Origin of the sequence: Burkholderia sp. 4NA327C6 (genome assembly GCF_005502655.1) — a bacterium.
Lineage (GTDB): Bacteria > Pseudomonadota > Gammaproteobacteria > Burkholderiales > Burkholderiaceae > Burkholderia > Burkholderia contaminans.
The window spans coordinates 1-56929 of sequence record NZ_SCNZ01000044.1 but is presented as its reverse complement, the minus strand read 5'-3'; the positions used below and the strand labels follow the sequence as shown (position 1 = coordinate 56929).

At 67.7% G+C, this 56929-nt stretch carries 54 protein-coding genes (1 of these 54 cut by a window edge); 35 read left to right on the top strand and 19 right to left on the bottom strand.

What is annotated here, in order from left to right; all coding sequences use genetic code 11:
• Positions 1-904: the 5' portion of a ClcB-like voltage-gated chloride channel protein gene (locus FFS49_RS32360; protein WP_198108020.1), read on the bottom strand. It extends 830 nt beyond the left edge of the window; the window shows 904 of its 1734 coding nt (coding positions 1-904); its start codon is at positions 902-904; its stop codon lies off the left edge, out of view.
• A 103-nt stretch (positions 905-1007) separates the two neighbouring features.
• Positions 1008-2075, bottom strand: a complete 1068-nt coding sequence (locus FFS49_RS32350) for a YeiH family protein (protein ID WP_105816631.1) — start codon at positions 2073-2075, stop codon at positions 1008-1010.
• Between the two features lie 112 nt (positions 2076-2187).
• On the opposite strand from FFS49_RS32350, the gene FFS49_RS32345 reads away from it, so the two are divergent.
• From FFS49_RS32345 to FFS49_RS32310, 8 genes are all read left to right on the top strand, one after another.
• On the top strand, positions 2188-3081 hold the full coding sequence (locus FFS49_RS32345; protein ID WP_105816630.1) for a LysR family transcriptional regulator: 894 nt from the start codon (positions 2188-2190) through the stop codon (positions 3079-3081).
• Positions 3082-3241: 160 nt separating this feature from the next.
• A complete protein-coding gene (locus FFS49_RS32340; RefSeq protein ID WP_105816629.1) occupies positions 3242-4006 on the top strand; it encodes a TIM barrel protein in 765 nt (254 codons plus the stop codon).
• Between the two features lie 28 nt (positions 4007-4034).
• The gene (locus tag FFS49_RS32335; protein ID WP_039358016.1) at positions 4035-5027 is read left to right on the top strand and encodes a sugar kinase; all 993 of its coding nucleotides are present in this window, start codon (positions 4035-4037) and stop codon (positions 5025-5027) included.
• 260 nt (positions 5028-5287) lie between these two features.
• A complete protein-coding gene (locus FFS49_RS32330) occupies positions 5288-6568 on the top strand; it encodes an MFS transporter (RefSeq protein WP_071334535.1) in 1281 nt (426 codons plus the stop codon).
• Between the two features lie 5 nt (positions 6569-6573).
• Complete coding sequence (locus tag FFS49_RS32325) at positions 6574-7539, top strand: NAD(P)-dependent oxidoreductase (protein WP_105816667.1); 966 nt, start codon at positions 6574-6576, stop codon at positions 7537-7539.
• Between the two features lie 474 nt (positions 7540-8013).
• Complete coding sequence (locus FFS49_RS32320) at positions 8014-9057, top strand: LacI family DNA-binding transcriptional regulator (RefSeq protein WP_105816627.1); 1044 nt, start codon at positions 8014-8016, stop codon at positions 9055-9057.
• 54 nt (positions 9058-9111) lie between these two features.
• Positions 9112-9900, top strand: a complete 789-nt coding sequence (locus tag FFS49_RS32315) for a YhfC family glutamic-type intramembrane protease (protein WP_071334532.1) — start codon at positions 9112-9114, stop codon at positions 9898-9900.
• A gap of 13 nt (positions 9901-9913) precedes the next feature.
• Positions 9914-10276, top strand: a complete 363-nt coding sequence (locus tag FFS49_RS32310) for a DUF3022 domain-containing protein (protein ID WP_039357935.1) — start codon at positions 9914-9916, stop codon at positions 10274-10276.
• Positions 10277-10309: 33 nt separating this feature from the next.
• Here the strand turns inward: FFS49_RS32310 and FFS49_RS32305 are convergent, their stop codons facing one another.
• A complete protein-coding gene (locus FFS49_RS32305; RefSeq protein WP_105816626.1) occupies positions 10310-10741 on the bottom strand; it encodes a PGDYG domain-containing protein in 432 nt (143 codons plus the stop codon).
• Between the two features lie 135 nt (positions 10742-10876).
• Positions 10877-11428, bottom strand: a complete 552-nt coding sequence (locus FFS49_RS32300; protein ID WP_071334530.1) for a Spy/CpxP family protein refolding chaperone — start codon at positions 11426-11428, stop codon at positions 10877-10879.
• Positions 11429-11683: 255 nt separating this feature from the next.
• Between FFS49_RS32300 and FFS49_RS32295 the strand changes: the two genes are divergently transcribed.
• Positions 11684-12148 (top strand): Lrp/AsnC family transcriptional regulator, encoded by a 465-nt coding sequence (locus FFS49_RS32295; protein WP_006481526.1) that lies wholly within the window; start codon positions 11684-11686, stop codon positions 12146-12148.
• A gap of 3 nt (positions 12149-12151) precedes the next feature.
• Here the strand turns inward: FFS49_RS32295 and FFS49_RS32290 are convergent, their stop codons facing one another.
• The 4 genes from FFS49_RS32290 to FFS49_RS32275 all read right to left on the bottom strand — a co-directional run bounded on the left by FFS49_RS32290 (position 12152) and on the right by FFS49_RS32275 (position 15568).
• Complete coding sequence (locus FFS49_RS32290; RefSeq protein WP_105816625.1) at positions 12152-13576, bottom strand: HAMP domain-containing sensor histidine kinase; 1425 nt, start codon at positions 13574-13576, stop codon at positions 12152-12154.
• A complete protein-coding gene (locus FFS49_RS32285) occupies positions 13552-14217 on the bottom strand; it encodes a response regulator transcription factor (RefSeq protein ID WP_039357951.1) in 666 nt (221 codons plus the stop codon). Before FFS49_RS32285 ends, FFS49_RS32290 begins: the two co-directional genes overlap by 25 nt.
• 80 nt (positions 14218-14297) lie before the next feature.
• Complete coding sequence (locus tag FFS49_RS32280) at positions 14298-14738, bottom strand: hypothetical protein (RefSeq protein WP_039357954.1); 441 nt, start codon at positions 14736-14738, stop codon at positions 14298-14300.
• Positions 14739-14785: 47 nt separating this feature from the next.
• Positions 14786-15568: a hypothetical protein gene (locus FFS49_RS32275; RefSeq protein WP_105816624.1), complete on the bottom strand. Its 783-nt coding sequence runs from the start codon at positions 15566-15568 to the stop codon at positions 14786-14788.
• Positions 15569-15816: 248 nt separating this feature from the next.
• On the opposite strand from FFS49_RS32275, the gene FFS49_RS32270 reads away from it, so the two are divergent.
• Positions 15817-16917, top strand: coding sequence for a saccharopine dehydrogenase C-terminal domain-containing protein (locus FFS49_RS32270; protein ID WP_039357959.1), 1101 nt, complete (start codon positions 15817-15819; stop codon positions 16915-16917).
• 118 nt (positions 16918-17035) lie between these two features.
• Here the strand turns inward: FFS49_RS32270 and FFS49_RS32265 are convergent, their stop codons facing one another.
• On the bottom strand, positions 17036-17653 hold the full coding sequence (locus FFS49_RS32265) for an ATP-binding protein (RefSeq protein WP_039357963.1): 618 nt from the start codon (positions 17651-17653) through the stop codon (positions 17036-17038).
• Positions 17650-17796, bottom strand: coding sequence for a cytochrome bd-I oxidase subunit CydX (gene cydX / locus FFS49_RS32260; protein WP_039357973.1), 147 nt, complete (start codon positions 17794-17796; stop codon positions 17650-17652). Before cydX ends, FFS49_RS32265 begins: the two co-directional genes overlap by 4 nt.
• Before the next feature lie 176 nt (positions 17797-17972).
• Between cydX and corA the strand changes: the two genes are divergently transcribed.
• On the top strand, positions 17973-18950 hold the full coding sequence (corA, locus tag FFS49_RS32255; protein WP_039358023.1) for a magnesium/cobalt transporter CorA: 978 nt from the start codon (positions 17973-17975) through the stop codon (positions 18948-18950).
• A 7-nt stretch (positions 18951-18957) separates the two neighbouring features.
• Here corA and FFS49_RS32250 read toward each other — a convergent pair whose 3' ends face one another.
• Positions 18958-19251, bottom strand: a complete 294-nt coding sequence (locus FFS49_RS32250) for a YciI-like protein (RefSeq protein ID WP_039357977.1) — start codon at positions 19249-19251, stop codon at positions 18958-18960.
• Between the two features lie 224 nt (positions 19252-19475).
• On the bottom strand, positions 19476-19964 hold the full coding sequence (locus tag FFS49_RS32245) for an adenosine-specific kinase (protein WP_105816623.1): 489 nt from the start codon (positions 19962-19964) through the stop codon (positions 19476-19478).
• Positions 19965-20109: 145 nt separating this feature from the next.
• Here FFS49_RS32245 and FFS49_RS32240 point away from each other — a divergent pair, with 145 nt between their 5' ends.
• Together FFS49_RS32240 and FFS49_RS32235 are read left to right on the top strand one after the other, a co-directional pair.
• On the top strand, positions 20110-21087 hold the full coding sequence (locus FFS49_RS32240; RefSeq protein WP_105816622.1) for a cysteine synthase A: 978 nt from the start codon (positions 20110-20112) through the stop codon (positions 21085-21087).
• Positions 21088-21211: 124 nt separating this feature from the next.
• Positions 21212-21697 (top strand): YbaK/EbsC family protein, encoded by a 486-nt coding sequence (locus FFS49_RS32235; protein WP_046545780.1) that lies wholly within the window; start codon positions 21212-21214, stop codon positions 21695-21697.
• Positions 21698-22162: 465 nt separating this feature from the next.
• Here FFS49_RS32235 and FFS49_RS32230 read toward each other — a convergent pair whose 3' ends face one another.
• A complete protein-coding gene (locus tag FFS49_RS32230) occupies positions 22163-22525 on the bottom strand; it encodes a hypothetical protein (RefSeq protein ID WP_137909935.1) in 363 nt (120 codons plus the stop codon).
• On the opposite strand from FFS49_RS32230, the gene FFS49_RS32225 reads away from it, so the two are divergent.
• The 15 genes from FFS49_RS32225 to FFS49_RS32155 all read left to right on the top strand — a co-directional run bounded on the left by FFS49_RS32225 (position 22524) and on the right by FFS49_RS32155 (position 43261).
• On the top strand, positions 22524-23222 hold the full coding sequence (locus tag FFS49_RS32225; protein WP_039357984.1) for an energy transducer TonB: 699 nt from the start codon (positions 22524-22526) through the stop codon (positions 23220-23222). The two genes, FFS49_RS32230 and FFS49_RS32225, sit on opposite strands and share 2 nt — an antisense overlap.
• 86 nt (positions 23223-23308) lie before the next feature.
• The gene (locus FFS49_RS32220) at positions 23309-24220 is read left to right on the top strand and encodes a MotA/TolQ/ExbB proton channel family protein (RefSeq protein WP_105816621.1); all 912 of its coding nucleotides are present in this window, start codon (positions 23309-23311) and stop codon (positions 24218-24220) included.
• Positions 24221-24240: 20 nt separating this feature from the next.
• Positions 24241-24663 carry a biopolymer transporter ExbD gene (locus FFS49_RS32215; RefSeq protein WP_021160935.1) on the top strand — a complete coding sequence of 141 codons (423 nt, stop codon included), beginning with the start codon at positions 24241-24243 and terminating at the stop codon, positions 24661-24663.
• Between the two features lie 323 nt (positions 24664-24986).
• Entirely contained in the window at positions 24987-25418 is a 432-nt protein-coding gene (locus FFS49_RS32210) for a biopolymer transporter ExbD (RefSeq protein ID WP_039357991.1), read from the top strand.
• A 16-nt stretch (positions 25419-25434) separates the two neighbouring features.
• The gene (locus tag FFS49_RS32205) at positions 25435-26625 is read left to right on the top strand and encodes a tetratricopeptide repeat protein (RefSeq protein WP_039357995.1); all 1191 of its coding nucleotides are present in this window, start codon (positions 25435-25437) and stop codon (positions 26623-26625) included.
• A 300-nt stretch (positions 26626-26925) separates the two neighbouring features.
• On the top strand, positions 26926-27501 hold the full coding sequence (locus FFS49_RS32200; RefSeq protein ID WP_039357998.1) for an XRE family transcriptional regulator: 576 nt from the start codon (positions 26926-26928) through the stop codon (positions 27499-27501).
• 337 nt (positions 27502-27838) lie between these two features.
• Positions 27839-30622, top strand: a complete 2784-nt coding sequence (locus tag FFS49_RS32195) for a TonB-dependent receptor (RefSeq protein WP_046543496.1) — start codon at positions 27839-27841, stop codon at positions 30620-30622.
• Between the two features lie 237 nt (positions 30623-30859).
• A complete protein-coding gene (locus FFS49_RS32190; RefSeq protein WP_105816620.1) occupies positions 30860-32782 on the top strand; it encodes an extracellular solute-binding protein in 1923 nt (640 codons plus the stop codon).
• Between the two features lie 13 nt (positions 32783-32795).
• Entirely contained in the window at positions 32796-33845 is a 1050-nt protein-coding gene (locus FFS49_RS32185) for an ABC transporter permease subunit (protein WP_105816619.1), read from the top strand.
• A complete protein-coding gene (locus FFS49_RS32180; protein ID WP_071334520.1) occupies positions 33799-34911 on the top strand; it encodes an ABC transporter permease in 1113 nt (370 codons plus the stop codon). The genes FFS49_RS32185 and FFS49_RS32180 overlap by 47 nt, the downstream gene beginning before the upstream one ends.
• Entirely contained in the window at positions 34911-36554 is a 1644-nt protein-coding gene (locus FFS49_RS32175) for a dipeptide ABC transporter ATP-binding protein (protein ID WP_105816618.1), read from the top strand. The genes FFS49_RS32180 and FFS49_RS32175 overlap by 1 nt, the downstream gene beginning before the upstream one ends.
• Positions 36547-37998 (top strand): TldD/PmbA family protein, encoded by a 1452-nt coding sequence (locus FFS49_RS32170; RefSeq protein ID WP_105816617.1) that lies wholly within the window; start codon positions 36547-36549, stop codon positions 37996-37998. The genes FFS49_RS32175 and FFS49_RS32170 overlap by 8 nt, the downstream gene beginning before the upstream one ends.
• On the top strand, positions 37998-39359 hold the full coding sequence (locus FFS49_RS32165) for a metallopeptidase TldD-related protein (RefSeq protein ID WP_105816616.1): 1362 nt from the start codon (positions 37998-38000) through the stop codon (positions 39357-39359). Before FFS49_RS32170 ends, FFS49_RS32165 begins: the two co-directional genes overlap by 1 nt.
• 21 nt (positions 39360-39380) lie before the next feature.
• Positions 39381-42542, top strand: coding sequence for a multidrug efflux RND transporter permease subunit (locus FFS49_RS32160; RefSeq protein WP_105816615.1), 3162 nt, complete (start codon positions 39381-39383; stop codon positions 42540-42542).
• A 71-nt stretch (positions 42543-42613) separates the two neighbouring features.
• Positions 42614-43261, top strand: a complete 648-nt coding sequence (locus tag FFS49_RS32155; protein ID WP_105816614.1) for a glutathione S-transferase — start codon at positions 42614-42616, stop codon at positions 43259-43261.
• 242 nt (positions 43262-43503) lie between these two features.
• On the opposite strand, the gene FFS49_RS32150 is transcribed toward FFS49_RS32155, so the two are convergent.
• Entirely contained in the window at positions 43504-44517 is a 1014-nt protein-coding gene (locus FFS49_RS32150) for a hypothetical protein (RefSeq protein WP_105816613.1), read from the bottom strand.
• A 294-nt stretch (positions 44518-44811) separates the two neighbouring features.
• On the opposite strand from FFS49_RS32150, the gene FFS49_RS32145 reads away from it, so the two are divergent.
• Genes FFS49_RS32145 through FFS49_RS32120 form a run of 6 tightly spaced genes read left to right on the top strand, consistent with a single transcriptional unit; the run spans position 44812 to position 50297 of the window.
• Positions 44812-45951: an acyl-CoA dehydrogenase family protein gene (locus tag FFS49_RS32145; RefSeq protein WP_105816612.1), complete on the top strand. Its 1140-nt coding sequence runs from the start codon at positions 44812-44814 to the stop codon at positions 45949-45951.
• A 49-nt stretch (positions 45952-46000) separates the two neighbouring features.
• Complete coding sequence (locus FFS49_RS32140) at positions 46001-46903, top strand: CoA ester lyase (protein WP_069248017.1); 903 nt, start codon at positions 46001-46003, stop codon at positions 46901-46903.
• 8 nt (positions 46904-46911) lie between these two features.
• Complete coding sequence (locus FFS49_RS32135; protein WP_105816611.1) at positions 46912-47565, top strand: pyridoxal 5'-phosphate synthase; 654 nt, start codon at positions 46912-46914, stop codon at positions 47563-47565.
• Positions 47556-48821: a cystathionine beta-lyase gene (metC, locus tag FFS49_RS32130; protein ID WP_224756001.1), complete on the top strand. Its 1266-nt coding sequence runs from the start codon at positions 47556-47558 to the stop codon at positions 48819-48821. The genes FFS49_RS32135 and metC overlap by 10 nt, the downstream gene beginning before the upstream one ends.
• Positions 48815-49459, top strand: a complete 645-nt coding sequence (locus FFS49_RS32125; protein WP_089445687.1) for a glutathione S-transferase — start codon at positions 48815-48817, stop codon at positions 49457-49459. The genes metC and FFS49_RS32125 overlap by 7 nt, the downstream gene beginning before the upstream one ends.
• A gap of 55 nt (positions 49460-49514) precedes the next feature.
• A complete protein-coding gene (locus FFS49_RS32120; RefSeq protein ID WP_105816610.1) occupies positions 49515-50297 on the top strand; it encodes a glutamine amidotransferase in 783 nt (260 codons plus the stop codon).
• On the opposite strand, the gene FFS49_RS32115 is transcribed toward FFS49_RS32120, so the two are convergent.
• The 5 genes from FFS49_RS32115 to FFS49_RS32095 form a co-directional block, all read right to left on the bottom strand.
• Positions 50220-50954: an autoinducer binding domain-containing protein gene (locus FFS49_RS32115; protein WP_082139436.1), complete on the bottom strand. Its 735-nt coding sequence runs from the start codon at positions 50952-50954 to the stop codon at positions 50220-50222. The two genes, FFS49_RS32120 and FFS49_RS32115, sit on opposite strands and share 78 nt — an antisense overlap.
• 86 nt (positions 50955-51040) lie before the next feature.
• Entirely contained in the window at positions 51041-51472 is a 432-nt protein-coding gene (locus FFS49_RS32110; RefSeq protein ID WP_224756000.1) for a hypothetical protein, read from the bottom strand.
• A 59-nt stretch (positions 51473-51531) separates the two neighbouring features.
• Positions 51532-53070: a DHA2 family efflux MFS transporter permease subunit gene (locus FFS49_RS32105; protein ID WP_105816609.1), complete on the bottom strand. Its 1539-nt coding sequence runs from the start codon at positions 53068-53070 to the stop codon at positions 51532-51534.
• On the bottom strand, positions 53067-54446 hold the full coding sequence (locus FFS49_RS32100) for an HlyD family efflux transporter periplasmic adaptor subunit (protein ID WP_105816608.1): 1380 nt from the start codon (positions 54444-54446) through the stop codon (positions 53067-53069). The genes FFS49_RS32105 and FFS49_RS32100 overlap by 4 nt, the downstream gene beginning before the upstream one ends.
• Before the next feature lie 9 nt (positions 54447-54455).
• Positions 54456-55955, bottom strand: coding sequence for an efflux transporter outer membrane subunit (locus FFS49_RS32095; RefSeq protein ID WP_046196762.1), 1500 nt, complete (start codon positions 55953-55955; stop codon positions 54456-54458).
• Positions 55956-56058: 103 nt separating this feature from the next.
• Here FFS49_RS32095 and FFS49_RS32090 point away from each other — a divergent pair, with 103 nt between their 5' ends.
• Positions 56059-56895: a helix-turn-helix transcriptional regulator gene (locus FFS49_RS32090; protein ID WP_137951038.1), complete on the top strand. Its 837-nt coding sequence runs from the start codon at positions 56059-56061 to the stop codon at positions 56893-56895.
• Positions 56896-56929: the final 34 nt, after the last annotated feature.

Here is a 56929-nt window from a genome sequence, read left to right as displayed (position 1 = left end):
CGCTGTAGCCGTTGCCCCACACGGCCGGCACCCATACCGAGATCACGCCGACGACGAGGCCGCCGAGCGCGAGCCGCACGGGCAGCGGCACGGGCAGCCGCTTGAACTGGTTCTTCGATGCATCGAGCAGGTGCAGGAACTGCGGTGCGAGCACGCCGCACAGCGCGCCGAGCACGACGAACAGCAGCACTTCGGGGCCGGTGACGGCCGGAAACACCGGCATCTCGTACGGCGGCCGGTAGCCGGCAAATTCGCGCATCACGATGTTCGCGACGACCGACGAGACGATCATCGGCCCGAGACTTTCCATGGCGATGCCGCCGAGCACGATCTCCGACACGAAGAAGGCGCCGGCGATCGGCGCGTTGTACGCGGACGTGATGCCGGCGGCCGCCCCGCAGGCGACCAGCAGGCGCAGGCGCGGCGGGTCGAAGTGCACGAAGCGGCCGACGAGCGACGCGGCGAGCGCCGCGAGCTGCACCATCGGGCCTTCGCGGCCGATCGAGCCGCCGCTGCCGATCGTCAGCAGCGACGACGCGCTGCGCCACAGGCTCTGGCGGACCGGCACGATGCCGTTGCCGAGCGCGACCGATTCCATGTAGTCGGTCTTGGCGGCCTGCTTGTCGCCGCGGGTGGCAAGCAGCAGCACGCAGCCGGCGAGGAAGCCGCCCGCGGCCGGCATCCAGAACCGCACGTACCACGGCAGGCGCTTGGCCATCTGCACGAAGCTGCCGCTTTGCCCGGAGATCAGGTGCTGCATCAGGTCGATGCCTTCGCGAAACGCCATCGTGGCAAAGGCGCCGCCGACGCCGACGATGGCCGACCAGATCAGCATCGTATGGGCGTCCGACAGGCGGAACAGCGTTTGGGCGCGAGTGCGCAGCTTCAGCAGGAACGAGAGCACGGCTGAAAGAGGGCGATGGAAAACGACGCGAAGCATAGCACTGCGCCGCGCCCGCGGGACTCTCCCGTCGGGCGCGGCGCGCGAAGTGTCACGGGCGGGCAACTCAGCCAAGCCAGTGCTGCACGGCCCAGGTGATCCCGTAGCCGCCGGCGATCAGCCACACGTACAGGATCAGGCCGGTCACCAGCGCCCGGGGGCCGGCCGCACGGATCTGCGCGACGCGGGTTTCGATGCCGAGCGCGGTCATGGCCATCGTCAGCGCGAAGGTGTCGAGCACGTTCAGCGTGTGGGTGACGTCGGTGGGCAGCACGTTCAGCGAATTGACGATCACGAAGCCGAGGAAGCCGAGTGCGAACCAGGGCACGGCCACCTTGCGCTTGCCTTGCGCGCCGCCGGCGGTGGCGCGTGCCGAGCGGGCCAGCCACCAGCCGAGCACCAACAGCACCGGAACCAGCAGCATCACGCGGGTCATCTTGACGATCGTCGCGATGTGCGCGACCTGCGGGCTGATGTCGCTCGCCGCGCCGACCACCTGCGCGACTTCGTGGATCGTGCCGCCGAAGAACAGGCCGAGGCCGGCCGGATCGAGGTTCAGCAGCCCGGCGTGATACGCGATCGGATACAGGAACATCGACAGCGTGCCGAACAGCACGACGCTGCCCACGGCCATCGCGCTCTGGTGCGGCTTCGACTGCAGCGTCGATTCGAATGCGAGCACGGCGGCCGCGCCGCAGATCGCGCTGCCGGCGGCGGTCAGCAGCGCGGAATCGCGATCGAGCTTCATGAGCTTCATGCCGGCCCAGGTGCCGATCACGAGCGTGCTGACGACGACCAGTACCGACACCGTCAGGCCCGGCAGCCCGACCTGCGCGATTTCCTGCAGGCTCACCCGCAACCCGAAGAACGCGACCGCGATGCGCAGCAGCTTGCGCGCGGAGAAATTGACGCCGGCCGCCCAGCTGGCCGGCATGCCGTCGCGCAGCGCGTTGCCGTACAAGGCGCCGGCGACGATGCCGACGATCAGCGGCGACAGGCCGAGCCCCGCGATCGCGGGAAGCCGGGACAGGCTCGTGACGGCGGCGGCGAACAGCGCGACGAACAGCACGCCGTTCAACTGGCCGCGCATCGACGGCGCGGCGTGGCTGAGATGGGGAGTCGGAGCAGTGGACATGGAAGCACCGTGATGGAGCGTGTTGCGATGGTGTAATCCTAATTTCGTTATATCGATATGAAAAATTGTGATTTGTGACGTAAACTATCCGGAAAGCCGATAATTCATCCCCATGACCCCGGATCAACTGATAACGTTCGCCGCCGTCGCCGAGCACCTGAACATCAGCCGCGCCGCCGTGGCGCTGCATCTGTCGCAGCCTGCCGTGTCGGGCCAGTTGCGGCTGCTGCAGGACGAGTTCGGCGAGCCGCTGTACCAGCGGGAAGGCCGCGGCATCCGCCTGACCCCGGTGGGCGAACAGCTCGCGCAGTACGCGAAGGCGCAGCGCGACACATTTGCGCAGGCGCGTGCGTTTCGTGACGCGGTACGCGGCCTCGAGGCCGGCACGCTGCGCATCGGCGCGAGCACGACGCCCGCGAGTTACCTGTTGCCGTACCTGATTGCGGCGTTCCAGCCGCGCGCGCCGCGCGTGGCGATCCAGACGATGAGCGGCAACACCGCCGACGTGGTCGCGGCACTGCCGTCGCTCGATATCGCGATGATCGAAGGGCCGCCCGGCGAGGCACTGCCGCCGGGCACCGCGGTGCATGCGTGGCGCGAGGACGAGATCGTGGCGATCGTGCCGACCGGGCATCCGCTCGCCGAGCCGGATTACGCTTCGGGGGTCACGCTTGACGCGCTGGCGGCCCATCCGCTCGTGCTGCGCGAGGCGGGCTCCGCCGTGCGGCAACTCGTCGAACGCGCGTTCGCGCAAGGCGCGGCGCCGATGCGCGTCGCGTTCGAGATCGCGGGCGTCGAAGCCGTGAAGGAAGCAGTGCGGGCCGGGATGGGCGTCGGATTCGTGTCCGCGATGTCGCTGCGTCACGACGATGCCGCGCTCGTGCTGCGCTCGCTCGCGCCCACGCCGCTCACCCGTCACTTTTCCATTCTCGTGCCGCACGGAGGCGCGCCTTCGCGGGTCGCCGCCCAGTTCCTCGAGATGAGCCTCGCGCACGACATCGCCTGAGCGGGCGAACCCGGCTCGGGAACGCGCGATGCGGGCCGTCGGGTGCGCGTTCCCGCCGTGCACCGTCTTAGGGATTTCCTCTATGGCGTGGGTCTGAAGCGAGGCGCACCATCCGTCTCAAGCAAATGGAACCGGTTCCATTTCGGTGAAAAAGGGCAAAATGGCAGACATCGTGATCGTGGCGAGCGCATTCGGGATGGACCGCGTGCGTCAGGAGGGCCACAGTGCATTCATCGCGACCGCGGCGGCATCCGGTGCGACCGGCTTCGAGGTGCGGCGCGAGCTGTTCGCGTCGGAACAGGACGCCGCGCCCGGCGCGCTGGCGACGCTCGGCGCGCAGCTGGCCAGCCACGGTCTGTGGTCGGTCTTCTCGACGCCGGCCAACCTGTACACGGAAACGGGCGCGCTCGATGCGGACGCATTGCGCAGCGCGCTCGCCGAAGCCGACGCGCTCGGCGCGCGCTTCGTGAAATTCCAGCTCGGCGGCTTTGCCGGCGACGCGCACGCGGCCGATATCGTCGCGCTGTCGCGCGGCGCGCGGGCCCGCGTGGTGGTCGAGAACGGCCAGCTTCCGGTCGGCGGCGCGCTCGCGCAGTTCCGCGGGCTGTTCGACGCACTGGCCGCGGCGGGCATGCACGATGCGCTCGGCATGACCTTCGACATCGGCAACTGGCAGTGGCCGGGCGAAGCGCCGCTTGATTGCGCACAACTGCTCGCGCCGCATGTGGAATACATTCATTGCAAGGCGGTGGCGGGCGAGGGCGCGCGCCGTTTCGCGACCGCGCCGGCCCCGAACGATCCGCTCGTGACCGGCGTGCTCGCGGTGCTGCCGCAACACGCGCCGCGCGGCATCGAATTCCCGTTCGATGCGGCCGACCTGGCGGGCGATGCATGCCGGCGCGTTGCGTGGCTCGCCGCTGCGTGACGGCGGAAGGATCCTGGAGAGTTCATTCATGAAAGCAGCACTCGATGTGGTGACCTACGGCGAAGCGATGGCGATGTTCGTCGCGACCGAGCCCGGCCATCTCGCGCACGCGACGCAGTTCACGAAGCGGGTCGCGGGCGCCGACCTGAACGTCGCGATCGGCCTGTCGCGGCTCGGTTTCCGGGTCGGCTGGATGAGCCGCGTCGGCCGCGATTCGTTCGGCGGCTACGTGCTCGACACGCTGGCGCGCGAGGGCATCGACGCGTCGTGCGTGACCGTCGATCCGCGTTATCCGACCGGCTTCCAGCTGAAGTCGCGCAACGACGACGGCAGCGACCCGACCGTCGAATATTTCCGCAAGGGCTCGGCCGCGAGCCACCTGTCGTGCGACGACTACGTGGCCGACTACGTGCTCGGCGCGCGCCACCTGCACCTGACGGGCGTCGCGCCGGCGATCTCCGCGACATCGTGCGAGCTCGCGTTCAAGCTCGCGCGCGAAATGCGCGCGGCCGGCAAGACGATCTCGTTCGACCCGAACCTGCGCCCGACGCTGTGGCCGTCCGCCGACGTGATGGCGAAGACGCTGAACGCGCTCGCGTCGCTCGCGGACTGGGTGCTGCCGGGGATTGCCGAAGGGCGGCAACTGACCGGGCGCGACACGCCGGCCGACATCGCGGCCTTCTATCTTGCGCAGGGCGCGCGCGGTGTCGTGATCAAGCTCGGCGCCGAGGGCGCGTACTACCGGACGGCCGACGGCCGTGACGGAACGGTGACGGGCGAGCGCGTGCAGAACGTCGTCGACACGGTCGGCGCGGGCGACGGCTTCGCGGTCGGCGTGGTCAGCGCGCTGCTGGAGGGCAAGACGATCGAGCAGGCGGTGGCGCGCGGCAACCGGATCGGCGCGCTCGCGATCCAGGTGATCGGCGACTCGGAAGGACTGCCGACCCGCGCCGCGCTCGATCGATTCGAAAACGTCAGCAATCGCACCGATCGCTTAGAGGAAACCTTCACCGCGCAATGAGAGGCCGGACACGGCACAATCCGCGGACTCATTTCGTCGTGCATGCGCACGGCAAGGTACGGGGCCGGGACGGGCGCTGAAGCGTTTGTTCCGGTCGATTGTGGAGCATGGAGCCGGAGTAAGCGCTGAAGCGCCGACTTCGGCCGACCGCGAAGCATGGGATCCAGGTAAGCGCTAAAGCGTAACTTGGATCGACCGCGAAGCATGGGATCCAAGTAAGCGCTAAAGCGCTAACTTGGATCGACACAGGAGACATTCTGATGGCCAATACTCTCGCTGCCCGCCGCTGGTGGACGATCATGCCGATCGTCTTCATCACGTACAGCCTCGCCTATCTCGACCGCGCGAACTACGGGTTCGCGGCCGCGGCCGGGATCAACCAGGACCTCGGGATCAGCAAGGGCCTGTCGTCGCTGATCGGCGCGCTGTTCTTCCTCGGCTACTTCTTCTTCCAGATTCCCGGCGCAATCTATGCGGAACGCCGCAGCGTGAAGAAGCTCGTGTTCGTCAGCCTCATCCTGTGGGGTGCCTGCGCGGCGCTCACGGGCGTGGTCAGCAACATCCCGTCGCTGATGGCGATCCGCTTCGTGCTCGGCGTCGTCGAGGCGGCCGTGATGCCGGCGATGCTGATCTACATCAGCAACTGGTTCACGAAGAACGAACGCTCGCGCGCGAACACGTTCCTGATCCTCGGCAACCCGGTCACCGTGCTGTGGATGTCGATCGTGTCGGGCTATCTCGTGCACGAATTCGGCTGGCGCCACATGTTCATCGCCGAAGGCGTGCCGGCCGTCCTCTGGGCCGTGTGCTGGTGGTTCCTCGTGCAGGACAAGCCGGCCGATTCGCCGTGGCTCAACGCGCAGGAAAAACGCGACCTCGACGCCGCGCTCGCGGCCGAGCAGGCCGCGATCAAGCCCGTGCGCAACTATGGCGAAGCGTTCCGCTCGCCGGCCGTGATCAAGCTGTGCGCACAGTATTTCTGCTGGAGCATCGGCGTGTACGGCTTCGTGCTGTGGCTGCCGTCGATCGTCAAGAACGGCTCCGACCTCGGGATGGTCGCGACCGGCTGGCTGTCGGCGCTGCCGTATCTCGCCGCGACGATCGCGATGATTGCCGCGTCGTGGGCGTCCGACAAGGTCGGCTCCCGCCGCGGTTTCGTGTGGCCGTTCCTGCTGATCGGCGCGGCTGCGTTCGCCGCATCGTATGCACTCGGCTCGTCGCACTTCTGGATCTCGTATGCGCTGCTGGTCGTGGCAGGCGCCGCGATGTACGCGCCGTACGGCCCGTTCTTCGCGATCGTGCCGGAACTGCTGCCGAAGAACGTCGCCGGTGGGGCGATGGCGCTGATCAACAGCATGGGCGCGCTCGGGTCGTTCGTCGGCTCGTACTTCGTCGGCTACCTGAACGGTGCGACCGGCTCGCCCGTCGCGTCGTACGCGTTCATGAGCGCCGCGCTCGTCGCCGCGGTGATCCTCACGCTGTCCGTCAAACCCCAGGCGCGCGATGCGCATCCGCTCGCGACGCCGCTGCAAGGAAAATGAATCAGATGAAGCCCCGTATCGTCGCGTACAAGCCGCTGCCCGATGACGTCCTCGCGTACCTTCGCGAGCATGCGGACGTCGTGCAGGCCGACGGCGCCGCCGCCCTTGCCGATGCGCTCGGCGACGCGGACGGCGCGATCGGCGCGAGCCTGAAGGTCACGCCGCAGATGCTCGACCGCGCACCGCGGCTGAAGGCGTGGTCGACGATCTCGGTGGGCTACGACAACTTCGACGTCGCGGATCTCACGCGGCGCGGGATCGTGCTCGCGCATACGCCGGACGTGCTGACCGAGTCGACCGCCGATACGGTGTTTTCGCTGATCCTCGCGTCCGCGCGACGCGTGGTCGAACTGGCCGAGTGGGTGAAGGCCGGGCACTGGCATCGCAGCATCGGCCCCGACCTGTACGGCACCGACGTGCAGGGCAAGACGCTCGGCATCGTCGGGCTCGGGCGGATCGGCGGCGCGGTCGCGCGCCGAGCGGCGCTCGGCTTCCGGATGCAGGTGCTGTACGCGAACCGATCCGCGCATGAGGAAGCCGAGACCCAGTACGGCGCGCGGCGCGTGACGCTCGACGAACTGCTCGCGCAATCGGATTTCGTGTGCCTGCAGGTGCCGCTGTCGCCGGAAACGCACCACCTGATCGGTGCGGCCGAATTCGCGAAGATGAAGCGCGGTGCGATCCTGATCAACGCATCGCGCGGGCCGGTAGTCGACGAAGCCGCGCTGATCGATGCGCTGCGCGCGGGCACGATCCGCGGCGCGGGGCTCGACGTGTTCGAGAAGGAGCCGCTGGCGGCGGATTCCCCGCTGCTGCAGATGAAGAACGTCGTCGCGCTGCCGCATATCGGCTCGGCGACGCACGAGACGCGCCATGCGATGGCGCGCTGTGCCGCGGAAAACCTGGTCGGCGCGCTGGCCGGCACGCTGCGCACGAATCTCGTCAATCCGGATGCGCTCGCGCGTGCGTGAGCCGCGGCAGGGAATGGAGCGACCCCGGGCCGATGTCCGGCCGGCGGGGGGGGCGGCTTCGTTAGAGTCGATGGTCTTGGTGCCGGACGGCTGGCTGCGTTATGATCGCCCGCGCGTCGCATCGACAACCCGGCAATGCTGCCGGCGGCATTTCGCGACGGGTATCCGCGCCAGGTCCGGTGCGGCCGACTGCTTTTGCAGGTGACCGGGGCGGGTGCCGACGCGCCGGCGCTGACCATCGCGAAGCAGGGGATCGGCGTAAGCGGTGAAGGGCTGCGCTGGTCGACCGCGAAGCATGGGACCAGCGTAAGCGCTAAAGCGCTAACGTGGGTCGACCGCGAAGCATGGGACCCACGTAAGCGCTGAAGCGCTAACGTGGGTCGACAGGAGATTCCACCGGGTGGCTTACGTTTCCAACAACAAAGGTCCGTCTGCTCACGAAGCGGCGCGGATCGCACGTCGCGAGGCACCACAGTGACCGATTCGCAACCAACCACGACGCGTCCGGCGACGATCAGCGATGTCGCGCGCGAGGCCGGCACCGGCAAGACCAGTGTGTCGCGCTACCTGAACGGCGAGACGCACGTGCTGTCCACCGATCTGCGCCAGCGGATCGAAGCGGCCATCGCGCGGCTCAACTACCGGCCGAACCAGATGGCGCGCGGGCTCAAGCGTGGCCGCAACCGCCTGCTCGGCATGCTCGCGGCCGACCTGACCAATCCCTATACCGTCGAAGTGCTGCAGGGCGTCGAGGCCGCGTGCCATGCACTCGGCTACATGCCGCTGATCTGTCACGCGGCGAACGAAGTCGAGATGGAGCGCCGCTTCCTGCAGCTGCTCACGACCTACCGCGTCGAAGGGCTGATCGTCAACGCGCTCGGCGCCGACGAGGACGTGCTGCGCCCGCTGCGCGGCGCCGGCATCCCGGCCGTGCTCGTCGACCGCACGGTCGAAGGCTTCGAGGCCGACCTGATCGGCCTCGACAACGCCGACGCGATCGAGACGGCGCTCGCGCACCTGGTCGAACACGGTTTCGACGCGATCCATTTCGTCGTGCAGCCGTTCGAGCGCGTCAGCTCGCGGCGCCTGCGCGAGGCCGCGTTCCGCACGGCGCTGGCGGCGCGCGGGCTGACGGTGCCGTCGACGGTCGTGCTTGACCTGAACGCGCCCGACGCGGTCACGGCGGCGCTGGCCGACATCGATGTTCGCATCGACGACGCGGCACGGCGCGGCGTGCGCGCGGCGCTGTTCGCCGCGAACGCGCCGGTCGCACTCGCGATTGCGCGCCACCTGCGCGCGCGTTTCGGCACCGCATGGCAGCAGCAGGCGGCGCTGCTGTCGATCGACGATCCGGAATGGGCCGAGCTGATCGGGATCACGACGATTCGTCAGCCGACCTACGAAATCGGCTACAAGGCCGTCGAATTCGTGCACGAGCGGATCGACGGCGCGGCGGGCGACGTACGCGTCTCGCTGCTGCCGGGCGAGCTGGTTGCGCGCGCGTCGACCGCAAGCTGAGTATCATTCGGGGCACGCAGCGCGTCAGGTGCGCTGCCCCGAACAAGGAAATACATGACTGTCGCCCCCGTCACGCTGGCGGTGCTGATCGCCGCCACGCTGATCATCGCGCTCCTGCCGCTCGTCCTCTACCGACTCCTGCGCAAGCCGCTGGCGCTGAACCGCCGCGACACGATCGTCGGCGTGGCCGTCTTCACGCTGTTTGCGATGATCCTCGAGCGTGCGTTCCACGGGCTCGTGCTGAGCCAGACGCCTCCGGATGGCTGGCTTACGCAGCCGCTCACGTTCGTCGCGTACAGCGCGCTCGCGACTGCCGTATTCGAGGAAGCCGGCCGCTATCTCGGGATGCGTTTCCTGAGCCGCCGCTACGGCCCGTCGGCCGGCGACAGCCGCGGAATCGGCTACGGGATCGGTCACGGGGGCGCCGAAGCATGGTTCATCGGCGTACTCGTATGGGGCCAGTGGTCGTATCTCGCGTGGCTCGCGAGCCGCGGACAGCTCGAGACGCAGCTCGCCGACCTGCCGGGCGATACCGTCGTGCGCCTGCACGTGATGCTCGCGACGCTGTCGGCGCAGTCGATGCTGCTGTTGCTGCTCGAACGCTGCGCGGCATTCGTGCTGCAGCTCGCGTTGTCGGTGCTGGTCTGGCGCGGCGTGCGCGCCGGCCGCGCGGGCGTGTTGCCGCTCGCGATCGTGCTGCATGCGCTCGCGGCCGCACCGGCATTGCTGTATCAGGTGCGCGTGCTGCCGGCCGGCTGGGTCGAGGCCGCGTATTTCGTGCTCGCCGCGATCCTGGTCGTCGTGCTGGTGAAGGCATGCCGGCCGTCGCAATCGGCAGCCTGACGGGAGAGACGGGATGGATGACTATCTGATCGAATGCCAGAGCGCGGAATTTGACGCGCTCGCACGCGTGATCTGCGATCTCTTTCCGGAGCAGACGCGTTTCGCCGAAAGCAGCGACGCGCGCGGGCGGTTCCTGTCCGTGCAGTGGCTCGCGATGCGTTTCGGCTCGACGCCGAAGCGGATGACGCTCGATATCCGGATCGTGCCGGCCGCGCTCGCGCGCTACCTGGCGCTCAAGCCGATGCAACGGGCACGCAGCCATGCGGTGCTGCATGCGTATACGGAAGCGATGCTCGGGTCGCTCGAGGAGCGTCACGCGGCCGGCGAGGCCGTCGAGCGCGACGCGGAACTCGTACTCGACGAAGACTTTGCGTGACCGTTCGCGCCGGCGCCATGCCGGCGCGCTGCATTACGCGTCGCGGTACACCTGCGCGAAGCGCTGCGCCTGCACGACACCGTAGTCGCCGGGCGCGTACTGCATCACCCAGTCGCCGGCGACGCCACGCAGCGTGTCGCCGTTTTCCGAGCGGGCGATCGTGAACGGCTCGTCCATCCGGCGGGCGAGCACGACGGCCGGCCGGTTCCGGTAGGCGCCCGGTGCGCCGTGTGCGAGTGCCGGATCGGCGGGCAGGTATTTGGCGTCGAAGCGCGCACGTGACACGACCCAGCGGTCGCCGGTCGAGCCCGTGATCAGCGCGTCGCCCGCCACATAGCGGTTCGGGCCCTCGAGGCTCATCAGTTCGCCGTCGACCTCCGCGAAGGCAACGGCGACGGTTTCGTCCTTGACGACGCGACGGGCCTGCGGATCAGTGTGCAGGTCGAGGTGCTTGAGTTCGAGCATGGCGGGGAGGGGCGGGAAAGCTGTAAAAGCCGGGAGCTTATCCCGAATCCGGCGCGCCGTGTGACGCGCCGGTCGCCTGGAGCGGCGCGGCGCCGTTCGCCCCGCACGGGCGGTACGGCGCCGGCAGGGCGGGCGTCAGGGTTGCGCGGGTGCGCTGGCGGCCGGCGCGGCTGCCGCCTTGCCGTCCTTGCCCTTCGTCTTGCCCTTGCCGCGGTGCTCGCCGCCGTGGTGCAGCCAGCTGCGGAACGTCGTGTCGGCCAGCGCCTTCTGGTCGGCCGGGAAGCTCTCGTAGAGCGGCGCGAAGGCGTCGGCGAGCTTCTTCGCGCCGTCGGCGTTCGCCTGTGACAGTTCCGCGTACTGCTTCATGTCGTCGAGTGCGGAGACGTCGTGCTTCGCCATCCGTTCGCGATAGAGGCGGCCCATCGTGTCGCCGTTGTCGCGCATCGTGTCCGCGAACGTCTTCCACTGCGGTTCCTGCGCCGACGTGATCTTCAACTGGTCGTGCAGGTACTTGATGCGCTGCTCGACGCGCGCTTCGTGGCGCGCCTCGCGCTGCTCGGCGCTCGGGGCCGACGCCGCGGCCGTCGTGGCGGGGGCCTGGGCGGGCGCCTGCGGCTGCGCCGGGGTTTGCGCGAACGCGCTGGCTGCAACGGCGAGCGTAGCGAGGGTGAGCGAGATTTTCTTCATGGTTGGCTCTCCGGGGTGGTGTCTTGCGAGCGGGCGCGGCGGCAACTGCCGCAAGCGCGCTTCTCGCGTCGCCCGGTATTAGTAGCACGTTGCGTGCAGCGCAGCAGTGAATGCGACACTTGCTTACATCCGATACGAATCGAAATTGAAAGGTTCGACCCGGGCCCGGGCGATGGCGTTTGGGCGGGCCGGCGTTCGGCGCTATCATCGCGTCACCTTTCACTCAGCCGGCGCGTCGTGCCCCGGCCCAGCCTCATGCGTCCACCCCGCCTCGACCAACTCGACGATCTCGACCGGCAACTGGTCGCGCTGCTGCAGGCCGATGCGCGCGCCAGCGTCGCGGATCTCGCGCGCCAGCTCGACGTCGCGCGCACGACGGTCGTCGCCCGCATCGCGCGGCTCGAACGCACCAACGTGATCGCCGGCTACAGCGTCCGGCTCGGACAGGATGTGCTCGATGCGAGCATTTATGCGTACGTCGGCATCATCCTCACGCCGAAGTTCGGCAAGGACGTGTTGCGCAAGCTCGACCGGATGCCCGAGGTGCAGCTGCTGTGCGCGGTGAGCGGCGAGTACGACTACGTCGCGTGGCTGCGCGCCGATTCGCCCGAACGGCTCAACGACCTGCTCGACCAGATCGGCACGCTCGAAGGCGTCGAACGCACGACGACGTCGATCATCCTGTCGCGCAAGATCGATCGCGGGACGATCGGCGGCTGACGCTCAGGCGCGGCCTGCGTCGCGCCGTGAGTGTTGCGCCGGGGTATCGGCCCGGCTGTCGGGCTGCACCGCGCCGGGCGGCCGCGCGAGCGGAATCCGCACCGAGATGCGCAACCCGCGAGATTGCGCTTCATCCGCATACGCGAGCGCAATGTCGGCACCCATCCGGTCCGCGACGATCTTCACGATCGACAAGCCGAGCCCGGAGCCGATCTGCGCGTTGCCGGGCACGCGGTAGAACGGGTCGAACACGCGTTCGCGTTCGTGCGGCGCGATGCCCGGCCCGGTGTCGGCGATCGTCACGCATACGTGCGTGTCCGTGCATTGCGTCGACAGGTCCACGCGTCCGCCCGGCGGCGTGTAGCGGATCGCGTTGTCGACCAGGTTCATCACGAGCGACACGAGTTCGAGTTCGTCGACGGGCACGTGCGTGTCCGGGCCGTCTTCGATGCCGATGTCGATGGTCTTCGCGTCGGCGAGCGGCATCAGGTCTTCCAGCACGCGCCGATAGATCGCATGCACCGACACGTCGCTGGGCGGCGCGGCCGGCGCGTTTTGCGCTCGCGCGAGCGCGAGCAGTTGACCGATCAGATGGCGGCTGCGGTCGAGCCCGCCGCGCAGCGCGGCGAGCCGTGCGCGCGCATCGTCCGGCAGGTCGGCCTCGGCGAGGCGCTCGGCCTGCAGCGACATCGCCGTGAGCGGCGAGCGCAGTTCGTGCGCGGCGTCGGCGACGAAGCGGCGCTGCGCGGCGACCGACTGCGCGACGCGCCCGAGCATCCGGTTGATCGCGACGACGAACGGCCGCACTTCGACCGGCACGTGCTCGGCCGGCACCGGGCGCAGGTCGTGCTCGTCGCGCGCATCGATGCCGGCGGACAGCACGGCGACCGGGCGAAACAGCTTGCGCACGAGATCGGCGACGAGCAACAGCAGGATCGGGACGAGGAGCAGCAGCGGCAGCGCGGTGCGCCACGCGCTTTCGCGTGCGACGTCGTCGCGCATGCCGGCTTCTTGAGCGACCGCGATGCGCTCGCCGTTCGCGAAGGTGCGGACCATCACGCGATACGTGCTGCCGCCGGCATCGACCGTATGCAGCCCGTCGGCGAGCGACGGCGCCAGCGCGAGCCGCGGTGCGCCGTCGCTGCCCGGTTGCGGTGTGCCGCCGAGCGGCTGCACGAACACGCGCGACAGTTCGTCGCTTTCGCGTGCGTGCCCGGTACCGTCGGCATGGAGCGACGGCGCGTGCTCGCGGTCGAGCAGTGTCGCGACCTCGCGCAGCACGTCGTCCTGCAGTTCGTGCGCTTCATCGAATGCCGATGAAAACGCGAACGCGGCCGCCGCGGTCGCGACGGCCAGGATCGCGGCCGACAGCGCGACCGACAGCCGCAAGCCGATCGACTCGCTCAGGCGCTTCTTGAAACCATCCATCCCGCACCCCTGACATTCTTGATCACGGTGCTGCCGAGCTTGCGGCGCAGCGAATGGATCAGGAATTCGACTGCATTGCTTTCGACTTCCTCGCCCCAGCCGTACAGGCGATCCTCGAGCTCGCGCCGCGACAGGATCGCGCCCGGGCGCACCAGCAACGCGCGCAGCAGCGAGAATTCGCGATTCGACAGCGGCACCGGCGCTTGCCCGTCGACGGCGGCCTCGCGCGTGGCCGGATCGAGCGACACGATTCCGTTGCTCAGCAGCGGCGCGGCCGAACCGGCCCGGCGCCGGATCGCGACGCGAATCCGCGCGAGCAGCTCGGCCATCTCGAACGGCTTCACGATGTAGTCGTCGGCGCCGCCGTCGAGGCCGGCCAGGCGATCGTCGAGCCCGTCGCGGGCGGTGACGATCAGCAGCGGTGCGCTGGCGTCCTTCGCGCGGATGGCGGCCAGCACGTCGAGCCCGTCGCGGCCGGGCAGGCCAAGATCGAGCAGGACCAGGTCGTAGGGCTGCGCGGCGAACGCGGTCAACGCGCGCACGCCGTCGGTGACCCAGTCGGTGGCGTACGACGCGTCCTTCAGCGCGGCGTGGACGGCCTCGCCGATCATCGGGTCGTCTTCGACGAGCAGTATTCGCATGCGTGTTCTCCGTGCCGTGCAAACGCCGCCAGCGTATGCGATTCCCGCACGGGCGTCACGCGGCACGCGCGCTGCGATCCTTATTTGCCGCTGAACCGGTCGATTGCCGCGAGCAGGCTCTTCATCGCGGCGGCCGAATCGGCCTGGGTCGGATGGTCGGCACGCAGCGCGGAAAGCGCGCGGTCGATCTCCTGGTCGACCGTGTGCCAGTCGGCGGCCGCGCGCGGCTTGAGGCCGGCCTCGGCCGAGTCCCACGCGATCTCGAGATCCTTGATGCGCGTTTTCGCGCCGGGCAGGTCGCCCTTGGCGACGAGCGTGTTCACGTCGACCGCGATCGTGCGGAACTGCGACAGGTCGCCGAGCTTCGATGCGCGGGCCGCGGCAGGCGATGCGGCGGCCGACGCGGCCACCGGAGTCGCTGCGCTTGCATCCTGCTGCTTCGAGCAGCCGGCGGCGGCGCCCAGCAGGGCAATCGTGGCCGCGGCCACGGCGAGGCGGGAAACGGGATGGGGAATGCGCATGGCGTGTCCTCGATGCGATGAACGGAAAAAGCGGAAAGGAAAGGGCGTCATTCGGCGGTACCGGCGCGCGTGCGCGGACTGCTGCCGAATTGCGCGACGGCGACGAGCAGCACGATCACGGTCAGGAACAGCAGGCTCGTCCAGGCGGCGCCGAAGCCGAGCCCGCCATAGGTGCGGGCCTGCGTGAGCAGGTCGCCGAGCGAGGCGCCGAACGGGCGCGTCAGGATGTACGCGATCCAGAACGCGAGCACCGCGTTGACGCCCAGCCGCCACATCACGAACACGGCCGCGATCAAGCCGCCGAAGCACAGCGCGCCGAGCGTGAAGCCGAGCCCGAGCGCCTCGGTCGCGAGATCGCCCGCGGCGGTGCCCAGCGCGAACGTGCAGAGGATCGCGGCCCAGTAGAACAGCTCGCGCCGCGGCGTGACGATGGTGTCGATCGACAGCGTGCCTTCGACGCGATGCCACACGAAGAAGATCGCGGCGAGCGCGACGGCAAACGCGGCGGTGCTCGCATAGAGGCTGACGTTCAGGCCGTCGGTGAGCAGGTCGGTGATCTGCGTGCCGACGATGCTGACCAGCACCACCGTGAGCCAGTAGATCCACGGCACGTAGCGGCGCGTGCGCAACTGCAGCCACAGCGCGATCGCGAGCAGCGACGCCATCGCGATGCGGGTGACGGTCTGGCCGAGGCCCGCGTTGACCGCGAGAAAGTCGGCGCCGGTTTCGCCGACCGTGGTCGACATGATCTTGATGATCCAGAACGACAGCGCGACGTCGGGCACCTTGTTCAGCCAGTGCGGCGTGCGATGGACAGGCAGGGATTGCATGCGATGCCTCCTTGGAAATCGGGTGGTCGGCATGCAGTCTGAAACGGAAGACTTAGGCCAGCCATAGCGAGGCCGGCAGCGCGCAAAAAGCGTCATTTCGACGTTTCGACGAAATACGTGGTCGAAACGTCGAAAGTATCGGTCGTTTCGCATCATTCTTCGTCTTGGAACTGATTTTGCGCGTCCCTACACTGTGTTCATGGCTCAACGCCGTTCACAACACCAACCCATCATCAGGAGATAAGCGCATGAAAATCGCCATCGTCGGCGCAGGTCTGATCGGCCACACCATTGCTCACATGCTGCGTGAAACGGGCGACTACGAAGTCGTCGCGTTCGACCGCGATGCGGATGCGCTTGCGAAGCTGTCGCGCGAAGGCATCGCGACGCAGCGGGTCGATTCGGCCGACGCGAACGCGATTCGCGAAGCAGTGAAGGGCTTCGATGCGCTCGTCAACGCGCTGCCTTACTACCTCGCGGTCAACGTTGCCGCCGCCGCGAAGGCTGCCGGCGTCCACTACTTCGACCTGACCGAAGACGTGCGCGCAACCCACGCGATCCGCGAACTGGCCGAAGGCTCCGACCGTGCGTTCATGCCGCAGTGCGGCCTCGCACCGGGCTTCATCGGTCTCGCCGCCCATGAACTGGTGAACGGCTTCAGCGAAGTGCGCGACGTGAAGATGCGCGTCGGCGCGCTGCCCGAGTATCCGACCAACGCGCTGAAGTACAACCTGACGTGGAGCGTCGACGGCCTGATCAACGAATACTGCCAGCCGTGCGAAGCGATCCGCGACGGCCGCAAGCAGTGGGTGCAGCCGCTCGAAGGCCTCGAGCACTTCTCGCTCGACGGCACCGAATACGAAGCGTTCAACACGTCGGGCGGCCTGGGCACGCTGTGCGAGACGCTGTCGGGCAAGGTCGAGACGCTCGACTACAAGTCGGTGCGCTATCCGGGCCACCGCGATCTCGTGCAGTTCCTGCTGGAAGACCTGCGCCTGTCGACCGACCGCGACACGCTGAAGTCGATCATGCGCCGCGCGGTGCCGTCGACGAAGCAGGACGTCGTGCTCGTGTTCATCACGGTGACGGGCGTGAAGGACGGCCAGCTGGTGCAGGACGTGTTCACGCGCAAGATCTTCGCGAAGGACGTGTGCGGGATGCACATGAGCGCGATCCAGATCACGACGGCCGGTGCGATGTGCGCGGTGCTGGATCTGTTCCGCGAAAAGAAGCTGCCGCAGAGCGGTTTCATCCCGCAGGAAAAGGTGTCGCTGAAGGCATTCCTGTCGAACCGCTTCGGCAAGCTGTACGAAGGCGGCACGATGGAGCGCGTGCACGAAGTGGCCTGATCACCCGCCAGCCTCAGGCACGAGGGCCGTACGACGCCGGGAGCGCAGCAGCGCTTCCGGCGTTGTTTTTTGCGGGTGACGAAACAGAGCGGCCGGCCAGGCCAAAAAGAGCGGCCGGTCAGGCCGGCAGCGGCGGGACGATCGCGGCCGCCGCCGGGGGCGGCGCGATGCGGTACAGCAGTGCATCGACGTCGGCATCGGATGGCGCGGTATTGTCGAACATCACGATGCCGTCGCATTCGTGGCCGGTGGGCACGAAGCGGCGCTGCCGGTATTCGTCCCAGTGCGCGAGCTTGTACGCATCGTTCGGGTTGCCGCGCGCGACGATCCGCTGGTGCGCGACGTCTTCCGACGTGTAGACCCAGACCACCGTCAGCGTGACGTCGGGCGCGATGCCGAGCCATGCACGGTCGAGAATGCGGCGATCGCGCACTTCGCGCGACAGCGGGCCGACCACGAGTGCGCCGATGCCGAGCGCGAGATTTTCGCGGGCCGTGTCGAGCAGGCCCTGGTATTCGGGATCGCGCAGGTGCTTCAGGTAGAGCGGGCTGTCGCGGTCGTTCGGATCCTCGGTGAGCGCACCCATCGCGGCCGAGCTGTAGCGGCCGTACAGCGTGTCCTTGTCGAGCAGGCAGAAGGCCTCGCCGGTCGCGCGCATCAGCGGCCCGATGAGCCGCTTCGCGAGCGTGGTCTTGCCGGTGCCGGCGTGACCGCAGAAGAACACCAGATGCGTCACGAAGCGTTGCCTCCCGAGCGCGGGCTCGACGCGCCGTTGCGCTTGTCGCCGCGCGAGAAGACTTCCGCTTCCAGCCACATCGCATTGATGATGCCGAAGCCGAGCGCCACGCCGATGCCGAGTATCCACGAGAAATACCACATGGGTCTGTCTCCTTGACGGTTGGGCCGCACGCCGTGCGGCCGGGGGGCCGAAGTGCCGGGTGCGCATGCTGCGGCGCACGCAGCCCGATCATGACCAATATCGTCGTGCCGCGCAAGCCGGGCCGCCCGCGCAGCAAACCGGTAAACTGATGCGCAAACCGCAACGTCACGACAACATGCTGATCAACTGTGCTGCATACCAGGACGGCCGCAAGCTGGCCGACATCGATATCGACGCCATCAGCGACTACGTGTCGAAGCCCGAGTGCTTCGTGTGGGTCGCGCTGAAGGATCCGACACCCGACGAACTCGACCTGATGGGCGAGGAATTCGGGTTGCACGAACTGGCGCTCGAGGATGCCCGCAAGGGGCATCAACGGCCGAAGATCGAGGAGTACGGCGATTCGCTGTTCGCGGTGCTGCATACGGTCGAGCTGGACGACGACGATGAATTCAATGTCGGCGAGCTCAACGTGTTCGTCGGCCCGAACTACGTGCTGTCGATCCGCAACCATACCGAGCACGATTTTCGCGACGTGCGCAAGCGCTGCGAGCGTGAGCCGCATCTGCTCCGGGAAGGTTCGGCATTCGTGTTCTACGCGCTGATGGACCAGGTCGTCGACCGCTATTTCCCGATCCTCGAAACGCTCGGCGCCGAACTCGAGGAGCTCGAGGACCGCATCTTCGCGAAGGCCACGCCCGCCTCGTCGCGCGCGATCATCGAGGATCTCTATTCGCTGAAGCGCCGGCTCGTGATGCTGTACCAGCACACGGCGCCGCTGCTCGAGCCGCTCGCGAAGCTCACCGGCGGGCGCATTCCGCAAGTCTGCAGCGGCATGGAGCCGTACTTTCGCGACGTGTACGACCATCTGCAGCGGATCGTGAAGACGATCGAAGGGCGGCGCGAGATGGTGGTCACGGCGATCCAGGTCAACCTCGGGATGATCTCGCTGGCGGAGAACGAGGTGACGAAGCGGCTCGGCTCGTTCGCCGCGCTGTTCGCGATCCCGACGATGATCGCCGGCATCTACGGGATGAACTTCGCGAACATGCCCGAACTGCACCTGAAATACGGCTTCTACGGCTGCATCGCCGTGATGGTCGCCGCCGACTTCGGGTTGTGGTGGCGCTTCAAGCGGGCAGGGTGGCTGTAGTCCCGCTTCACGCGCGGGGCGGCGCGTGCTTGCCGACCACGACGCGCCACGGACGCACGCGCCACGATTTCACGAGGCCGTTCTGCACGTACGGATCGGCGCGCGCGAACGACTCGGCCGCCTCCGGCGAATCCCCTTCGAAGACGAGCACGGCCTGGTCGGCCGGGTCCGACAGCGCGCCGGCGAGCACGAGTTCGCCGCGCTCGGTCGCCGCCTGCGCAAGCGCGAGGTGCTGGGCGCGGAACGGTTCGCGACGGGACAGGTAATCGTCGACGAGTTCGTAGGTCAACTGGTAATGCATGGCGGCTCCGGGAAGAATCGCGGCGGCCGGTGCGTCAGCGCGCCGTCGGTCAGTGTGCTGCGGGCAGTATAGGGCACGCGCACGGCGGCGGCACGACGCGGAGGGCGGCGCGCTTCTGTGGCCATAAACGCAACTAACGGTCTGAGTGTCGTCCGCCCTGGAATCCCGGCCGCGACGCGCCTTCGATGCAGCCCGGTCTACAGGTGACCCGGCGGGGGGCGTCCCTACGCCTTGTAGCCGATCGTGCGCAGCAGGTCCTTGCGCCAGCGGATGTCGTCGTCATTTTCGACGCCGAGCGGCCCGAAGCCGTCGACGACGCCGACGATCCCGCGTCCTTGCGCGGTTTCCGCGACGATCACCTCGGTCGGGTTCGCGGTCGCGCAATAGATCCGGCAGACCTCCGGCACGGCCTTGATCGCATTGAGTACGTTGACCGGAAAGAAGCCGTCGCCGAGGAACACGATGAACGCGTGACCGGCGCCGATCGCGCTGGCGTTGCGGCAGGCAAGGTCGACGAGCGCCGCATCGGTGCCGGAGTGGCGCACCAGTCGCTTGCCCGACGCCTCGCAGAATGCGAGCCCGAAGCGGATGCCGGGCACGGTGCCGACCAGCGCCTCGTGGATGTCCTCGACGGACTTGATGAAATGCGACTGGCCGAGGATGAAGTTCACGGTCTCGGGCTTGTCGACGGCAACGGTTTGCAGTTGCAGCATGGCGGACCTCGTCTCGCGATGCGGCGCGTGGGCCGCAATGGGCTCTTCAAGCTTAATACGCGGCAGCCGGCGACGAAAGCGGCGAGGGCGGCCTATCCTTCGTAGTGTGTGGCGCGTGCGCTGCGCGATGTCAACGGAGGAAGACATGGACGTGCGACAAGGCTTCGTCGACTGCGTGGGGCGCACGCCGCTGATTCGCTTGACGAAGCTCAGCGCCGAGACGGGCTGCGAGATCCTCGGCAAGGCGGAATTCATGAATCCGGGCGGGTCGGTGAAGGACCGCGCGGCACTCTACATCATCCGCGACGCCGAGCGGCGCGGCGTGCTGAAGCCAGGCGGCACCGTGGTCGAGGGCACGGCGGGCAACACCGGCATTGGTCTCGCGCATATCTGCGCGGCGCGCGGCTATCGCTGCGTGATCGTGATTCCCGACACGCAATCGCCGGACAAGCTGGCGATCCTGCGCACGCTCGGCGCCGACGTGCGCCCGGTGCCGGCGGCACCCTACCGTGACCCGAACAACTATCAGAAGATTGCCGCGCGGCTCGCGGACGAACTCGACGGCGCGGTGTGGGCCAACCAGTTCGACAACGTCGTCAATCGCCAGGCGCACTACGAGACGACCGGGCCCGAGATCTGGCGCGATACGGCGGGCACGATCGATGCGTTCGTTTGCGCGACCGGGACGGGCGGCACGCTGGCGGGCGTGAGCCGTTTTCTGAAAGAGCAGAATCCGGACGTCCGGATCGTGCTGGCCGACCCGCACGGCAGCGGGCTCTACGGTTACGTGAAAACGGGCGACCTCGGCGCGGAGGGCAGCTCGATCACCGAAGGAATCGGATCGACGCGCGTCACGATGAACCTGGCGGGCACGCCGATCGACGACGCCGTGCGGATCGACGATCAGCAGTGCGTGACGATGGTCTACCGGCTGCTGCGCGAGGAGGGGCTGTACGTCGGCGGATCGAGCGGCATCAACGTCGCGGCGGCGGTCTGGCTGGCCCGCCGGATGGGCCCGGGGCACACGATCGTGACCTTGCTGTGCGACCGTGGCGACATCTATCGCACGCGGCTGTTCAATCGGGAATGGCTGCGCGAAAAGGGACTGGATCCGGGGGACTGAACGCGTGTATCGAGTCGGTGCGAAGCGCGGCAGCGCCGAGGTTTTCCATCCGCCGGAATGCGACCTATGCTGAACGAATCCGGTGCGAACGCCGTTCGCCCGTTTCGTCCAGACGAGGTATGCCATGCCTGTGTCAGCCACCCTGCAGGATTGCCTGCGTCAGAAGTCATCGCGGTACGAAGTGGTGTACCACCCCTATAGCCATACGAGCATGGAGACGGCCGCCGCCGCGCATATTCCCGGCGATCGCCTCGCGAAAACCGTGCTCCTCGAAGACGACGAAGGCTACGTCGCCGCCGTATTGCCGACCACGCACGCCGTGCGCCTGTCGGATCTCTGGGTGAAGACGGGACGCCATCTCGTGCTCGCCCGGGAGGTCGAGCTGCGCGAGCTGTTCAAGGATTGCGACATGGGCGCGTTGCCGCCGGTGTGCATGGCGTACGGCATGAAGACGTTTCTCGAGGAACGTCTCGCGCAGCAGCCGGAAGTGTATTTCGAGGCCGGCGATCACGAAGCGCTGATCCACATGATGCAGGATGAATTCCTGACGCTGATGGAGACGGCCGAGCGCGCGCATTTCTCGCACAAGATGCAGGGCATGCACTCCTGATGCGCGCGGTGTGTGGGCGCTGATCGGTGCGTGCCTGACGGGTCACGTGGAGAGGCGGTAAATGGTCGCGCGATAGTTAATTCGGTATGCGAAATTATTTTCCGTGAGTTGTAGGATGCCAGGTCCATCATGAAATTTGTATCGCATTGCTGACTAACTTTTTCTGGATATCCGGAGTGTTTCGGACGTTCAGAAGAAGCTGTGTCGACCAGCTCGAGGCAGTTGATCAGCACATCTGGCGACCGATGGGGGCGCCGATGAGGGGAGACGTGCATCCTGCCAGTCGCATCGGGAGCGGGCCATTTTGGTGCGTCGCGGGAAATATGCCGATATTTATGATGAAGCAGATTAATATCCGGTTTTGCATATACCCATACAATTCAATTACCGTTTTTATAATAAAAGGCTGATTTCTGCTTACCGGAATATTATTTGAGTAAACCCTCCAAACTTTGTATTCGGGTATCAAATAAAGTTTGACGTCAAAATTTTTTCCTTGCTATCTTCTGCACCCAAGTGAACGGCGCCGCTGACATCACCGTGTAACGAACGGTGGGTCGTCATACGAAATGTAAGGTGCCGCCCGCTCGGCTGACAATTGCCTGAACGTGCTGGCGCGTTTTTTTCGGTGCATAACCGGGCCGCGCCGGCCGGAACGATTCCTTGAAAAAGAATGAATTTGCATTCGAATTGAATTCTTTCAATTTGGATTGCTAATTGAATTTGAAATGAAATGTTCGGGTTGATGTGGTGGTGATGCCGACCTGGCTTCGCCGCCGGCAGCAATCCGATACTGGGCGAATCGCTTGGGGGATGGATGGTGGGCATGAAAGTCGAAGAACGTCTGGCTACGTCGAACAGCGGACTGGCTACGCTGGGCCGTCCGCGAGAGTTCGGCAAGAAGCAACAGAACCCGGTACGCCGGTTCGGCGGCATCGGAATCGTCCTGGTGCTGCATGCCGTGCTGATCTACGCGCTGCTCAACGGCCTTGCGACGAAAGTCGTGCAGGTGATCCAGCACCCGATCGAAACCCGCATCATCGAGCCGGTCAAGCCACCGCCGCCGCCGCCGATGCCCGTCGTCAAGCTCCCGCCGCCGAAATTCGCGCCGCCGCCGCCGCCGTTCGTCCCGCCGCCGGAAGTGCCGGTGCAGGCGCCGCCGCAGGCGACGATAACGCACCAGGCGGCCCCGGTCCCGTCCGCGCCGGCCGTGCAGGCGCCGGTCGTGGCGCCTCCGGCGCCGGCCAAGCCGGTCAGCCATGACGTGGGGGTGGTTTGCCCGAATTCGGACACGCTTCGCGCGTCGATCCAGTACCCGAAGGAAGCGCAGGAAAACAACATCACGGGTGACGTGACCATCGAATTCGTCGTGGACGCGGAAGGGAACATCACGAACGAGCGCGTGGCGCAGTCGGCCGATCCGATCCTCGATCGCGCTGCCTTCAACACCGTGAAGCGATTCAAGTGCGTCGCGCAGGGCCAGCCGGTACGGGTCCAGGTACCGTTCTCGTTCAATCTGAATTGATGCAGTGGGCGGCCCGGTGTGATCCGGGCCGGAGAAAACCATCTCGAACTGGCATATTAAGTTCATCGAATTAACTGGAGTGGGGTATGACGAAGCGTTCACTGGCCGCGCTGGCGGCAAGCATCCTGATGTCCGTCGCCGCAATCGACGGGTTCGTTGCACCGCAGCTCGCCCACGCGCAGGCAAGCGGCGCGGCCGGCACGTCGGCACAGGCCGCGGCGCCGTCGGCTGCGCCGGCGCAGGTTCCGGCCGCCGCCGAGCCGGCTCCGCCGCCCGCGCCGGCCACGACGGAAGCGGTCGAGAATCCGTACGGGCTCGGCGCGCTTTGGAAGAACGGCGATTTCGTCGCCCGTTTCGTGCTGATCCTGCTCGTGATCATGTCGATGGGAAGCTGGTACATCATGATCACGAAGTTCGTGGAGCAGTTGCGCGCCAATCGCCGCGCGAAGCTGGCGGACGCGCAGCTCTGGTCCGCGCCGTCGCTGGCCGAGGGCGCCAAGCTGCTCGACGAGGCATCGCCGTTCCGCTTCATCGCCGAAACGGCGATCGAGGCCGGCGAGCATCATGACGAGGCGCTGCTGGAAGCCGTGGATCGCAATACGTGGATCGACGTGTCGGTCGAGCGCTCGATCACGAACGTGTCGAACCGGATGCAGGACGGGCTCGCCTTCCTCGCCACGGTGGGCTCCACCGCGCCGTTCGTCGGGCTGTTCGGCACGGTCTGGGGGATCTATCACGCGCTGACGGCCATCGGCATCGCCGGCCAGGCATCGATCGACAAGGTCGCCGGCCCGGTGGGCGAGGCGCTCATCATGACCGCAATCGGCCTCGCCGTCGCGGTGCCGGCGGTGCTCGGCTACAACTTCCTGGTTCGCCGCAACAAGTCGGTGATGGAGCGGGTGCGCAACTTCGGTGCGCAACTGCACACGGTGCTGCTGGCCGGCAACCGGCGCCCGGTGCGCGCGTCGTCGCCGGCAACTGCGTCGCTTGCGAACTGATCGGCTGACGGAGACGCGCGATGGCCATGAACGTCGGGCAGGACGATAGCGACGAGGTGATCGCCAACATCAACACGACGCCGCTCGTCGACGTGATGCTGGTGTTGCTGATCATCTTCCTGATCACGATTCCGGTCGTGACGCACACGATCCAGCTTCAGTTGCCGAAGGAGACGGTGCAGCCGCTGCAGACGACGCCGAAGAGCATCGAGATCGCGGTGAACCGCGACGGCGATTTCTTCTGGGGCGAGCAACTGGTGGACGCACAGACGCTGCTCGCGAAACTCAAGGACGTGTCGCAGCAGCAGCCGCAGCCGAGCGTCCACGTGCGGGGCGATCAGAACACGCGCTACGAGTTCATCGGTCGGGTGGTCACGATGTGCGAGCGCGCGGGGATCGCGAAGCTGTCGTTCATTACGGAGCCGCCGGCGCGCGGGGGATAGTCGCGCCGCGCAATCGTGGCGGGATAGGGGGCTGGCGGCAAGTGGTGGAGCGCTGACGCCGGTCGAGCGCGAGGCATGGGATCCACGTACGCGCTGAAGGGGTGACGTGGGTTGAGCGCGAAGCATGGGACCCACGTAAGCGCTGAAGGGCTGACGTGGATCGACCGCAAAGCATGGGATCCACGTAAGCGCTAAAGCGCTAACGTGGATCGACCGCGAAGCATGGGACCCACGTAAGCGCTAAAGCGCTAACGTGGATCGACCGCAAAGCATGGGATCCACGTAAGCGCTAAAGCGCTAACGTGGATCGACAGGAGTCGACGATGGGAATGAATGTGCCTTCGGGCGGGAGCAATGCCGAACCGGAAGTGATGGTCGATATCAACACCACGCCGCTGATCGACGTGATGCTGGTGTTGCTGATCATGCTGATCATCACGATCCCGATTCAGATGCATTCGGTGAAGATGGACCTGCCGGTGGGGAATCCGCCGCCGCCGGCCGCGCCGCCGGAAATCGTGCAGATCGACATCGACTTCGACGGTACGACGACATGGAACGGCGCGCCGGTGCCGGACCGCGCGACGCTCGAGTCGAAACTGACCCAGGTGGCAGCGGAGCCCGTGCAGGCGGAGATCCATCTGCGCCCCAACAAGCTGGTGCCGTACAAGGACGTGGCCGCGGTGCTCGCCTCCGCGCAACGCGTGGGCGCGACCAAGATCGGCCTGATCGGTAACGAACAGTTCATGCAATGACGACACGGACGAGCCGATGAACCCGCGACGACTGAAACGGATGATGGCGGTGGCGGCGCTCGGCGCGGCGGCCCTGCTCGGCCGCCCGGCGCTGCCGGCGGACGCGCTGCGGCCGGACGTGGCGAAACCGTTGGCGGCCGCGCAGGAGCTGTACCGGGCGCACAAGTATCGCGACGCGCTGGGCAAGATCGCCCAGGCGGCCGCCGTGCCGAACCGGACGCCGTACGAAACCACCGTGGTGGAAGAAATGCGCGGCGCGGCAGCGATGGCAGCCGGCGACTCGGGCACGGCCGCACAAGCCTACGAGAGCGTGCTGAACTCCGGCCGGCTGTCGGGCGAAGACGAGCAGCGGACCACGGCGGCGCTGGCCGGCATCTACTTCCAGCAGAAGAACTACCCGCTGGCGATCCGCGTCGCACAGCGCTACCTGAAGGCGGGTGGCTCGGATCCGGAAATGCGCACGCTGCTCACGCAGTCTTACTACCTGTCGAACGATTGCGCACCGCTCGTGAGCCAGTTGAAAGCGAGCACCGACGCGCAGGCGAATGGCGGACACGCACCGGATGAAGGGCAGTTGCAGATGCTGGCGAGCTGCGCGCAGAAAGTGAAGGACGGCAACGCATATCGCAGTGCGCTCGGACTGCTGGTGGCGTATCACCCGAGCCCCGCGTACTGGGACGAAATGGTCACGGCCATTCGCGGCAACCCCGGGTATCTACCGTCGCTCGACCTCGACATCTACCGGTTGCGACGGGCGACGGGCTCGCTCTCGACCGCCGGCGCATACATGGAAATGACGCAGCTCGCGCTGGTCGCGGGCTCGGCCGCCGAAGGCAAGCAGGTGATCGACCAGGGGTTCGCGTCCGGCGTACTCGGCAAGGACGCGCAGGCGGATCGCGAGAAGCGGCTGCAGACGCTCGCGGCGAAGCGCGCGCAATCGGGCGCAGACGCCACGACGCCGGCCGCGCCGATCGACGCGGGCATGAACCTCGTCTTCGAGGGCCATGCGCAGCAGGGGCTGTCGATGATGGAGCAGGCGATCGCGAAGGGCGGGCTCGAGCATCCCGATGCGGCGCGGCTGCGGCTCGGCGAGGCGTATTACGTGGCCGGCCAGAAGGCGCGTGCGGTCCAGGTGCTGCGCACGGTCAAGGGCACCGACGGTTCCGGTGATCTGGCACGGCTCTGGACGGTGGTGGCCTCACGGTAACGCAACGGAAGGACACGGCCGCGCGCCACGCCAGCGGCCGGAAAGCGGTGTGCCGCCGCGATCGCACCGATGCACGACGAGCAGGTAAGCCGATGGAAAGGGGCAATCTTGTTAATTAGTAAACCGAATGAAATGAGCACGCGCTGCGAGGCCGCACGACGCCGGTGCGCTGCCGCACCGCGCGTGGCTTGCACGTCGCGGCAGCGTGCGGCGGGGGATCGCGCCGGGCCGGCTGCATCACGGCATCGGTCGAGGCTTGACGACATCAAACCGATTTCGACTGAGAGGGACCGTCTTTCCATGGCTTTGCCCCCTGATGAGTCGGTGCTCGTCGCCGTGTCGCTCGGCAACAAGATCCGGGCGCTGCGCCAGCGCCTGAAACTCACGCTCGACGAAACGTCGACGATCGCCGGCATTTCGAAGCCGTTCCTGTCGCAGGTCGAGCGCGGGCGGGCGACGCCGTCGATCACGTCGCTGGTGCGGATCGCGAAGGCGCTGGGCGTGACGATGCAGTACTTCATCGACACGCCGACGGAAGCGCGCTCGGTATGCCGCGGCAACGCGCTGCAGTATTTCCAGTTCACGAACTCGGCCAGCCGGTTCGCCAGGCTGACGAACCCGGTGGACAGTCGCAAGCTCGACGCGATTCTCGTCCGGATGCCGGCGGGGCAACTGCCGTCCGAGATGACGACGCATGCCGGCGAGGAGTTCGTCTACGTGTTGCGCGGGCAGTTGGCGCTGACGCTGGAGGATTGCACGTTCACGCTGAACGAGGGCGATACCGCGCATTACGAATCGACGATGCCGCATGCGTGGCGCAATACGGCCGACGAAGAGGCGGTGATCGTCTGGGTCGGTACGCCCAGGCTGTTCTAGCGAAGGCGGCCGGCAGGAAGGAGAAGTACCCGATCGACGGCAGAAGCGGGCGCGGTACGGCGCGCACACGGGTTCGCGTTGTACGGAACCCGCTGCCCGTCGAATCGGGAAGAAGCAGGCAATGCGCTCAATGTAGGTGTTTAGCATGTCGAATCAAAATAGAAAAAGACGGTGACGCTGGATGGTGCGGGTGACCCGAGGCCGATCCGTTCGAGTCGTGGCAGTCGAAAGCGTGGCAATCGCGGGTTCCGGTACACGGGCACCCAGGACGCGCAAGGAATTCACAAGGTTCCGGCGCACAGCAGGTGGGGTCTTACTACGAGCGAGAGGGAACAAAATGAAGCAGAGAGTGTTGGCGTTGGCCATCAAGAGGATAGTCTGGGCGGAACTCGCGCTGACGGCCGTACTGGCGCCGCCGGCGTTCGCCCAGAGCCAGCCGGCGCCGGGCGCCGTCGCGATCGCGGATGCGGTCGCGAGCGGCGCGCCCGTGACCGTTGCACAGGCGGGCGGCACGGCGGGTGCTGCCGCAAGCACCGCAGCGCCCGCGGCGCCTGATGCGTCGGCCGACGCGACGCCTGCCGCACCCGCCGCGGACGGGCAGGGCAAGGTCGCGCAGATCAAGCGGTTCGAAGTGACGGGCTCGCTGATCCGGCAAGCCGACAAAACGGGCTTCCAGCAGGTGCAGACGATCACGCCGAAGGAAATCCAGGCCAGCGGCGCGGTGACCGTCGCCGACTTCCTGCGCGATGCGGCAGCCAACTCGGCGAACAGCTGGGGCGAAGGGCAGTCGGGCAACTTCGCGGCGGGCGCGGCCGGCATTGCACTGCGCGGCCTCTCGGAGAAGTACACGCTCGTGCTGGTCGACGGCCAGCGCGTCGCGCCGTATGCATTCTTCTCGAACAGCGTCGATTCGTTCTTCGACCTCAACACGATCCCGCTCAACGACATCGAGCGGATCGAAATCGTGAAGACGGGCGCCGTGTCGCAGTACGGTTCGGACGCGATCGGCGGTGTCGTCAACATCATCACGAAACACAATTTCCGCGGGCTGCAGCTCGACGGCAGCCTCGGCAGCGCGATCAACGCCGGCAACGGCGACGGCACGATGAAGTTCGGCGTGCTCGGCGGCTTCGGCGACCTGAACGCCGACCGCTTCAACGTGACGGCCGCGCTCAGCTACTACAAGTCGAACGGCTTCACGCTGGCCGACCGCGATTCCACGCGCAACCAGGACTTCACGGGCAAGCCGGGCGGCTTCTCGCTGCTCGCGCCGTCCTACTGGAACATGCCCGACGGCAGTGCGCAGGCGCTGAGCGGCGGCTGCCCGTTCGGCGGCTCGGTTCGTCCGGCCGCGTCGAATTCGCTGTCGGCCGGGTTGCCGGGCACCGTCTGCGGGTACAACACGGCGGAAAGCACGTCGATCCTGCCGATGACCGAGCGCCTGAACGCGAAGCTCCATGGTGACTTCAAGATCGACGACAAGACGACCGCGTTCGCCGACTTCATGGAGAGCTACAACACGACCACGACCAATGACGGCCTGTGGAACAACGTGATCGGCAACTCGCAGAACCCGGCGCTCGTCTGGAATCCGCAGACGAAGCTGCTGTCGCCGTTCAACTACACGGTGCCGGCCAGCAACCCGTACAACACGACGGGCGCGGCCACGCCGCTCACCTATGCGTTTCCGAACACGGTCGCGCAAAAGACCTGGGCCAACTACTGGCGGGCGGCCGCCGGCATCAAGGGGTCGTTCACGCTGCCGTACGGCGACTGGGACTGGGCGACGTCGGTCAGCCATTCGCAGAGCACGGTGTCGAACGTGTTCACGAACCAGCTGAACGTGAATGCGCTGAACAACATCTACCAGAACGGCACGCTGAATTTCGCGAACCCGGCCGCGACGCCGAACGCGTTCAACGGCCTCTATCAGGAGGCGAACAACCTCGGCATCTCGAAGCTCGACACGATCGACGCGACGCTGTCGACGCCGAACCTGTTCCATCTGCCGGCCGGCGACGTCGGCATCGGCTTCGGCGCGCAGTTCACGCACCAGAGCGAAACGCTGACGCCGGGTTCCGAGTACCTGAGCGGGGCCGTCATCACACCGGACCTCGAGACGGTGGATGGCCAGCGCAACGTCGCGGCCATCTATTACCAGATCAACATACCGATCATCGAGAACCTGACGTTCAGCCAGGCAGGCCGCTACGATCACTACACCGACGTGGGCGGCGCTTTCTCGCCGCGCTTCGCGTTGCGGTACCAGCCGATCAAGGCGCTCACGTTGTATACGTCGTACAACCGCGGCTTCCGCGCGCCGACCTTCGTCGAGGACAGCAAGTCGCAGACGCTCGGCATCCAGGTCGATCCGGCCACCGGCCAGAACTACACGTCGATCACCGTCGGCAACCCGAACCTCGCGCCGGAGCGCACGCGCAACCTCAATATCGGCTTCCAGGTCTCGCCGAGCCGTTACACCGACCTCGGCTTCGACTGGTACAAGATCCGCATCGACAACGTGATCGGCCAGGGCAAGCCGTCGCAGGTCGTGACCGACCCGACGACCGGCCAGCTGCTGTACAAGGTGATTCCGTACCAGAACCTCGGCTACCTCGACACGAACGGCTTCGAAGGCACGTTCCGCCAGGGCCTGCCGCTGAAGGGCTGGGGCACGCTTACGCTGTCGGGCGACTGGGCCTACGTCAACAGCTACAAGATCGGCTTCCCGGGCGCCGCACCGGTCAACGGCGCGGGCAACAACTTCACGATCACGCAGCCGTTCGGCGGCAGCTTCCCGCGCTGGCGCGGCAACACGACGCTGGACTGGAACTACCGGAAGTTCGATGCGGCGCTGACGTGGCAGTTCACGGGCCCGTACGCGCAGAACCTGATGCCCGAGCCGAGCAAGGTCGGTTCGTACAGCCAGTTCAACCTGATGGTGACGTACACGGGCTTCAAGAACTGGACGATCTACGGCGGCATCGACAACCTCTTCAACCGCACGCCGCCGTACGACCCGATCTTCGCGAACGGCACGCTGAGCCAGAGCGGGTACGACACGTCGGTGTACTCGTACATCGGCCGGTTCGCGCAGGTCGGCGCGACGTACAAGTTCTGATGGCGGTCGCGATGCACTGACAGGTTTTGGACAGGCCGCTCCACGTCCACTACCCCCTTTTCGGGGCGGCCTTTTTTCACCTGGCACCACGACGGCCCGCAACCGGGGCGCGCGGCGGTGCAGTTCATCCGATCGTGACAGCACGAACCATCCGCGGGACGCGGCCGTACGCGGCGTCCGGCACGGGCATCGATTGCGCGCAGGCTTCACACCCGCACGCTTCCGGACAGACTGACCATGAGACTGTTGAATGGGCGACGGGCACGCGTGCCGCGCCACTCGCACCTGACGCGCACGCACGGGCGGATGCGTACCGCCACGCGCGCCGCGCTGCTCGCGTGCGCCGTGTGGCTCGTGTCGGGCGGCGTCATGCCGCAGGCCGCGCTCGCGGTGCCGGCGATTTCGCAATACGACCACCCGAAGTATCCGCCGGGCTTCACGCATTTCGACTACGCGAATGCGGACGCACCCGACAGCGGCACGCTCCAGTTCGAAAACTACGATGAAGCGCAGAGCTACGATTCGCTGAACCCGTTCCTCGTGCGCGGCTCGCCCGCACCGGACATCAAGAACCTGATGTTCGACACGCTGATGCAGCGCAGCTGGGACGAGCTCGCATCCGAATACGCACTGATCGCCGACGACGTCGACATCGCGCCCGACGGGCTGTCGGCGACGTTCCGCATCAACCCGGCCGCACGCTTCTCGAACGGCGACCCGATCACCGCGGCCGACGTCAAATATTCGTTCGACACGCTGACGAGCCCGCAGGCGTCGCCGCTGTACAACGCGCAGTTCGCGATCATCAAGCGCGCGGTGGTGGTCGACGGCCACACGGTGCGCTTCGAATTCAAGCACGCGGAGCGCGACGCCGCGCTGATCGCGGGCGACCTGCCGGTGTTCTCGCCGAAATGGGGGCAGCGCGCGGACGGCACGCGACCGCCGTTCGACCAGATCGCGAACGTGCCGCCGATCGCGAGCGGCGCGTACCTGATCGACCAGCGCAGGAACGACAAGCAGATCAGCTACGTGCGCAACCCGCACTACTGGGCAGCGAACCTGCCGTCGCGACGCGGCATGTTCCGCTTCGCGCATGTGTCGTTCAAGCTGTACCTGGATCAATACACGGCGCTCGAAGCGTTCAAGGCCGGCGACATCGACGCGCGCATGGAATACAGCGCGACGCAGTGGGCGCGCAAGTACGTCGGCAAGAATTTCCGCAACGGCATGCTGAAGCGCGGCGAGTTTCCCGACGGCCCCGCGCAGATGCAGGGCTTCCTGATGAACATGCGCAAGCCGATGTTCCAGGACGTGCGGGTGAGGCACGCGCTCGCGCTGGCGTTCGATTTCGACTGGATGAGCCGGATGATGTTCTACGGGCAGTATCGCCGCACCAACAGCTTCTGGGAGGCGAGCCCGTTCGCGGCATCGGGCATGCCGAGCGACAAGGAACTTGCGCTGCTCGAACCGTTCCGTTCGACGCTGCCGCCCGAGGTGTTCGGTCCGATGGTGCGGCAGCCGTCGACGCTGCCGCCGAACTCGCTGCGCGCGAACCTGAAGGAGGCGCGCGACCTGCTCGCGCAGGCCGGCTGGCATTACCGCGACGGCGCACTGCGCGACGCGAACGGCACGCCAATGACGATCGAGATCATCGACGACCAGCCCGGCATGGACCGCCTGATCCTGCCGTACACGCAGGCACTCGCGATGCTCGGCATCCAGGCCTACCTGCACGAGATCGACAGCGCGCTCTACCTGAAGCGCCTCGACAATTTCGAGTACGACATGACGACGTACATCTACCTGCCCGTGACGATTCCGGGCGCGGAGCTCACGCGCCGCTTCGGCAGTGCGGCCGCGTCGCAGCCGGGCTCCGAGAACTATCCTGGCGTGAAGTCGAAGGCGGTCGATGCGCTGATCCGTGCGGCGCTCGCAGCCGACACGCTCGACGATCTCGAGACGGCCACGCACGCGCTCGACCGCGTGCTGATCAACCTGTACGCGCTGATCCCGCAGTACTACCTGCCGAATGCGCGGATCGCGTACAAGGCGACGCTCGGCCATCCGTCGATCGTGCCGGACTCCTATCAATACGAGGACTGGATCATCGACTACTGGTACGTGAAGCAACCGGCGGCGAAACCCGCGCCGGCCGCCTGACGGAGGAACGACGATGCTGGCATACATACTCAGGCGATTGCTGCTGATGATCCCGACGCTGATCGGCGTGGTGACGATCACGTTCGCGGTCACGCAGTTCGTGCCGGGTGGCCCGGTCGAACAGGTGCTCGCGCAGTTGCGCCACGGCAGCGCGCGCGGCGGGGAGGCGGGCGGCGCAGGCGGCTACCACGGCAGCCAGGGCGTCGACCCGCAGCAGATCGAGCAGATCCGCAAGCAGTTCGGCTTCGACAAGCCGCCGCTCGAACGCTACGTGCTGATGCTGAAAAGCTATGCGACGTTCGACCTCGGCCAGTCCTATTTCGCGCACCGCAGCGTTTGGGCGGTGATCCGCTCGAAGCTGCCGGTGTCGATCACGCTCGGGATGTGGACGGTAATCCTCACGTACATGGTGTCGGTGCCGCTCGGCATCGCGAAGGCGGTGCGCAACGGGTCGCGGTTCGACACCGTGACGAGCGTGCTGGTGCTGGCCGGCTACGCGGTGCCGGGCTTCGTGCTCGGCGTGCTGCTGCTGATGCTGTTCGGCGGCGGCACGTTCTGGCAGGTGTTCCCGATGCGCGGGCTCACGTCCGACAACTTCGACGACCTGACGCTGATCGGCAAGGCGCTCGACTATCTGTGGCACATCGTGATGCCGGTGACGGCGTCGGTCATCGGCAACTTTGCGATCGTCACGATCCTGACCAAGAACACGTTCCTCGAGGAAATCGGCCGACAGTACGTGCTGACCGCGCGCGCGAAGGGCGCGCCGGAGCGCGACGTGCTGTGGAAACACGTGCTGCGCAATGCGGCGATCCCGCTGCTCACCGGGCTGCCGGCCGCATTCGTCGGCGCGTTCCTGAACGGCAACCTGCTGATCGAGACGCTGTTCTCGCTCGACGGCATGGGGCAACTGTCGTACGACTCGGTGATCCGCCGCGACTATCCGGTCGTGCTCGGCTCGCTGTTCCTGTTCACGCTGATCGGCCTGCTGACCAAACTCATCGCGGATATCTGCTATGTCCTCGTCGACCCCCGTATCCAGTTCAACCGCCTGGACCACTGACCCGGCGTGCGCCGCGTGCGCGGCGTCGCCGTCGCCGTGGCGGCGCACGTGGCTGCGCTTTCGCGCGCAGCCGCTCGGCTACTGGAGCCTCGTGATCTTCGCGGTGCTGTTCGCGCTCAGCCTCGGTGCGAACCTGCTGTCGAACGACCGGCCGCTGATCGTGCGCTACGACGGGCACTATTACTTCCCGATCGTGAAGGACTATCCGGAGACGGCGTTCGGCGGCGACTTTCCCGCGATGACGAATTATCTCGACCCGTATATCCGCACGAAGATCGAGTCGCACGGCAACTTCGCGGTCTATCCGCCGAACCGGTATCGCTACGACACGATCGACTATTTCGCGTCGCGGCCGTATCCGGCGCCGCCGTCGTCGAGCAACTGGCTCGGCACCGACCAGTTCGGGCGCGACGTGTTCGCGCGGCTGCTGTACGGGTTCCGGCTGTCGGTGCTGATGGCGTTCGCGCTGACGGTATCGGGCGTGCTGGTCGGCGTGCTGACGGGCGCGTTGCAAGGCTTCTACGGCGGCCGCACCGATCTGGTCGGGCAGCGCCTGATCGAGATCTGGAGCGCGCTGCCGGACCTGTACCTGCTGATCATTTTCGCGTCGATCTTCACGCCGTCGCTGTGGCTGCTGTTCATCCTGCTGTCGATGTTCGGCTGGCTCGTGCTGTCCGACTACGTGCGCGCCGAATTCCTGCGCAACCGGGCGCTCGACTACGTGAAAGCGGCGCGCACGATGGGGCTGACCAACGCGCAGATCATGTGGCGCCACGTGCTGCCGAACAGCCTCACGCCGGTGATCACGTTCCTGCCGTTCCGGATGAGCGCGGCGATCCTGTCGCTGACGAGCCTCGATTTCCTCGGCCTCGGCGTGCCGCCGCCGACCCCGAGCCTCGGCGAGCTGCTTCAGGAAGGCAAGAACAACCTGGATGCGTGGTGGATCTCGATCTCGGCGTTCGCGGCGCTGGTGGTGACGCTGCTGCTGCTCACCTTCATGGGCGATGCGCTGCGCAACGCGCTCGACACGCGCACGCGCGGTTCGGCATTCGGCGGAGGGCGGTGATGACGATTCCGTTGCTGCAGATCGACGGGTTTTCCGCGCATTTCGGCGCGAACGCGGCCGTACAGGACCTCAGCCTGTCGATCGGCCGCGGCGAGCGCGTGGCGCTCGTCGGCGAATCGGGGTCGGGCAAGAGCGTGACGGCACTGTCGATCCTGCGGCTCGCGCAGCAGGCGACGCTGTCGGGGCGGATGCTGTTCGACGGCGAGGATCTGCTCGCGAAAACGGAGCAGCAGATGCGCGGGATTCGCGGCGCCGACATCGCGATGGTGTTCCAGGAGCCGATGACCGCGCTCAATCCGCTGTATACGATCGGCAAGCAGATCGCCGAGAGCCTGCGGCTGCACGAGGGGCTGCGCCCGGGTGATGCGCGCGAGCGCGGGATCGCGCTGCTGCGGCGCACCGGGATTCCGGAGCCGGAGCGGCGCATCGACAGCTTCCCGCATCAGCTGTCGGGCGGGCAGCGGCAACGCGCGATGATCGCGATGGCGCTGGCGTGCCGGCCGCGCTTGCTGCTGGCAGACGAGCCGACCACCGCGCTCGACGTGACGGTGCGCCAGCAGATCGTCGACCTGCTGATCGAGCTGCAGGAGCAGGAGGCCGCCGCGCGCGGGATGGCCGTACTGCTGATCACGCACGACCTGAACCTCGTGCAGCGCTTCGCGCAGCGCGTGGCCGTGATGGAGAAGGGCGTGCTGGTGGAGACCAACACGACTGCCGCGTTGTTCGCGGCGCCGCAGCATCCGTATACGCGCCGGCTGCTCGACAGCGCGCCGCAACGGGCGGTCGAGCCGGTTGCTGACGACGCGCAGACGATCCTCGACGTGCAGCACCTTGCCGTCGACTACCGCATCGCGGCAAAGGGCTGGCGCTCGGTGCTCGGCAAGACGACGTTCCGCGCCGTGCACGACGTGCAGCTGAGCCTGAAGCGCGGCGAAACGCTCGGGATCGTCGGCGAGTCGGGCTCGGGAAAATCGACGCTCGCGTCGGCCGTGCTCGGCCTGCAGCGGCCGGCATCGGGCGGGATCGAGATCGACGGGATGCCGCTGGCGTCGCTGCGCACGACGCAGGGCCGGCGCACGCTGTACGGGCGCATGCAGGTGGTGTTCCAGGATCCGTTCGGCTCGCTGTCGCCGCGCATGACGGTCGAGCAGATCGTCGGCGAGGGGCTGGGCGTGCACCGGCCGCAGGTGGCCGGCGACGCGCGGCGGGCGCGGATCGCCGCGCTGCTGCAGGAGGTGGGCCTGCCGCCCGAGGCGATGCTGCGCTATCCGCACGAGTTTTCCGGCGGGCAGCGGCAGCGGATCGCGATCGCGCGGGCGCTGGCGGTGGAGCCGGAACTGCTGGTGCTCGACGAGCCGACGAGCGCGCTCGACGTGTCGATCCAGAAGCAGGTGCTGAATCTGCTGACGAATCTCCAAAAGAAGTACAAACTCAGCTACCTGTTCATCACGCACGATCTGGCGGTGATGCGCGCGATGGCCCACCGGGTCATCGTGATGAAGGCAGGGCGCGTGGTCGAGGAGGGCGAGACGCTCGACGTGCTGCACGCGCCATCCCATCCGTATACGCGGGCGCTGCTCGCGTCGTCCATGCCGGCGCCGGTGCGCGGCCCGCAGGAGAGGCAAGAGAGAACCGATGATTGACGAGAACCGGGCGCCGGGCGCCCGAGCCGTGCAGGCGGCGCAGGCGCTGCGCAGCGACGCCGATTTCTGGTCGCTGCGCATCGTCGACGAGACGATCGACGAACACGCGGTGCGCAACGACGTCGCGCAGCCGTTTTCGCGCACGCGCGAACGCGGTGCGATGCTGACGGCCTGGGCCGGCCCGGGCGCGGGTTATGCGGCGACGCCCGACCTGTCGCCGGCCGGGCTGCAGGCGGCGCTCGACATCGCAACCGCGCGGGCCCGGGCCAGCGCGCCGTGGGCGCTGGTCGATCATCGCCAGGCCGCGCGTCCGCAGGCGAGCGGCACCTATGCGTCGCCCGATGTCGACGCGGCGCTGCCGTCGCGCGCGGAATGGATCGAGCGTCTCGCGCACGAATGCGCGGCGGCGAACCTCGGCGCGCGTATCGTCGAGCGTTCGGCGAGCGTGATGATCGTGCACACCGAGCAGTGTTATGTGACGAGCGACGGCGTGCGGATCGACCAGCGCTTCCGCTTCCTGATGCCCGAGCTGCAGGCCGTCGCGCATGGCGACGGCGACACGCAGACGCGCTCGCTCGGTCAGTCGGGCACGCTCGCGCAGGGCGGTATCGACGTGCTGGCGCGCTACGGCTTCGACGGCGCCGGCGTTCGCGTTGCCGATGAAGCGCTGCAGTTGCTCGCCGCGCCGAACTGCCCGACCGGCCGGCGCGACCTGCTGCTGATGCCGGACCAGATGATGCTGCAGATCCACGAGTCGATCGGTCATCCGCTCGAACTCGACCGGATTCTCGGCGACGAGCGCAACTTCGCCGGATCGAGCTTCGTCAGGCCGGAGATGGTCGGCCACTATCAATATGGCTCGCCGCTGCTGAACGTCACGTTCGATCCGGAGCCGACGGCCGAAGCCGCGTCCTACGCGTTCGACGACGACGGCACGCCCGCGCGCAAGCAGTACCTGATCCGCAACGGCGTGCTCGAACGATTGCTCGGCGGGGCGCTATCGCAGCAGCGCGCGGGCTTGCCTGGCGTGGCCAACTCGCGCGCGTCGAGCTGGAACCGCGCGCCGATCGACCGGATGGCGAACCTGAACGTCGAGCCCGGCGACCAGCCGCTCGAGGCGCTGATCGCGGGCACGGAGCACGGGATCCTGATGCGCACCAACACGTCCTGGTCGATCGACGACCACCGCAACAAATTCCAGTTCGGCTGCGAATTCGGGCAACTGATCGAGAACGGCCGGCTCACGCAGGTCGTCAAGCGCCCGAACTACCGTGGCATCTCGGCGCAGTTCTGGCGCAGCCTGCGCGCGGTCGGCGATGCGAGCACGTTCGGCATCTACGGCACGCCGTACTGCGGGAAGGGCGAGCCCGCGCAGATCATCCGTGTCGGCCATGCCGCGCCCGCCTGCGTGTTCGCCGGCGTCGACGTATTCGGAGGCGCGTGATGACGGGATTCGATCCGATGGCACGCCACGCCGGAATCGACTGGCACGCGCATTTCGCCCGGCTCGCCGATGACGCGCAACGGCTGGCCGCGCCGGCCGAAACCGTGCTGCTCGGCTTCTCCGGCGAAACGTCCGACTTCATTCGTTTCAATGGCGGCAGGATTCGCCAGACCGGGCGTGTCACGCAGGGGCGGCTGTCCGTGCGGCTCATCGACGGCGCGCGGCAGGCGCACTCGGCACTGACTGTCTGCGGCGATCCGGCGGCCGACCTGCGCGAGCTGGCCGACGCGCTCGCCGTGCTGCGCGACGGCCTGCGCGATGCGCAGGACGATCCGCACCTGCTGTTCGATACCTCGTCGTGGGTGCAGGAAACGCGCCGCACCGGGCGCCTGCCGAATGCGGACGGGCTCGCGCGTATCGTGGCCGAATGCGCGCGCGGGCTCGACTTCGTCGGCTTTTATGCGGGCGGCACGCTGGCGCGCGGCTTCGCGTCGTCGACCGGCAGCCGCGGCTGGTACGAGGTCGAGAATTTCAACTTCAGTTGGTCGCTGTACGACCCGAGCGGCCGCGCGATCAAGACCGTCCATGCGGGCGACGACTGGCGCGATGCGGCATTCGCGGCGAAGGTGGATGCGGCCGCCGCGCGGCTGCCCGTGCTCGGCCGCGCGCCGAAGGCGCTTGCGCCCGGGCGCTACCGCACGTATTTCGCGCCGGACGCCATTCACGAGATGACGAGCCTGCTCGGCTGGAGCGGCTTTTCGGCGCGCGCGGTGGCAAGCGCCCGCAGCCCGCTGCATCGCCTGTACGCCGGCGAGGTCGCGCTCGATCCGCGCGTGTCGATCACCGAGGATTTCACGCTGGGCATCGCACCGGCGTTCAACGCGGACGGCTACCGGCGCGACAGCGTGCCGCTCGTCGTCGAAGGGCGGGGCGCCGGGCAGCTCGTCTGCGCACGCACCGCGCGCGAGCAAGGGCGCACGCCGAACGGCGCGGACAACGGCGAATCGCCGCAGTCGCTGACGATCGCCGGCGGTACGCTCGCCGATGCCGACGTGCTGGCCGCGCTCGACACGGGGCTCTACGTCGGCAACCTCTGGTACCTGAACTTCTCCGACCCGATCGCATGCCGGATGACGGGGATGACGCGGTTCGCGACGTTCTGGGTCGAAGGCGGGCGCATCGTCGCGCCGGTCGACGCGATGCGGTTCGACGACAGCTTCTACCGGCTGTTCGGGTCGGAGCTCGAGCAGCTCGGCGCGGCGCCGGCGCTGCTCGCGAGCGACGACACGTACGGCGAGCGCGCCACCGGAGGCGCGCAGCTGCCGGGGCTGCTCGCGCGTTCGTTCGAGCTCACGCTGTAGCGCGTTCGCCTCCACTCGCAGATGCCGTCATTCTTCATCGACCGTCCCGTCTTTGCGTGGATCGTCGCGCTCGCGATCGTCGTCGCGGGCGTGCTGGCCATTCCGCAGTTGCCGATCGCGCAGTATCCGCGCCTGGCGCCGCCGCGGGTCGTGATCACCGCGTCCTATCCGGGCGCGTCGACCGAGACGGTCGATGCCGACGTCGGCAGCATCATCGAGGAAAGCCTCGACGGCGCCGACGGGCTGCTGTACTACGAGACGAGCAGCGACGGCCACGGCAACCTCGAGATCGACGTGACGTTCGCGCCGAGCACCGATCCGGACATCGCGCTCGTCGACGTCAACAACCGGTTGAAGCAGGTCGAGCCGCGGCTGCCGCAGCAGGTCGTCCAGCAGGGGATCGGCGTGTTCAAGGCGGCGAACACGTTCCTGATGCTCGTCACGCTGACGTCGACCGACGGCACGCGCGATTCCGCGCAGCTCGGCGATTACCTGAACCGTTACGTGCTGCGCGAGCTGAAGCGCGCGCCGGGGGTGGGCGCGGCCGAGCTGTGGGATGCCGACGAGGCGCTGCGGGTCTGGCTCGATCCCGTCAGGTTGCGCGAATACGATCTCGGCGCCGACGACGTGATCACGGCGATCAGCGCGCAGAACGCGACGGTCACGGCCGGTGCGATCGGCGATGCGCCGTTCGTGCGCGGCCAGCAGCTCACCGCGACGGTCGTGGTCAAGGGGCAGCTGACGTCGCCCGAGGAATTCGGCCGGATCGTGCTGAAGTCGAAACAGGACGGCTCGGTGGTGCGCGTGGCCGACGTCGCGCGCGTCGAGATCGGCCGTGACGACTATTCGTTCTATTCGCGGCTGAACGGCCGGCCGGCCGCGACGGTCGGCATCCAGCTCGGCCCGCGCGGCAACGCGCTCGAAACGTCGACGGCGATCCGCGCGCGGCTCGCCGAGCTGTCGCGGACGCTGCCGCCGGGCGTTGCCGTCGAGATTCCGTTCGACGGTGCGCATTTCGTCAAGATCGCGATCCACGAAGTCGTGCTGACGCTCGTCGAGGCTGTCGTGCTGGTGTTCTGCGTGATGTGGCTGTTCCTGCGCGACCTGCGCTACACGCTGGTGCCGACCGTCGTGATTCCGGTCACGCTGATGGGCGCGTTCGTCGCGATGTGGGCGTTCGGGCTGTCGATCAACGTGTTCACGATGTTCGGCCTCGTGCTGGCGATCGGCATCCTGGTCGACGATGCGATCGTCGTCGTCGAGAGCGTGCACCGCGTGATGGAGGAGGGCGTGTCGCCGCGCGACGCCACGCGCCGGGCCATGAAGCGGATCGGCGGGGCGATCGTCGGCGTGACCGCGGTGCTGACCGCCGTGTTCGTGCCGATGGCGTTTTTCCCGGGCAGCGTCGGCGGCATCTACCGGCAGTTCGCGGTCGCGATGATCGCGTCGATGCTGGTGTCGTCGTTCATGGCGCTGTCGCTCACGCCCGCGCTGTGCGCGAACCTGCTGAAGCCGGTTGCGCGACACGACGGCGGCGCCGGCCGTGCGCGGCGACGCGGCATCGGCGCGCGTCTGGCCGACCGGTTCGGTGCGGCCTTCGCGCGTGCCGAAACCGGTTATCGTCGCGTTGCCGTGTTTGCGGTGCGCCGCACCGGCCTGGTCGTGGCTGTCTATGCGGCGCTCGTGATCGGGTGCGGGCTGCTGTACTGGATGATGCCGGGCGGCTTCCTGCCCACCGAGGACCAGGGGCAACTGCAGGTGATGATCCAGTTGCCGGCCGGCGCCACGCAGGCGCGCACGCTCGCGGTCGTCGAGCGGGTGGAGGCCATCATGCGCGGGGAGCCGGCGATTGCGAACGTGACGAGCGTGATCGGCTGGAGTTTCGTCGGCAGTGGGCAGAACGTCGGCATGGCGTTCGTGGAACTGAAGGACTGGGCGAAACGCGACGTCGATGCGATGGCGTTGCGCGACCGGCTCAACGGGCGGTTCGGTGCGATCCTCGACGGCGACGTCGAGGCGGCGCTGCCGCCTTCGGTGCGAGGCATCGGGCATTCGGACGGCTTCACGTTCCGGCTCGAGGATCGCGGCGGGGTCGGGCTCGATGCGTTGAAGGCGGCCCGCGAGCAGCTCGCCGAGCGCGCGAAGGCGAGCCCGTTGCTCTCGGCCGTGCATTTCGAAGACCTGCCGGACGCGCCGCGGATCGAGCTCGATGTCGATCGCGCGAAGGCGTATGCGCTCGGCGTGCCGTTCGAGCGGATCGCGGGGCTGCTGGGCGGCACGTTCGGCTCGAACTACATCAACGACTTTCCGGCATCGGGCCGGATGCGGCGGGTGATCATCGAGGCCGATCCGGTCGCACGCGCGACCGATACGCAACTGATGGCGCTGACCGTGCCGAACCGCACCGGCGACATGGTGCCGCTGTCGGCCATCGCCGCGCCGCACTGGACGATCGGGCCGGTGATGCTGAACCGGTACAACGGCTATCCGTCGCTCGACATCAGCGGCCGCGCGGCGACCGGCACGAGTTCGGGCGCGGCGATGGTGGAGATGGAGCGGCTTGCCGCTGCGCTGCCGGCCGGGATCGGCTTCGACTGGGTCGATGCGGCGCGCGAGGAGCAGGTCGCCGCGCGGCAGACGCCGCTGCTCGTCGGGCTGTCGGTGCTCGCGGTTTTCATGGCGCTGGCCGCGCTGTACGAAAGCTGGACGATTCCGCTGTCCGTGCTGACGATCGTGCCGCTCGGCATGATCGGCGCAATCGCGGCGGCGCTCGCGCGCGGCATGCCGAACGACGTGTACTTCAAGGTCGGGATGATTACCGTGGTCGGGCTGGCCGCGAAGAACGCGATCCTGATCGTGCAGTACGCGCGTGACCTGGCCGTGCACGGCGTGCCGTTGCGGCAGGCGGTGGTCGACGCGGCCGCTGCGCGATTCCGGCCGATCGTGATGACGTCGATGGCGTTCCTGCTGGGCGTCGTGCCGCTGGTGCTGGCGACGGGCGCGGGTGCGGAAAGCCGGCGGTCGATCGGCACGGGCGCGTTCGGCGGTGTGCTGGCGGCGACGGTGTTGGGGCTCGTGTTCGCGCCGGTGGCGTTTCGGGTCGTGGCGTCGGCTGGGCGACGGGGCCGGCGGGTGGCGGTGGCGAAGCGGGATGATCGGCAGGCGGAGACGGTGGGGGAGTGAGGTCGCTTATAAATGCGGTTGCCGTGCAAACGGCTTACACATATTTCAATTCAAAGAGACGAATTCAGACCATGTCCTATGTTCTGTATTACTCGCCCGGCGCGGCAAGCATGGCCGTGCACTGGATGCTGATCGAACTCGGCGTGCCGTTCGACACGCGCCTCGTCGATATCGACACCGGGGCGCAGCATTCGCCGGAGTACCTGCGGTTGAATCCCGCGGGCCGAGTGCCGACGCTGGTCGTCGATGGCAAACCGCGGACCGAATCTGCCGCGCTGCTGATGCTGCTCGCCGAACGTCATCCGGAGCCGCGCCTGGCTCCGCATCCGGGCTCGCCTGAACGTGCCGAGTGGTTCGAGATGATGATCTATCTCGCCAATTCCGTCTTGCCGGCGATGCGAAACTGGTTCTATGCGGAGACGGATGGCGATCCGCGGTGCGCTGACATGGTGAAGGCTTTTTCGCAGGGGCAAGTCGAGGCGTCGATGGCGCATCTCGACGATCTGCTATCCGATGGCCGTTCGTATTTGATCAACGACCGGTTGAGCACGGTCGACTTCCTGGCGCTGATGCTCATGCGCTGGACACGCAACATGCCGCGCCCGGCGACGACTTGGCCGAATCTGACGCGCTATATCCACGCGCTTCGCGCGATGCCGACATTCATTGAATTAAACGCGCGCGAAGGACTGACGGAGTGGATGAATCCGGTTTCATGAGCGTTTCGAAGGCGCTCGAAAGTGCGGCAGCGGTCGGTTGAGGCTGCTTGCCGCTAGGTTTGGCGCTGGAATATCGTATTTGACATAATCAACATTATCGACAGTTTTGGTTGTAAGAGCAAAGTTGAAATGTCGTAGCTCGAGGGATTCGGCGCATGCTGGCGGCGGTTTGAACTGCCGGAGGCTGCAACGGAACGGATCACTATGAGCATGCGCGAACTGGAGCGCTTCAAGGTCATTCACTAGAAATTGCGCGCCACGCCGACCATGAACATGTCCTGGTCCTTGTCGTTGCGGGTTGCGACACGATTGAAGCGCAAGCTCGCCGCCCAATCGTTTGTGATCTGATAGGCCACTTGCGCGCTGAGCAACGCATTGAGCCGCGTGCTGCCCGAGGCATCGTTCCGATCCCGCGACAGATACGGACCGACGCCTGCCGAAAGCGTCCATTTGCTCCTGATCGGCGCGACGTACCAGAATTGCGCGGCCACGCCTCGTCGGCCGGCAACGCCATTGTTGCCTTCATAGACGAAGCTCGCCGAATAGGCCCACGCATTGCCGAGCGGCCGCTTGACTTCGACCATGTATCCCTTCTCGATAGGCACTTGAGGACGGTTCGTCTGCGATGTTCCGGCCCACACGCCAACCTGCGTCTTGCCGTCCGAAAACGCCGGGCCGGGATCGCCGCCGAAATCCGAGCCGATACCGAACAGCACCGCGTCCGAATTGAATCCGCCGATCATCTGAACGTGGTTGTACTGCAGCTTGAGGAAGAAGCGGTTGGGAACGACGTAATACCGCACCGCTGCCGACGCACGCACGCCCCAGCGCTTGTCATTGCGCGGCTGGTCGTCGACATGTGTCGTGTCCATGCTGAAATACGGGCCCGCCGAAAATTCGAGCGCCAGACGACTGCCGATCGGCCAACGAAACGAACCCAGGGCGGCAAAACCGTCACGGTGGTGATCCAGCGGATGCCCCTCGTTCATGTACGCGAGGTAGACCGACAGGTAATCGTTCAGGACGTCACCGAAGCCGACTTCGTACGCACGCCAATGCATGTCGCCACCCTCGGTCGCGCGTCCGTCGCCATACACCGCATACGCGTTGAGCGTTCTTCCCGATGGTTTGAGTTCGCTCGGCTTACTCGAAGGACCTTCCTCGGCGTGCGCGTGTCCCGGGCACGCCAGTATTGTCAGACCAGCGATCGAGCTTGCGAGGACGAAGCGCGAACAGACGCGACGGCACTGTCCCATTTGGACACCCCCCACCTTGGTAACCGCGATTTCCCGGAAAAGCTGATAGCGATTATAGGCGGCGTCCGGTCAGGTGGCTGACGTGTACTGCATGCCGACATCGGGCGGGCACATCGACGACGAAGCCATCGAGGATGCAACCGCTCGCCTGCGCGCCCGTCGTTCCCGCCAACCGCTCATTCACCCTGCAACTACCACTACTGCCAGTACCTCCCCCGTCCCTGCCCCCTTAACCTTGTCGGCATCGCTGGCGCGCCGTCGAAGGCCGCGCCGCTTCGACCGGAGACACGACAGATGCCATTTGACTGGACGCAGGAACAGCATGCGACGCTCGCGCGCTTTCGCGACATCGGCATGGAGATCGCCGCCGCGGAGCGCGACGTTCGCGCGCCGGCCGGATTCGATGAAACCGGCTGGACCCGGCTTGGCCAGGAGGGACTGTGGGACATGATCGTGCCGGAAACGTATGGCGGCGACGGTCACGGCTGGTGGCACTTTTCCGCGGCGCTCGAAGGGCTCGCGTCGTCGATCCGCCGCCCGGCGCTGCTGCTGTCGGTGATCGCACAGGCCGGCATGGTGCGCGCGCTCGAACGCTACGGCACGGCGACCCAGCAGGACCGCTATTTCGGCGCGATCCTGCGCGGCGAACTGAGCGCGACGGCGATCGCCGAACCGGGCACCGGCACCGACGTGCGCAGCATCGCGACGAAGCTCGCCGAGCACGGCGACGGCTACCGGCTGACCGGCAGCAAATTCAACATCGCGCACGCGCCGCTCGCGCGTTTCATCCTCGTCGTCACGCGCATCGAGACGCTTGGCCGACGCAACACCGCGCTCGTGATCGTCGATCGCGACCAGCCCGGCATGACGGTCGCCGAACCCGACCGCAAGCTCGGCCTCGACGACCTGCCCACCGGCGCGCTGCACTTCGACGACTGTCCAATTGCACGCGACCAGTTGCTGGGCGAACCGGGCGCGGGGCTGGGCAACCTGATCGACATCATCTCGCTCGGCCGCCTGTATTACGGCCTCGTCGCCGCGCAGGTGACGGCGCCGTATCTGCGCGACGCGATCAACTATTGCCGCGACCGGCGCAGCTTCGACAGCACGATCGACGCGCACCAGTACGTGCAGCGCCGCCTCGTCGACCTGCAGATCGGCATCGAGCGCGGCACCTGGCTCGCGCGCGGCGCGCTCGCGCAGTTGCTGACGAATCACCCGCAAGCGCTGATGACCTGCTCGATCGCGAAGCTGGTGGGCGCGCAGGATCTCGTCGACGGCGCGCTCGGCCTCGTGCGGCTGTACGGCAGCCTCGGCTACCAGGCCGGGCCGGTGGCCGCATTCGCGTCGGACGCACTGGGTTTCATGAGCGTCGGCGGCACCGAGGAAATGCATCGCAAGAACATCTTCAACCAGATGATGCGTGCCGGCTGACCGCCCGCGCCATCGATATGCGTACCACGCGCCCTACAGGAATCCACGCATGACAACGACCCACCGACGCCCTTCCCGCCTGCGCCGCTCCTGGCTGTTCCTCGCCGGCGCCGATCACGATGCGCTCGTCGACGGCGCCGCGAGCGGCGCTGACGTCCTGATCCAGGAACTCGAAACCTTTACGCCGCCCGACCGTCGTCCGGCCGCGCGTGAACTCAGCGAGCGCGTGCTTGCAGGCTGGCGCGAGGCCGGCATCCTCGCATCCGTGCGCGTGAACCCGCTCGATGCGGGCGGCATCGACGACCTGCGCGCCGCGATGCGCGGCCGGCCGGATATCGTGATGATGTCGTACGTCGCGACGCCCGAGCAGGTCGTCGCGCTCGACGAAGCGGTCACGCGGTTCGAGCGCGAATACGACATCGCGCCCGGCTCGACCGAACTGGTGCCGAACATCGAGACGACGCTCGGCCTCGTGAACACGATGGCGATCGCGCGGTCGAGCCCGCGCGTGTCGGCGGTGCTGGTCGCGACCGAGGACATGGTGGCCGACATGGCGGCCGAGCGCACCCGCGCGGGCCGCGAGCTCGACTATGTGCGTTCGCGCTTTCGGGTGGAATGCGCGGCGGTCGGCGTCACGGCGATCGACTGCCCGTACAGCTACGCCGACAACGAAGGCGCGGAACTCGACATGCGCGTGTCGCGCGGCCTGGGATACCAGGCCAAGGCGATCGTCAACGGGCAGTTCGTGCCGGTCGTGAATCGCGTGCTGACGCCGACGGCCGACGAGGTCGCCCTCGCCCGCCGCGTGATCGATGCGTTCGACACCGCACGGCGCGAGTCCGGCGGCCGCCGCGTGGCCGCGGCCGTGGTCGACGGTTTTCTCGCGGAAGTCCCCGACTATCTCGCCGCGCATCGGCTGATCGCCCGCGCGACGCAATTCGGCATCGCCTGAGGCCCGCCATGGATACGATCGCCACGCGCCTGAAGGCGCTGAAAACCCTCGCGCACGCGGCGCCGCACGTTCAGGCCGAGGACTGGCCCGACACGCCGCAAGCGCAATTCGAACGCTGGCTCGACGAGGCGGTTGCCGCAGGCGCCGTCGAACCGCAGGTGATGACGCTGTCGACGGTCCGTCCGGACGGGCGACCCGATGCGCGCTCCGTCGTACTGCTGAACGTCGACGCGCGCGGCTGGCATTTCGCGGCGAGCACGCGCAGCCCCAAGGGGCGCCAGATCGAAAACCGGCCGTTCGCCGCGCTGACGTTCTATTGGCCGGCGATCGCGAGCCAGGTCCGCCTGAGCGGCCCGGTCGAGCGGCTGCCGGCCGCCGAAGGCCGCGCGGATTTCGCGGGCCGCCCCGAGCGCTCGCGCGCGAGCATCCTGGCAGGCCGGCAAAGCGAGCGGCTCGACGATCCCGCCGACCTGACGCGCGCGATCGACGCGCAGCTCGCGCGGCTGGCCGCCGACCCTGCCCTCGTGTCGGACGACTGGCACCTGTACACGCTCGCGCCGGACGAAGCCGAATTCTGGCGTGCCGACAGCGCGCGCCGTTTCGCGCGGCAGGCGTACCGTCGTGCCGATCAACGCTGGGAACGGTGCGCGCTATGGCCTTGAAGTCCGCCGCACATCCGTCGCAATCGGGCGGCACCTTGCAGACCCGAATCGAAGATCGATTGAACGACCGGATGCACGACGACACACGGCTCATGCACGCGGGCCGCGACAGCGCGGCCTGGCACGGCTTCGTCAATCCGCCCGTCTACCACGCGTCGACCGTGCTCAGCCCGACGGTGTCCGATCTGCTGAACCGCACGCAGCCGTATATCTACGGCCGCCGCGGCACGCCGACGACCGACGCGCTCGAGCGCGCGGTGACGAGCCTCGAAGGCGGCGCCGGCACGGTGCTTTGCCCGTCGGGTTTGTCCGCGTGCACGCTCGCGCTGCTGTCGTGCCTGAAGCCCGGCGATCACCTGCTGATGACCGCCTCGGTCTACGGCCCGGTGCGCCATGCGTGCGAAGGCGTGCTCGCGCGGCTCGGCGTCGAGACGACCTGGTACGACGGCAGCACGCCCGTCGCAGCCGCATTCCGTGCGAACACGCGCGCGTTGTACGTCGAGGTGCCGGGCTCCTACACGTTCGACATGCACGATATCCCGGCGCTCGTCCGGCTCGCGCAGGCGCACGACGCGCTGGTCATCGCGGACAACAGCTGGGCCACGCCGCTCTTCTTCCAGCCGCATGCGTTCGGCATCGACCTGTCGATCCAGGCCGGCACCAAGTATCTGGTCGGGCATTCCGACGCGATGCTCGGCACCGTGTCGGCCAGCGAGCGCGCGTGGCCCGCGTTGAAGCAACTGCATGGCGATCTCGGGCTGTGTGCCGGCCCCGACGACGTCTATCTCGCGCTGCGCGGGTTGCGCACGCTCGGCGTGCGGTTGCGGCAGCACGAGCGCAATGCGCTCACGGTCGCGACCTGGCTCGCAGCGCGCCCCGAAGTGCAGCGCGTGCTGTATCCGGCGCTGCCCGGCGACAGCGGACACGCGTTGTGGCGCCGCGATTTTCGTGGTGCATCGGGGCTGTTCTCGATCGTGCTGCAGCCGGCACCGCGGCACGCGGTCGATGCATTTCTCGATCACCTCGCGCTGTTCGGGCTCGGCTATTCGTGGGGCGGCTACGAGAGCCTCGCGTTGCCGTTCGAGCTGGACGCGCACGGCCTCGCCGCACGTTGGCCGGCCGACAGCCGCGGCGTGCGCCTGCATATCGGCCTGGAGGATCCCGGCGACCTGGTTGCCGATCTCGCGGCCGGTCTCGATCGCTATGCGGCGTGCGCGCAGCAGGCCACCGCCTGCGAGGATGCCGCGCGATGCTGACCGTCTGGGGCCGCCGCACGTCGTTCAACGTGCAGAAGGTGTTGTGGCTGATCGGCGAGCTGGGCGTGCCGTACCGGCACATCGCGGCCGGCGGCGAACACGGTTCGCTGCAGACGCCCGCATTCGCGGCGCTGAACCCGACCTGCCGGATTCCGGTGATCGACTGGGACGGCGACGTCGTGTGGGAGTCGCACACGATCCTGCGCTATCTCGCCGCGCGTGTGCCGAACAATCCGTTCTGGTGCCGCGACGCGTTCGCCCGCTCGCGCGCGGAGCGCTGGATGGACTGGTCGCAGACCGCGCTCGAACCCGACGTGATGACCGGGCTGTTCTGGGCGCTCGTGCGAACGCCGCCGGAGCGGCGCGACGACGCGCTCGTGCGCGACAAGGCCGCACGCAGCGCGACGCACTTCCAGCTGCTCGACCGGTTGCTGTCGACCCAGCCCTTCCTTGGCGGCGCGACGCCGGGCCTGGCCGACATTCCGGCCGGCGCGACGCTGTTTCGCTATTTCGCGCTCGATGTCGAGCGGCCGCCGTTGCCGCACGTCGAGGCCTGGTATGCGCGCCTGTGCCGGCGGCCCGCCTATCGCGAACAGGTGATGGTGTCGTTCGACGCGCTGCGCGGCCAGCCGGGCTGACGTCCCGCGTAACGACCCTCACGGTCTCACGAACTCACGACCCTCCCGACACGACATGACGCACACTGCCCTTCGTCCGATCCTGATCGTCCTGCATCGCGAACAGTCGAGCCCGGGCCGGATCGGCCGGCTGCTGGCCGCTCGCGGCCATCCGCTCGACATTCGCCGCCCGCCCCTCGGCGATCCGCTGCCGGCCACGCTGGCCGACCATGCGGGGGCCGTGGTGTTCGGCGGCCCGATGAGCGCCAACGACGGCGATCGCTGGATTCAGGATGAAATCGACTGGATCGGCGTGCCGCTGCGTGAGTCTGTGCCCTTTCTCGGTGTGTGCCTCGGTGCGCAGATGATGATTCGTCACCTGGGCGGCCGCGTCGCCGCGCATCGCGACGGGCGTGCGGAAATCGGCTATTGGCCGATCGCCGCGACGCCCGTCGGCCGGCGGCTCGGGTCGTGGCCGTCGCACGTCTACCAGTGGCATCGCGAGGGCTTCGAGCGCGTTGCCGGGCTCGAGATCCTCGCGACCGGCGAGCACTTCGAGAACCAGGCCGTCCGCTACGGGCCGCGCGCGTATGGCGTCCAGTTCCATCCGGAAGTGAGCTATCCGATGATGCGGCGCTGGAGCACGGCCGCCGCGCACAAGCTGTCGGCGCCCGGTGCGCAGGATCTTGCGACGCAGGCGTTCGAAGGCCGGCGGCACGATCGCGCGACGGCCGCATGGCTCAGCGCGTTTCTCGACCGCTGGCTCGACGATGCGCCGGCATCAGGTCGGCACGGTCACGTCGGAGATGCTGATCAAGCCCCACTCGACCGCGCGCAGCACGGCCTCATGCCGACGTGACACGTTGAACTTGCGGCGGATGTTCATGAAGTGGAAATTGATGCACGACTCGGTCACGTTCAGGATGTGGCCGATTTCCCACGACGTCTTGCCGGCCGCGTGCCAGCGCAGGCATTCGACTTCCCGGCGGCTGAGGCGCGGCACGCTGTCCGGCGGTGCATGGCAGCGCGTGCCGGCGATCGCTTCGCACGCGACGTCGCGCAGCAGCGTCAGCGCCGCGAGATGGCGGTCGCAGTGCTCGCGCGTCGCGGCGAGTGCGTCCGTGCTCGCGCACAACAGCATGCCGACCTCCCCCTTCGCGCCGCGCACCGGCAGCACGACGCCGCTGCGCATGCCGTACGCGGCGGCCGCTTCGTAACACGGGCGCTGCTCCGGCAGCGCGAACAGTGCGTCGTCCCAGACGAGCGGCAGTGCCGAACGGAAGCAGTGCCGCAGCATCGGGTCGACGCGGTCGAACTGGCGCTGCCGGTACAGCGCCGTCCAGCCGGGCACGCCGCTGCTCCATTTGCGCGCGAGATCGAACGACGCGCCGGCAAACGGCAGCACGATCAGCACGACCTTGTCGAACCCCATTCCGGCGGCCGCGTCGGTCATTCTCTGCCATGACGCGTCCGTGTCGCCGGGTACCAACCATTTCAGACAATCCAGTCCATACATACAAGCCACCCCGTTCGTTTAGTTGGAATCTGCATCCAGGCGGACTTGCGCAACCGGTTCGAGGCGTTGCGCGCGAACGGGCCGCGCTAGACCGCCTCGGCCAGACGTTGCCGGCCTGCCTGCTTCGCGTCGTCGAGCGAAGCCGTCACGTCGAACGGAATGCCGAACGCCTTTTCGATGCCGGATGCGTTCGCGCGGGCCGCTTCACGCTCGGCCGGGTCCGGTTCGATCGTGATGAGCGCACGGCAGACCGCGGCGAGCGCGGCGCGGTTCTGCTTGAGCCACATGCCGCGTTCCTTGCGGTCGTCGTGCGCTTCCTCCGGGCGGGCCGGCGGAAAGATCATGACAAACGGCTCGCCGTGCCGCATCAGCACGTGCATGTCGTCGAGCCAGCGCTGCGCGTAGCCGGTGGATGCGATCGCGTCGTTGCGCACGACGACGAACGGAAATTCCGTCACGTCGAACACGGCGAGCGTCGCCAGGTCGGGCGGCATGGCGCCGGCGTGGTGGGTAGGCATCGGGACAACCTCCATCGAATTGAACAGCATGGGTCGGAACGGGCCGCGCAGCGCCCGCTTCATCGTTTTGCGGCCGCGCCGGGGCCGAACGGCGGACGGGCGAGCCAGACCACCGCGATCACGGCGAGATACACGCAGCCGAGCGCGAACGAAACGTCGTTGAACGAGATCTGGTACGCCTGCGCATCGACCAGGTTGCTCAGCAACGTGGCCGCGCGTTGCGGATCGCCGCCGCCGAGTCGGGCGACCTCGGCGCGCACCGCCGGATCGAACGCGCTCACGTGCTCGCTGAGCTGTGCGTGGTGCAGAATGGCGCGCCGGTCCCACAGGAACGACGTGATCGACACCGCGAAGCTCGCGCCGAGCGTGCGCAGGAACGTCGACAGGCCGGAGCCGGCGGCGATCTCGTCCGGCTTCAGGTCGGACAGCAGGATGCTGTTGATCGGCATGATGAACAGTGCGAGGCCGAGGCCCTGCAGCAGCTGGATCAGCGCGATGTGCGTGAAGTCGATGTCGGGCACGAAGCCCGCACGCAGGAACGACGACGTGCCGAGGATCGCGAACGCGCAGCACACGAGCACGCGCATGTTGAAGCGCGGCGCGTACTTGCCCATGAACGGCGTCATCAGCACCGGGATCACGCCCATCGGCGCGACGGCGAGCCCGGCCCAGAACGCCGTGTAGCCGAGCGTGCGCTGCAGCCACTGCGGCACGATCACGTTGACCGCGAAGAACGCCGAATAGGCGAGCACGAGCGTCAGCGTGCCGGCCGCGAAGTTTCGATGCGCGAAGAGCCGCAGGTTCACGATCGGGTTCGGCTCGTTGAGCTCCCAGATCACGAACAGCGCGATGCCGAACGCGGCGACCACCGACATCACGACGATGAACGTCGAGTTGAACCAGTCGGCTTCATTGCCCTTGTCGAGCACGATCTGCAGTGCGCCGACGCCGACGATCAGCGCGGCGAGGCCGACATAGTCGACACGCGCGGCGACCGTCGTCTCGACGCGCGCACGCATCTGCGCGAACACGCACATCGCGGCGAACACGCCGATCGGCAGGTTGATCAGGAATGCCCAGCGCCACGAGTAATGCTCGGTGACCCAGCCGCCGAACACGGGCCCCGCGATCGGCGCGACGACGGTGACCATCGCGATCATGGACAACGCGAAGCCGCGCCGCTGCGGCGGGTAGATCGACAGCATCAGCGCCTGCGTGGTCGGGATCATCGGCCCGGCCACCAGGCCCTGCAGCGCGCGGAACGCAATGAGCTGCGGCAGGTCCTGCGCGAAGCCGCACAGGAGCGACGCGAACGTGAACGCGAGCGTCGCCCACACGAACAGCCGCACCTGCCCGACGCGCTTGACGAGAAACCCGGTCAGCGGCAGCGCGATCGCGTTGCTGACCGAGAACGTCGTGACGACCCATGCGCTCTGCGTCGTGCTCACGCCGAAGTTGCCGGCGATCGTCGGCAGCGACACGTTCGCGACGGTGCCGTCGAGCACCTGCATGAAGACCGCGAGCGCGAGGCCGAAGGTCGTGAGCCCGACGCTCGACGGACGAAAGCCGCTGTCGGCGGCCGCCATCGGGCCGCTCATCGCACCGCCTCCGCGCGCACCGCCGCCGGCAGGTTCGCATGGATGACCTCGGTGATCAGGGTGTCGGCACGCGCGAGCTCGTCACGGTACACGTCGGTGCGGAACAGCGGCGCGCGCTGCTCGCGATGCGACAGCATCGCCCCGCTGCGGTCGTGCTGGTCGACGCGTGCGTGCATCGACAGGCCGATGCGCAGCGGATGCGCGTCGAGCTGCGCCGGGTCGGTCAGTTCGATGCGGACCGGCAGCCGCTGCACGATCTTGATCCAGTTGCCCGTTGCGTTCTGCGCGGGCAGCAGCGAAAACGCGCTGCCGGTGCCGACGCCGAGGCTTTGAACGCGGCCGGCATAGCGCACCGCTTCCCCGTACAGGTCGGCGGTCAGCTCGACCGGCTGCCCGATGCGCATGTGCTCGAGCTGCTTCTCGGTGAAGTTCGCGTCGACCCACAGTTCGCGCAGCGGCACGACCGCGAGCAGCGGCACGCCAGGCGACACGCGCTGCCCGACCTGCACCGTCCGCTTCGCGACATAGCCGGTCACCGGCGCGACGATGGCGGTGCGGGCATGCGCGAGGTAGGCGGCCCGCAGCCGTTCGGCCGCGGCCTGCACGTCCGGGTGCGACGCGACCGCGGTGTCGTCGATCAGCGCCTTGCTCGTCTGGTGCTGCTCGCTCAGCGTCGCGAGCGCGCTCTGCGCGGCCGCGTAAGCACTTTGTGCGGACGTCAGCGTGTCGCGGGCATGCGCGAGTTCCTCGCGTGAAATCGCGCCGGAGCGGCCGAGATCCTCGCGGCGGCTGTAGTCGGCCTTCGCCTTGTCGAGCGCGGTGCGGCGCGTGTCAAGTTCGGCGCGTGCGCCGTCGATGCTGTTCGCGAGCCCGCGCTCGTTGCTGTACAGGCCGCGCACCTTGCGCACCGTTGCCGCGAGATCGGCCTGCGCGGTCGCGAGCGCGATCTGCGCGTCGCTCGGGTCGAGTCGGACGAGCGGCGTGCCGGCGCGCACGAGGTTGCCGTCGTCCGCGTCGATCGACACGACGGTGCCCGTCACCTGCGGTGTCAGCTCGACGACGTTGCCTTGCGCGTACGCGTTGTCGGTGGATTCGTACCAGCGCCCGACGATCACGTACCAGATGCCCCAGCCGATGATGCCGAGTGCGAACACGGCGACGAGCGCACGCACCAGACGCTTGCGCCGCGCAGGTGGTGCGGGCGGCGTTGCGGGCGCGCCGCTGCCCGGTGCCGGTTGCGTGCGGGCATCAGGGCCACCCGGCCCGCCCGGCGCGCGCGGCGCGGCGGTGTGATCGGCCGCCGGCTGCTGGCGGGCGCTGGCGGTTTCGGCGGCAGCCGGTCGCGCGGGAGTCTGCAGGGAGTTGTCGCTGCTCATGGTTCGATATCAAGGACGTTGGGAAGGAGTGGCGGCAAGCGCGGCGTCGTCCGGCTCGGCACGGAAGCCGCCGCCGAGCGCGGCGACGAGCTGCAGCGACTGGTCCGCGCGCTGCGCGCGCAGCGCGGCGACCTCGCGGCTCGCGACCAGCAGTTGCTGGCGCACGACGAGCGCATCGAGGTAGCTGCCGACGCCGGCCCGGTAGCGCGCGTCCGCGAGCCGCCACGCATCGGTGGCGGAGTCGAACGCACGCTGCTGCGCATCGGTCTGCACGGCGAGCGAATGCAGCCGGTGCAGATCGTCGGCGACTTCGCCGATCGCACCGATCAGCGTCTTGTTGTAGCCGGCGACCGCGAGGTCGTATTGCGCGTCGCGCCTGCGCAGCACGCCGCGCCGTTCGCCGCCGTCGAAGATCGGCAGGCTCACGGCCGGGCTGGCGTTGTAGGTGCGCGATGCGGCCTGGAACAGCGAGGCGCCGCCACGCGTCGCGAGCCCGATCAGCGCGGTGAGGCTGACGTTGGGCAGGAAATCCGCACGGGCGGCCGCGACGTTGCGGCTGGCCGCCTCGACCCGCCAGCGCGCGGCGACGAGGTCGGCGCGCCGGCCGAGCAGCGCGGCCGGCAGGTCGGCCGGTACCGCGAGCGCGGCGGCCGGCAACGGCGCGGGCCGCACCAGCGCGAGGCCGCGATCGGGGCCCGCGCCGAGCAGGATCGCGAGCGCGATGCGCGCACTGTCGATCGCCTGCGCGGTGCGGGCCTGCTCGCGCGTCGCGGCCGCGACTTCGCTTTCCGCCTGGCGCTGCTGCGCGACGTTGTCGATGCCTTTCGTGACGCGCTGGCGCGTGAGCGTGAGCGCTTCGTCGGCCCGCTCGTATTCGGCCCGCGCGACGTCCTGCTGATCGAATGCGTACGCGAGATTCACGTAGGCGCGCGCAACGTTGACCGACAACAGCACGCGTGCGGCCTGCGCATCGACTTGCGCGGCGCGCGCTTCGCCGAGCGCGGCTTCCCACGCGGCCCGGCGGCCGCCCCACAGATCGAGATCCCAGCTCAGGCCGAGATTGATCTCGCGCGTGTGGCTGAAGAAGCCGCCGCCCTCGCCCGACGAAAACTGGGTGCCGGACAGCCGCTCGGCCTTCGCGCTCGCACGGCCGACGAGGTGCGGCAACCGCGCGGCCTGCGCCTCGATCACCAGCGCCTGCGCTTCGCGTGCGCGCGCATCGGCGGTCGCGAGATCGGGGTTGCCGGCGAGTGCCTCGTCGATCAGCGCGCTCAGTTGCGCATCGTTCAGCGCGCGCCACCAGTCGGCGGCCGGCCAGTCGGCGGCGGGCACCTGCGCGAGGCTGCGCGATGCGGCAAGCGTATCGGCGCCGCGCAGCGTGCCGGCCGGCGCGAGCCCGTCGCGGCTCGCGCACGCGCCGAGCATGACGAGCGCCGCGGCGACGGCGATTCGCGACATCGCGCGCAGTGCGCCGGCATCGCGTGTCCAGGGAGCAAGTGCTGCATGCATCGCATTCCTCTGCTTCGTATCGGTTTGAACACGACACGCATTGTTGGACGCCCCCGGACAAAGCTGATAATGTTGTTTAGACAAAAAATAATGAATTCCGGCCATGCCCATCCGAGACACTTCTCCCCCGCGCACCGTGCAGCGCGCCGACTCCGATCCGAGCGAGCGTGAGGACGGCCCGTCGCTGATCGCCGTCTGGGGCGAGGACGACGGCAGCAACACCTATCGGCTCGGCACCCGCGAGGTCGACTGGCACAGCCATCTGCGCGGCCAGGTGTTCTGCGTGGAAAGCGGTTTCGCGCACGTGCGCACGCCGCATGGTTCGTGGCTGCTGCCGCCGCATCGCGCCGGCTGGATTCCGCCGGGCGAGCAGCACAAGGTCAGCATCAGCGGCGCGTTGAGCGGCTGGAGCGTCGTGATCGCACCGGCCGCGAGCCGGCGCATGCCCGATCAGCCGTGCGTGATCGCGATCACCGAGCTGATGCGCGCGCTCGTGCGGCGCGCGGTATCGTGGGCCGACCAGGATCGCCTCGACATCGAGCAGGCGCGCATCAGCGTCGTGCTGCTCGCCGAGATGCGTCGCGCGCCGCACGAGCCGCTGCACCTGCCGATGCCGCGCGACCGGCGGCTGCTGCGCATCGCGAACGCGATCCTCGGGCAGCCGCACGACAGCCGCACGCTCGAAGCGTGGGCCGAATGGGCCGGGCTGTCCGCCCGCACGATTAGCCGGCTGTTCGTCGCGGAAACCGGCACGAGCTTCGCGCAGTGGCGCCAGCAGGCGCGCCTGACGCACGCGCTCGAACGCCTCGCGAGCGGCGACAGCGTCGCCAACATCGCCGACGCGCTGGGCTATGCGACGCCGAGCAACTTCATCGCGATGTTCCGCCGCGCGTTCGGCGATTCGCCCGCGCATTACTTCGCGAAGCGCCGGCAGCCGTAGCCGTAGCGCAGTGCGGTGTCGCCCCGCCCCGCCC

Bases quoted from the DNA above. Each gene is read 5' to 3' on its own strand.
- FFS49_RS32335 (WP_039358016.1), top strand. From the start codon at position 4,035: ATGAAAGCAGCACTCGATGTGGTGACCTACGGCGAAGCGATGGCGATG.
- FFS49_RS32190 (WP_105816620.1), top strand. From the start codon at position 30,860: ATGAGACTGTTGAATGGGCGACGGGCACGCGTGCCGCGCCACTCGCAC.
- FFS49_RS32215 (WP_021160935.1), top strand. From the start codon at position 24,241: ATGGCCATGAACGTCGGGCAGGACGATAGCGACGAGGTGATCGCCAAC.
- FFS49_RS32245 (WP_105816623.1), bottom strand. From the start codon at position 19,964: ATGCTGCAACTGCAAACCGTTGCCGTCGACAAGCCCGAGACCGTGAAC.
- FFS49_RS32330 (WP_071334535.1), top strand. From the start codon at position 5,288: ATGGCCAATACTCTCGCTGCCCGCCGCTGGTGGACGATCATGCCGATC.
- FFS49_RS32200 (WP_039357998.1), top strand. From the start codon at position 26,926: ATGGCTTTGCCCCCTGATGAGTCGGTGCTCGTCGCCGTGTCGCTCGGC.
- FFS49_RS32195 (WP_046543496.1), top strand. From the start codon at position 27,839: ATGAAGCAGAGAGTGTTGGCGTTGGCCATCAAGAGGATAGTCTGGGCG.
- FFS49_RS32250 (WP_039357977.1), bottom strand. From the start codon at position 19,251: ATGCATTACCAGTTGACCTACGAACTCGTCGACGATTACCTGTCCCGT.
- corA (WP_039358023.1), top strand. From the start codon at position 17,973: ATGCTGATCAACTGTGCTGCATACCAGGACGGCCGCAAGCTGGCCGAC.
- FFS49_RS32210 (WP_039357991.1), top strand. From the start codon at position 24,987: ATGGGAATGAATGTGCCTTCGGGCGGGAGCAATGCCGAACCGGAAGTG.
- FFS49_RS32350 (WP_105816631.1), bottom strand. From the start codon at position 2,075: ATGTCCACTGCTCCGACTCCCCATCTCAGCCACGCCGCGCCGTCGATG.
- FFS49_RS32275 (WP_105816624.1), bottom strand. From the start codon at position 15,568: ATGCAATCCCTGCCTGTCCATCGCACGCCGCACTGGCTGAACAAGGTG.
- FFS49_RS32295 (WP_006481526.1), top strand. From the start codon at position 11,684: ATGCGTCCACCCCGCCTCGACCAACTCGACGATCTCGACCGGCAACTG.
- FFS49_RS32270 (WP_039357959.1), top strand. From the start codon at position 15,817: ATGAAAATCGCCATCGTCGGCGCAGGTCTGATCGGCCACACCATTGCT.
- FFS49_RS32140 (WP_069248017.1), top strand. From the start codon at position 46,001: ATGACAACGACCCACCGACGCCCTTCCCGCCTGCGCCGCTCCTGGCTG.
- FFS49_RS32150 (WP_105816613.1), bottom strand. From the start codon at position 44,517: ATGGGACAGTGCCGTCGCGTCTGTTCGCGCTTCGTCCTCGCAAGCTCG.
- FFS49_RS32160 (WP_105816615.1), top strand. From the start codon at position 39,381: ATGCCGTCATTCTTCATCGACCGTCCCGTCTTTGCGTGGATCGTCGCG.
- FFS49_RS32175 (WP_105816618.1), top strand. From the start codon at position 34,911: ATGACGATTCCGTTGCTGCAGATCGACGGGTTTTCCGCGCATTTCGGC.
- metC (WP_224756001.1), top strand. From the start codon at position 47,556: ATGGCCTTGAAGTCCGCCGCACATCCGTCGCAATCGGGCGGCACCTTG.
- FFS49_RS32125 (WP_089445687.1), top strand. From the start codon at position 48,815: ATGCTGACCGTCTGGGGCCGCCGCACGTCGTTCAACGTGCAGAAGGTG.
- FFS49_RS32340 (WP_105816629.1), top strand. From the start codon at position 3,242: ATGGCAGACATCGTGATCGTGGCGAGCGCATTCGGGATGGACCGCGTG.
- FFS49_RS32345 (WP_105816630.1), top strand. From the start codon at position 2,188: ATGACCCCGGATCAACTGATAACGTTCGCCGCCGTCGCCGAGCACCTG.
- FFS49_RS32095 (WP_046196762.1), bottom strand. From the start codon at position 55,955: ATGCATGCAGCACTTGCTCCCTGGACACGCGATGCCGGCGCACTGCGC.
- FFS49_RS32310 (WP_039357935.1), top strand. From the start codon at position 9,914: ATGGATGACTATCTGATCGAATGCCAGAGCGCGGAATTTGACGCGCTC.
- FFS49_RS32230 (WP_137909935.1), bottom strand. From the start codon at position 22,525: ATGCCCACCATCCATCCCCCAAGCGATTCGCCCAGTATCGGATTGCTG.
- FFS49_RS32155 (WP_105816614.1), top strand. From the start codon at position 42,614: ATGTCCTATGTTCTGTATTACTCGCCCGGCGCGGCAAGCATGGCCGTG.
- FFS49_RS32285 (WP_039357951.1), bottom strand. From the start codon at position 14,217: ATGCGAATACTGCTCGTCGAAGACGACCCGATGATCGGCGAGGCCGTC.
- FFS49_RS32205 (WP_039357995.1), top strand. From the start codon at position 25,435: ATGAACCCGCGACGACTGAAACGGATGATGGCGGTGGCGGCGCTCGGC.
- FFS49_RS32280 (WP_039357954.1), bottom strand. From the start codon at position 14,738: ATGCGCATTCCCCATCCCGTTTCCCGCCTCGCCGTGGCCGCGGCCACG.
- FFS49_RS32225 (WP_039357984.1), top strand. From the start codon at position 22,524: ATGAAAGTCGAAGAACGTCTGGCTACGTCGAACAGCGGACTGGCTACG.
- FFS49_RS32220 (WP_105816621.1), top strand. From the start codon at position 23,309: ATGACGAAGCGTTCACTGGCCGCGCTGGCGGCAAGCATCCTGATGTCC.
- FFS49_RS32120 (WP_105816610.1), top strand. From the start codon at position 49,515: ATGACGCACACTGCCCTTCGTCCGATCCTGATCGTCCTGCATCGCGAA.
- FFS49_RS32105 (WP_105816609.1), bottom strand. From the start codon at position 53,070: ATGAGCGGCCCGATGGCGGCCGCCGACAGCGGCTTTCGTCCGTCGAGC.
- FFS49_RS32305 (WP_105816626.1), bottom strand. From the start codon at position 10,741: ATGCTCGAACTCAAGCACCTCGACCTGCACACTGATCCGCAGGCCCGT.
- FFS49_RS32135 (WP_105816611.1), top strand. From the start codon at position 46,912: ATGGATACGATCGCCACGCGCCTGAAGGCGCTGAAAACCCTCGCGCAC.
- FFS49_RS32090 (WP_137951038.1), top strand. From the start codon at position 56,059: ATGCCCATCCGAGACACTTCTCCCCCGCGCACCGTGCAGCGCGCCGAC.
- FFS49_RS32315 (WP_071334532.1), top strand. From the start codon at position 9,112: ATGACTGTCGCCCCCGTCACGCTGGCGGTGCTGATCGCCGCCACGCTG.
- FFS49_RS32300 (WP_071334530.1), bottom strand. From the start codon at position 11,428: ATGAAGAAAATCTCGCTCACCCTCGCTACGCTCGCCGTTGCAGCCAGC.
- FFS49_RS32115 (WP_082139436.1), bottom strand. From the start codon at position 50,954: ATGTATGGACTGGATTGTCTGAAATGGTTGGTACCCGGCGACACGGAC.
- FFS49_RS32235 (WP_046545780.1), top strand. From the start codon at position 21,212: ATGCCTGTGTCAGCCACCCTGCAGGATTGCCTGCGTCAGAAGTCATCG.
- FFS49_RS32170 (WP_105816617.1), top strand. From the start codon at position 36,547: ATGATTGACGAGAACCGGGCGCCGGGCGCCCGAGCCGTGCAGGCGGCG.
- cydX (WP_039357973.1), bottom strand. From the start codon at position 17,796: ATGTGGTATTTCTCGTGGATACTCGGCATCGGCGTGGCGCTCGGCTTC.
- FFS49_RS32185 (WP_105816619.1), top strand. From the start codon at position 32,796: ATGCTGGCATACATACTCAGGCGATTGCTGCTGATGATCCCGACGCTG.
- FFS49_RS32290 (WP_105816625.1), bottom strand. From the start codon at position 13,576: ATGGATGGTTTCAAGAAGCGCCTGAGCGAGTCGATCGGCTTGCGGCTG.
- FFS49_RS32145 (WP_105816612.1), top strand. From the start codon at position 44,812: ATGCCATTTGACTGGACGCAGGAACAGCATGCGACGCTCGCGCGCTTT.
- FFS49_RS32180 (WP_071334520.1), top strand. From the start codon at position 33,799: ATGTCCTCGTCGACCCCCGTATCCAGTTCAACCGCCTGGACCACTGAC.
- FFS49_RS32100 (WP_105816608.1), bottom strand. From the start codon at position 54,446: ATGAGCAGCGACAACTCCCTGCAGACTCCCGCGCGACCGGCTGCCGCC.
- FFS49_RS32110 (WP_224756000.1), bottom strand. From the start codon at position 51,472: ATGCCTACCCACCACGCCGGCGCCATGCCGCCCGACCTGGCGACGCTC.
- FFS49_RS32165 (WP_105816616.1), top strand. From the start codon at position 37,998: ATGACGGGATTCGATCCGATGGCACGCCACGCCGGAATCGACTGGCAC.
- FFS49_RS32325 (WP_105816667.1), top strand. From the start codon at position 6,574: ATGAAGCCCCGTATCGTCGCGTACAAGCCGCTGCCCGATGACGTCCTC.
- FFS49_RS32240 (WP_105816622.1), top strand. From the start codon at position 20,110: ATGGACGTGCGACAAGGCTTCGTCGACTGCGTGGGGCGCACGCCGCTG.